Below are 57,671 nucleotides of genomic sequence, written 5' to 3' on the forward strand. Positions count from 1 at the left end.
GTCGCTCTTTCGGTCAGCGGAGATCCTGTGGGAGCGGGCTTGCCCCGCGAAGAGGCCGGGACTGCCAATGCACATTCTGGCGCTGACGCGCTGTACCGCCCTTATAAACAAGCGAGAGCGAAGCGATTCGCCAGCCGTTGCCCTGGCCCTTGATCTGGCCGTTGATCTTGATCTAGCTTGTGATCTTGATCTACTGCGACTTCAGGAGGCCGAACGGAGGTCTTGCGGAGCGAGGTGACGGCCAGGAAGGCCGGCAAGGGCTGCGGGCCAGGAAGGCCCGTACAGCCCGGTCCTCGCGGGAGCAAGGCCGGAGTGAGGGAACCCGTAGCGCAGCGAAGGGCCGGATGCAGGAGCAAGCGGTTTTTGGTTACTTTTTTCCAAGAAAAAAAGTGACCCGCCGTAAGGGCGGAAGGGGCCATAAGCGCCACCACATCGAACGGATAAGCCCAAAAAGCCCAACGCATCTACACCGAAAAACGTGCCCCTTTGAAGAAAACGCAAAAAGCCCCAGGGATCGCTCCGTGGGGCCTTGCGTGAGGCGGTCGGTCAGATCTGGCGCTGGTGGCGGCCGATCTGCTCGTGGCGCTCCTGGGCTTCGATGCAGTACTTGGTGGTCGGGCTGATCAGCAGGCGCTGCAGGCCGATGGCCTCGCCGCTGTCTTCGCACCAGCCAAAGCTGTCGTCGCCGATACGGCCGAGGGCCATCTCCAGCTGCGGCAGGAGGCGCTGGTCGCGCTCGATGCCGTTGACCAGCCAGTGACGCTCTTCCTCGACCGATGCCACGTCTGCCGGATCCGAAGGGGTGTCCAGGCTTTCAATGGTGATGCGGCTCTGCTCGATGCGCTCGTGGGTATCTACCTTCATCGCTTGCAGCAGCTGGGTGAAGAACTCCAGCTGATCGGCGTTCATGTAGTCATCGGCCGACATGGCCAGCAACTGTTCCTTGGTCATCGATTTCTCTATGAAAAAATGTGCATTGGGCGATTCAGGTGTCGCCAACGCCTGGGCGTTGGCAACGGAATTTTTCAAGCGCCAACCGGCACTCTTTTACAGGGGGCGGCAGTCTAAGGCGCCACGTCGCATGGGGCAACAGGGATTACCGCGCAATTGTCCGAAAACCTGCGGATTCCGCCCATCGGCCACCTGTACATCGGGCCAGTGCGCGATGTACGGAGCCGTGCGCGGCGCAATTCGCAGGGGCACAGGTGGCAATCGGCTAACACCCCATCCGGCATGACAGGCGGCTTGATACAGGCTCCCTAGACAACGGCTGCCCCTCAATGGATCTCCACCAACGCCTCGCCCAATACAGCGGTCTGGATTGCCAGGTCGCCAAACGTTTCAGCACTCGCCCGTCGCTACTCGACGTTGCCAGCTCGATGCTGCGCGAGCAGTGGTCAGCCGCGCAGATCAGCCCTCGGCAGGATCCGCTGGGCCTTTATCTGGTCAGCATCACTGCCGCAGGCACCTGGAGACGGCCACTCGCACAGGTCCTCGTGGAGCGCTACTGCCTGCGCCGTACGCTCAACCTGACCGATGGCGAAGACGCCCTGTCGACGCAGAGTGATGGCGACCCCAGCGGCACCGTGATCCTCGACCTGCACAAGGTGGAGGCCTTGATCAACGCCTGCGGGCCGTTCTTGCTGGACACCTACAAGCAGGCCCTCGCCGGCTATTGGAGCCGCTTCGACCCCAGCGGACAAAGCCCCTGGGGCTGGTACGCGAGTTACCTGCAGACGCAACTGCAACAGGCGATAGACGCCAAGCTGCCGCCCACCAGCCTGAACCCCTGGGCCAGCAGCCTCGCCCGCTTGGTGCACGACTACCCAGACAACGTCCAACGCAGCCTGCAGCCCAACGCCAAAGACCTGCGGGTCTCAAGCCTGAGCCTGGACTTTTCCGCTGCGGGTTTCATGGATGAAGACCTGGCCAGCGCCTTACTCATCGAAAACACCGTTGATCGAGCTGAACGGCGCGTGCAACTGCTCTATACCTCAGGCGGTATCCTCTACCCGCTGGCCTCACGCGAAGCCCTGCTCGACGCCATCGCCAGGCTCTGGCCGGGCGAGGCGGCACACCTGCCCCGCAGCGTGACTATCGCCCCGTGCGAGGGGCAGGTCTTCGAGGCCCAGGCCGGGATCATGCTGCACCAGCAACTGACGCTCATCGACCAGCTTGCACCGCGCTACCAGACTTCCCTTGACGCACTGACCCTGGGGCTCGACCTGGACCGCCTGACCTCGATGCTCGACCTGTGCAACATCGAAGAAGCCAGACAACGCGACACCTTGATCAGCCAGTTGCCAGACTGGCTACGCGAGGCCGAAAGCAAGACGCTGGTGCGCTACAGCACGCTGCTGCTGGATGTGGCCCAGGACTACCAGCACGCTGGCGGCCAGTTCTGGCTCGACGATGTCGACACCGCCGAACAGTATGCCAACCGCCATCTGGCCGCGCGCTTTGCCCTCGACCACCCCGCCAGCCGGCTAGACCCCGCACAGATCAAGGTGGTCAATCACCAGACCATCGCCAGCGCCGCACCGGGCCCTGGCGCGCCCATCGTCACTGGTGTGGTACGGCGGGTCGAACTGACCCTGGCGCAATTGGCCATCGGCAACCTCGGCCTGCTCAAGCCCGGTCGGGTAGAGCTGCTGTCAAGCGGCCCTGAGGCGGTGCCCGACTGGCTCGATGTGGCCTACCTGCGCAACGTCATCAGCGAACTCGACATCGCCACCCGCTACCCGCAATGGCTCAGCGCTCAACTGCTCGACGACCCTGTACGCCGCGAGCAGCGCCAGCGCCTGCTGGGCAACCAATTGCACTCGCAATTGCCAGCGCTGGCCCTGGAGCTGCACATGCGTGGGGAGCACATCCGTGCGGATGCCGCCGAGCGGATCGCCCAGGTCTTTACCCCCGCGCCGGTCGACGGTGCGCCGCGCTGGGTGCTGCGGCCCCTGGGCTTCGTCAAGGCGCCGGGTTCAACCACCGACCTGCCCCTCAACACGTGGTTGATCGAGGCCCTGGCCCCGGGCCATGCGCCCTGCCTGCTGTATCGCCCGTTGCACCCGCAGTCGTTGCTGGAGTTCGACGACCGCATGGCGCTGTTCGTCGCCATCAGCACGCCGGGCCCGCTGCAGGACGACCTGCTGCAGCGTCTGCCTGCCGTCGACCGCATCTTCTATGCCCACGGAGGCTTCCTCGAGCCGCACCTGTTCTACCCGCTGGACGACACCAGCGCCGTTGCGTTCGGCGCCCCGCCCCCCGTCGAGCTGGCGCTGTTGCCCCCTGTAGCGAGCCCGGAACAGGCCCTCTATCGAGGTTGCGTGGAAGAGTCCATCCAGCGTTTTCGCGAGCACGCGGCGACCAGCGCCGAGACCCGCCTGAACAGCTGGAAGGCACTCAGTTGGCTGTTGTTCAATACGCTGCTGCCGCTGGCCGGTGAAACCTTGGGCAGGATCGCCTGGCTGGCGCAGATGGAGGTGGCGCTGGCCGAGTACGTCAGCCTCGATTTGCATGCCGACCCCAGCGACAAGCGCCTGGCGCTGGTCAACCTGCTGCTCAATGTGGCCACGCTGCTGTTCTCCCATTCGGTCTGGCGGATGCGCCTGGAACTGGACGAGGCGCCTGCGCTGTCGACCGTCCAACCACTCGAACCTGCGCCACCGCCAGCGCCCGCCCTGCTCGTCGAGCGCCCACCACTGCTGGAGTTCGGCTGGGCGCGAGCGCAGCCGGTGCTTGCCGCCAGCCAGCGGGCCGCGCTGCAAGCACTGGAGAGCGGCCTCACCTACCACGACCTGGGCACGGCCATCAGCCATGGTCCGCTGTGGGGGCTCTACCTGCATCAGGACCGGCTTTGGGTGGTGCTCGAAGGCAAGGTCTACCCGGTCATGCTCGACCCGCAGGAGAACCAGGTGCGCATCACCGGCCAGACCCCGCAGCAGGCGCCAGGCCCCTGGCTGCACCGCGACGCCTCGGGGCGCTGGCAATTGGACCTGAGCCTGCGTCTGCGCGGCGGCATGCCGCTGTCAGCGCGAGTACGCCAGCGCGAGCAGCGCTTGGCGCAACAGTGCCAGCCGCTCGACACACAGTTGCGGGCAGATGTTGCGGCACTGCCACTCTGGGAAAACAAGCTCAAAGTGCTCAGCAACCTGGCGAACAGCACCGACGCTGACAACGCCCTGAGCAGCTGCCTGATCACCGCCGGCACAGTTTCGCAATTCTGGTCCGAGCATCTCGGCCACATCGATGCCCGCAACGCCATCAAGCCGCTGCCTGATTACGCGACGGTACGTGCCCATGCCCTGCACCAGGACAGCCTCTGCCTGCAGATCACCGAAGTAACCCTGCGCAAGCTGTGGAAGCCCAGACGCGAGCAACTGCGGCTATTGGCAAGCCGCCAGCAGGAAGGCGCAATCCTCACTCCGGACGAGCTGGCCAGCGCCAGCGAGCAATTGAACGCCATGGCGCCGCTGCTCGACCAACGGATCAGCAACCTCGACGCGCTGAGAGCTCGGCAACAAGCACTGGGCAAGATGGCCAGCCGCACCCGCGCCGACATCGACGCGGCCTATCACCAGGCCTGCCGGATGGACGCAGGCCCGGAGCGCGCCCTGGTGTTGCGCTTCATGCGCCTGGAGTCGCTGGTCAACCGGGTGATCCTGATCCATGGCGTACGCGAGGAAGATGCCGAGTTCTGGGTTGAGCGCTGCTGGACCAACATCCAACTGGGCATCGGCCAACGTTTGAAGCTGTTCGAGCATGAGGGGATGGCCGAGGAAGCGAAGGTCAGGTTGCTGCGCAGCATCGCCGAGCAATTTCGTGCGGCCCAGCGGCAACTGGGCAATCTCTCGAGCTTTTATGCCCCGCTGTCGGCCGCCGCCGACACCTTGGGCCTGCTGGATAAAGCACTCGCCGAGATCATTGCCACGGCGTCCCAAGACCTGGCCGAGTTGCCTGACTTCCCGCCCATCAAGACCCTTGCCCAGTTGCGCCGGCAACTGCCCGGGCTGATCGAAACCAGCGAACACGGCCTGCTGCTCGGCGAGCCGAGCGCTGCTGACCAGGACCGGGTAGAGATTGCTGGCCCGGACGGCCAGAGCGCTGCGCAAACCTACCACCTCGAGCACGGCGCCTGGCGCGAAGTAACAGCGTCTGCGCCAGCGCCTGCGCGCAACAAGCAAGCCCTGGCACAGCTGCTCGGCGACAGCACGCGACTGATGGACAGCGCCCGCGCAGAAGTCGCCACGCTCGCCAAGCAGCGCGCCAGCAGCTACCTGCCGGTCGAGCTCGAAGAACTCGTCCACCACCAGCGCGACAAGTTGCGCAGCCGGATCAGCGCGATCGAACAGCGCCTTATCGAGCACAACCAGGTCGACGAAGCCCACCAGGGTTTGAGCGCGGCCCAGGTGAGCAAGGCCCTCGATCGACTCGCGTCACAGTTTGATCAACAGGCCATCACCCTGCGCACCCAGGCGGCGCTTGCGCAGCTGCCGCGCATGAGCGAAGTGCAATACCTGATCGACCACCAGCACGTCACCATCCGGCGTATCGCCCAGCGTGCTCGCTTGGCCAAGGTGAAGGGCAGGCCAGACGACTATCTGGACGAGTACGCCATCGAACAGGCCGGGCAAGTCCTGTGGTATGCCCATTTTCACTACCCGGCCAGCAACACGCCGCGCCCGCAGTTCACGGCAGGCCACCTGAAGACCTTGGCGCAACGTCACGCTGCCGGTCAGCAAAGCGTCGATCCTGCCACCGGCAAGCAGGTGAACGTGTACCGCGCGCCCATCACCGCCGCCGCCGCGCAGCGTTACTTCTTCACCTGACAGGGAGGGGGCGCTGCCAGGCAGCGCCCCTTGCGCTTCAGCGGTCCTTGAACTGCGCCTCGCGCTTGGCCACGAACGCGGCCATGCCTTCCTTCTGGTCCTCGGTGGCGAACGCCGCGTGGAACACCCGGCGCTCGAAGCGCACGCCTTCGCTCAAGGTGACTTCGAAGGCACGGTTGACGCTCTCTTTGACCATCATGCTGATCGGGATCGACTTGCTGGCAATGCTCGCCGCGACCTTCAAGGCCTCCTCAAGCAGCTCGGCCTGAGGCACCACACGGGCCACCAAGCCCGCGCGCTCGGCTTCTTCGGCGCCCATCAGGCGACCGCTGAGGCACAGCTCCATGGCCTTGGCCTTGCCGACCGCACGGGTCAAGCGCTGGGTGCCGCCCATGCCGGGGAGCACGCCGAGGTTGATCTCGGGCTGGCCGAACTTGGCGTTGTCGGCCGCCAGAATGAAGTCGCACATCATCGCCAGCTCACAGCCGCCGCCCAGGGCGAAGCCCGACACCGCGGCGATGATCGGCTTGCGCCGGTTGGCGATCCGGTCGGCGTCGCTGAACAGGTCGTCGACGTAGATCTGCGGGTACTCAAGCTGGGCCATTTCCTTGATGTCGGCGCCCGCGGCAAAAGCCTTGGCGGAGCCGGTCAGCACCACGCAACCGATAGTCGGGTCCTTTTCCAGCTGGTCCAGGGCCTGGTTGATCTCGCCGACGATCTGCGCGTTCAGCGCATTCAGCGCCTGGGGGCGGTTGAGGGTGATCAGGCCGACCTTGCCGTGAATGTCCAACAGGATGGTTTCGAATGCCATTCGGGCTGCTCCTTCAAAGGTTGCGCGCAATGACCATGCGCTGAATGTCGCTGGTGCCTTCGTAGATCTGGCAGACACGCACATCGCGGTAGATGCGCTCCAGCGGGAAGTCGCTCAGATAGCCATAACCACCGAGCGTCTGCAAGGCATCCGAGCAGACCTTTTCGGCCATTTCCGAGGCAAACAGCTTGGCCATCGAGGCTTCGACCAGCGCCGGTCGCCCCGCATCGCGCAAGGCCGCCGCGTGGCGCACCATCTGCCGGGCGACGGCAATCTGCGTGGCCATGTCGGCCAGGCGGAAGGCCACCGCCTGGTGTTCGATGATTTTCTTGCCAAAGCTCTGCCGCTCGTGGGCATAGTCACGCGCCACTTCGAACGCGGCGCGGGCCATGCCCACCGACTGCGAGGCGATGCCGATGCGCCCGCCCTCGAGGTTGGCCAGGGCGATCTTGTAACCCTCACCCTCCTCGCCCAGGCGATTGGCGACCGGCACGCGCACCTCGTCAAAGACGATCTGGCAGGTGTCGGAGGCGTGCTGGCCGAGTTTGTCTTCCACCCGCGCGACCTGGTAACCCGGCGAGTCGGTGGGCACGATGAAGGCACTGATGCCGCGCTTGCCGGCCTGCGGATCGGTCACGGCGAAGACGATCACCACACCGGCGTTCTGCCCGGAGGTGATGAACTGCTTGCTGCCATTGAGCACGTAGTGGTCGCCGTCACGCCGCGCGCGGGTCTTCAGGCTGCTGGCGTCGGAGCCGGCCTGTGGCTCGGTCAGGGCGAACGCGCCGAGCATCGCGCCACTGGCCAGTGGGGTGAGGAACTGCTGTTTCTGTTGCTCGGTGCCGAACGTGAGGATCGGCACGCAGCCGACCGAGTTGTGCACGCTCATGATGGTCGAGCAGGCACCATCGCCCGCGGCGATTTCCTCCAGGGCCATGGCATAGGCGACGTAGCCGGTGTCGCTGCCGCCCCACTGCTCCGGCACCAGCATGCCGAACAGGCCGAGTTCGGCCATCTCGGCGATGGCTTCGCGGGGGAACTGGTGAGCCTTGTCCCATTGCTCGGCAAAGGGCTTCAGGCGCTCCTGGGCAAAGTCGCGCACGGCGTCGGCAATCTGTTGTTGTTCGTCAGTTACCAGCATGATTCACCTCAGTACAGGCATTCGACCGCGATGGCCGTAGCCTCGCCGCCGCCAATGCAGATGGCCGCCACACCGCGGCGCAGGTTGTTCTGGCGCAAGGCCGACAGCAGGGTCACCAGGATCCGCGCGCCAGAAGCACCGATCGGGTGGCCGAGGGCGCAGGCACCGCCATGGATGTTGACCTTGTCATGGGGCAGGTCGAGCTGCTGCATGGCCGCCAGGGTGACCACCGCGAAGGCCTCGTTGATCTCGAACAGGTCGACCTCGCCCAGGCTCCAACCGGTACGTTCAAGCAGTTTTCCGATGGCGCCGATGGGCGCGGTGGGGAACAACGCCGGTGCGTCGGCGAAGGCCGCATGGCCATGGATCACCGCCAGCGGCGTGAGGCCGCGTTTTTCTGCCTGCGAGCGACGCATCAGGACCAGCGCCGCCGCGCCGTCGGAGATCGAGCTCGAGTTGGCCGCGGTGACCGTACCGCCGTCACGGAATGCCGGGCGCAACTGGGGGATCTTGTCCAGGCGCGCCTTGGGCGGCTGCTCATCGTCGCTGACCAGGCGCGTCTGCTTGCCTTCGGTCACCTCGACCGCAACGATCTCCGCAGCGAAGCGGCCGTTGCTGATCGCCTCCTGGGCGCGGGTCAGCGAAGCGATGGCGAAGGCGTCTTGCGCGTCGCGGCTGAAGCCACCGTGCTGCGCGCAGTCTTCGGCAAAGGTGCCCATCAGGCGGCCCTTGTCGTAGGCGTCCTCAAGGCCGTCCATGAACATGTGATCGATGATCTTGCCGTGGCCCATGCGGTAGCCGCTGCGGGCCTTGTCCAGCAGGTACGGGGCGTTGCTCATGCTTTCCATGCCGCCGGCGACCACCACTTCGGCGCTGCCGGCCAACAGCAGGTCATGGGCCATGATGGCGGCCTGCATGCCCGAGCCGCACATCTTGTTCAGGGTGGTGCAGGTGGTGCCCTTGTCGAGGCCGGCGCCCAGGGCGGCCTGGCGCGCCGGGGCCTGGCCCAGCCCGGCGGGCAGCACACAGCCGAACAGCACCTGCTCGACGCTACCCGCGTCGATGCCGGCGCGCTCGACCGCGGCGCGAATGGCCGCTGCGCCGAGCTGCGGGGCGGTCAGGCTTTTCAGGTCGCCTTGCAGGCCACCCATGGGCGTGCGCACGGCACTGACGATGACAATCGGATCGTTGGCGAGGGTCATGCTGGATTCTCCTTACTTGGCAGCCATGCGCAGGGCACCGTCGAGGCGGATCACCTCGCCGTTGAGCATGCTGTTTTCGATGATATGGCGGGCCAGCGCGGCGTATTCCTGCGGGCGGCCCAGGCGTGGCGGGAACGGCACGCCGGCCGCCAGCGAATCGCGCACTTCCTGGGTCATGCCGGCCATCATCGGGGTCTCGAAGATGCCCGGCGCGATGGTCATCACGCGGATGCCGAACCGCGCCAGCTCACGCGCGGCCGGCAGGGTCAGGCTGGCGATCGCGCCCTTGGACGCGGCATAGGCCGCCTGGCCGATCTGGCCGTCGTAGGCGGCGATCGACGCGGTGTTGATGATCACCCCACGCTCGCCGCCCTCGCCCGCTTCGCCCTCGGCCATGGCCGCAGCGGCCAGGCGCAGCAGGTTGAAGCTGCCGATCAGGTTGACGTTGATGACCTTGGCAAAACTGTCCAGGCCATGCGGGCCGTGCTTGCCGAGGATCTTTTCGGCGCCGACGATGCCGGCGCAGTTGACCAGCCCGTGCAGGCTGCCGAATGCGCTCATGGCCGCATCCACCGCTGCCTTGGCGGCCTGTTCATCACTGATGTCGGCGACCGCGTAGCGCGCCTGTTCGCCCAACGCCTGGGCCTTGGCGGCCACGGCTTCGGCATTGAGGTCGACCAGCATGACCTTGGCGCCGGCCTCGACCAGCATCTGCGCGGTCGCGGCGCCCAGGCCCGAAGCGGCGCCGCTGACGATGAAGTGTTTGTTGGCAATCTGCATGGTATAGGGTCCTCAGGCGCTGGCGGATACGGCCAGCGCGGCCTGTTGCTTGGCGATTTCCTGATTGCGCAGGATGAAGCGTTGCAGCTTGCCGCTCGGGGTCTTGGGCAAGTCACTGACGAATTCGATTTCACGCGGGTAGGCATGCGCATACAGCCGCTGGCGGACATGCTGGCGCAGCGCCTCTTCGAGCGCGGCGCTGCCTTGGATACCTGCGGCGAGCACGACGAAGGCCTTGATCAGTTCGGTGCGCTGCGGGTCGGGCTTGCCGATCACCGCCGCCTCGATCACCGCCGGGTGTTCGATCAACGCGCTCTCGACGTCGAACGGGCCGACCCGATACCCGGAGGTGGTGATCACGTCATCGCTGCGGCCAACGAAACTGATGCTGCCGTTGTCGTTCAGCTCGACGGTGTCGCCGCTCAGGTAGTACTTGCCGATGAAGCTCTTGGTCGGCAGGCCCTGGTAACCCGCGAACCAGCACAGCGGCGACTGCTCGCGGTCCACGGCGAGAATCCCCGGGACGCCGGCAGGCAGCTCGTTGGCCTGCTCGTCCAGCACCACGATCCGGTGCCCGGGGATGGCGAAACCGGCCGAGCCTGGATGCACTGGATGCGCCAAGGCGTGGTGATTGCACAGCACCATGCCCAGTTCGGTCTGGCCATAGTGATCGTGGATGGTCACGCCCAGCTCATCGGCAAACCAGCGGATCACCTCGGGATTGAGCGGCTCGCCGGCACTGCTGACCACCCGCAGGCGACCTTTGACCGGCGCAGAAAACTCTGCGCCGGCCGCGATCAGCAGGCGGAAGGCCGTCGGTGAGCCGGCCAGGTTGTCGATCCCATGCTTGGCGATGATCCGCGCGCAGCTGTCGACGCTGAACGGGCCGTCGTAGAAGGTGGTGGCATGGCCCAGCGACAGCGGGCCGGTGACCGCGTAATACAGGCCATAGGCCCAGCCCGGGTCGGCCAGGTTCCAGAAGTTGTCTTCGGGGCGCAGGCCGATGGCATCGCGCATATAGCCCTGAAACGCGACGATGGCCCGCAGCGGCACTTGCAGCGGTTTTGCCGGGCCGGTGGTGCCGGAGGTGAACATCAGCAGAAAGGGGGCGTCGGCACTGAGCAGTACCGGCGCGCAGACGGGGTCGGCAGCGTCCAGCAACTGCTGAAAATCTTCGTCAGCGTCAGCCGCGTGAACGGTAATGATCGACGGGCAGCCTGTCACTTCATCCAGCTTGGCGCGGTTGTGGCTGTCGGTCACCACCACCCGTGCAGCGGACTGTTCGAGCCGATGTTCGATGGCCTTGGGGCCAAAGGCGGTAAACAGCGGCTGGTAGACGGCGCCGAGGCGCCACGTGGCGAGAATGGTCACCAGCAATTCGGGGATCCGCGGCATCAGCCCGGCGACCCGATCACCCGGCCCCACGCCCCGGCCCTTGAGCACATTGGCCAAGCGCGCGGCGCGGCCCTGCAGCTGATCGAAGCTGACGCGCCCGCTGTTGCCGTCGCGGTCCTCCCAGAGCAGCGCGGTCTTGTCGTTGCCGGCATGGCGGTCACAGCATTCGACACAGGCGTTGAGCGCGCCGAGCGAGCCGTGCAAGGCTGCTGCGGCGCCGGAATAGTTGAACGAATGGACGGCCTCGGCGTAGTCACGCATCGTCAGACTCCTGGTTTGTTATTGTTGGAGTACAGCCTGGTGTCTGACGATGTTCGCGCCGCTCAGCCGCTACGGCAATGGCAAAAGCTGTCAATCAGCGTGAGCGGATTCGCCTGTTTCGGGGGCGCCAGAGGGCGCCTCGTCGGGGTCGAGATTGCCACCCTCCTCGTCAATGAGCAGCGCATCTTCGGTGAGGGCGTGATACAGCGCCGCTTTCTCCGCCTGCTTCTGCGCCGTCAGGGCGTCATAGCGCGCCCTGTTTTCGGGTGTTGCGAGCGCTTCGAGGGAGCCGGCCTGCTCCTCCAGGGCCTCAGCCAGCTCGGCGTACCGCAGGTCGATCTGCTGAAACGCCCGCGCATGCCGGGTGTCCAGGTAGGTGGTCCAGAAACTGCGCTCACACAGGTCACTCGCCAAGCGTTGCTGCTCGGCCCGTTGCACCTGCGCGATCGCCTCGGCCCTGAGCTCCGGGGTTACCCCGGCCAGGTTCTCGAACAGCATGGAGCGCGGCTGGGCGGGCAGGTCGAGGGTTTCTGCCAGGTGCATCCTGAAGCCCAGGACCACCTCCAACGGGTCGATGAAGGCGCCAATGGCGGGCTGAGCCCGGGCCTGGGCTTCGCGCAGCTGAACTTGCTGGTGGGCGAATTCATCCACCCGGTCCAGGCGGAACAGACGCCTGCCCAGGGTCAGCAACAGGTTGCCCTGAGTCCCGGCGGTGGCGTGCTGATGCGCCCTGTGCACGAGGATCTGTACCTGCAAGCGGCTGAACCGCTCCTGCAGGCTGTCCGCACAGGAGAGCTGGATGCCCGCGTGGGCGAAGACGTCGTCGCGCAGCCGGGTGTCCGCATCGATCTCCTCCAGCAGCTGCCACACCTGCTCAGTGTGATAGGCGTTGTTCGAGGGCGTACGACGGATTTCACTCAGCCCTTCCAACAAGGTGAACAGCTCGTTGCCCGCCCGCCCCCGGCGCAACCGGCCCCACAGCGCCGTGCGCGCCTGGCGGGCTGGCTCGTTGCCGATCGCCAGCCACTGAGGCACCACCGCAGGTGCCACGACCTCATGCACACGGGCGGGGTCAGCAGGCAGCGATGCCACCGGATTGCCTTCGATCATGACCCTGCCGAGAAAACTGCTCGGCATCGCCGCCAGCTCAGCGGGAATCTGGGTGATGGCGTTGAAGCGCAAGTCCGCAAATGCCAGCTGGCGAGAGCGCTCGAGCCCCTGCGGCATGCTGCGCAGGTTGCAGTTGGTGGCGTACAGCCCCCTCAGGCTGGTCATCTGCTCGAAGTTCAGGTCCAGCGAGCCAAGCGGGTTGCGGCTGACCACCAGCCTGTCCAGCCGGGTCAACGTCGACAGGCTGTCCAGCGCCGCCGGGCCCAGACGGATGCTGTTGCTGGACAAGTCCAGCACGCGCAAGTCGGTCAAATGGACAATGCCTGGCGGCAACGCGGTCAACAGGTTGTTGCTCAGCCGCAGGGTCTGCACCGCGTCGAACGCCCGCAGGAAGTTTGCCGGCACCGTAGACAGGTTCATCCTCGGCATGATCAGCTCGTAGACATGGCCGAAGTCGATATCGTCCGGCAGGCTCGGCAATGCACCGACGTGCAGGTGGGGCATCATCAGGCGCCGGCCAGAACGCGCGGAATCGGCGTGCGCAACCGGCTCGCCTTCATAACGCCACGCGCCACGCAGGCGGTTGGCGAAGGCCTCGCGGTCCACACGCAGCGGGCCGCGCCGGGCGTCGCCTTGCCATTGGGCCAGAGCACGGTCGAGCCGCGCATAGTTGCTCTCATGAAACAGCAGCGTTTCAAAGACTGAGTCGCCCTCACGCAACAGCTCGTCGAGAAAGTGCTGCACCTGCCCATCGCTGAAACCGGGGTACAGCGCGCGGATCCGATCACGCACGGTGCGCATCGCGTTGGCCCGGCGCGACTGGGCACCACCCAGGGTGTAGCCGACCCGGCCATCGGCCAGGCGCGTGCCGGGGTTGAACCACGGCGTGGCGTTGCTCCAGCCAAGCCTGCTCAGCACCGCGCTGCGGGATTGTGGAAGGTGCTGGATGAGCGCGAGTCGCAGTTGCTCTGCCGGGTCTTCTGCGGTGAGCTTGAGTGTTTGCCTGTCGGCCTCGGGCAACGTCGCCAGCACCGCCTGGAAGATCCCTCCCGGCGCTGCCAGCTCCGTGTCCAGCGCTTGACCCTCGGCGTCGTACAGGGCGAACTGGCCCTTGCGCCGGACCAGCGTGGTGGTGTGCTCCGCCGGCGCCTGAGGGTTCAGGATGGCGATGCGACGGCCCGATGCTTCGCTCAATTCGAGGTTGATCGAGCTAGGCCAGTGGTCGAGCCGGGGCAGCAGTGCCAGCACCAGCTCACCGGTGCCATCGCTGTACGCCGCCGGCAGGAACAGGCCTTCGATGGCGCGGTTGGTCCTGGCCAGCGTGAGCAGCGCTCGGGCTTTGTGGGCGATCAGCCGTGGCACCCGCGACTCGAGTTCGGCCGATTGCCGCAGCGCCGGGTCAATGCCCACCAGCGCCTCCTGGGCGTAGGCGTCTGGCAGGCCGGGGAAATCGCGTTGCACCAGGGCCAGCAAGGCATCCTCGCGGGGCGGCGCCTTGGACAGGTAGTCGAGCAGGTCGCCCTGCACCTGGTAACGCTGCTCGACCAGCGTGCTGGCCTGGGCCGCGTCGCTGAGGCCGCGCATGGCCGGGAGTTGCTGGCACCATGCGCGGATCTGCGGGTCATCGATCGTGCCTTGCGGTCTGCACAGGGCAGCGAACAGACGGCTGATCTTCTGGTCGGCTTCGAAGCGGCGCAAGCTGTCTCGCAGATTGACCGGCGCCGGGCGGTTTTCCACCAGCACGCCACGCAGTTCGTCCAGATCGACCCCGGCCATGCGCAGGATCTGCTCGGCCTGCTGGTCATTGACCGGAGGCTCCTGCGGCCACAGCCGATTGAGCATCTCGGCGCGGTCATGCCACTCCAGCGGGCGCTCGGAGCGGAGCCGCCAGCAGCGCTCACCGTTGAAGTCCAGCAACGGCCCGTAAGCGTTTGCGCGTCGCGGATGGCGCAGCTGCCAGCCCCCTTGTTGCGCCTGCCGGACTTCGTAGTAGCGGTCGCCTTGGCGCAGCCATTGGCGTTCGTCGTCCGCGTACAGGCCGTTGTCCTGCAGCACGGCGTCCCCCGGCTCCGATGCGTAGCAGGTCAGGTCAGGGTTCCACAGACGGGACGCCGAGGGCGCACGGCTGATCGGCTGCAAACCGTCGACGAAGGCACTGCGCGTGAATAGCCTGGCGCCTTGCACGATGCCCGCCGTGCCGGCAATGGTCGCAGCAGTGACCGCCACCGTCTCGGCCACGCCCAGCATGTGCTGCAATGCCTCGTGCTGGTGCCCCTGAGCCCAGTCCACCGCGCCTTCGTAAACCTCGCCGAGGGTCTGCAGCAGCGTCTGCCCCAGCAGCAGCACCCCCACCCCCGGCACGATCAACCCTGCCAGGCCGAGTACTTCCAGGCCCACCCCCTGCCACGCCGCGAGCAAGTGTTCGGAGGCACTGCGGTCGGCATCGGCATTTGCCACCAGCAGGCGCCGGCCATCGTCCTTGACGCGGCTGACCTGCTGGGCGGCCAGTGCCGCAAACACCTCACCGGACACCACCGCGCCTTTGAGCGCCAGGTCGGGTCGGTCGTCCTGCAGGCGCAGTGCCAGGGTCGTGACAAAGGTCGAGCGTTGGCTCATCGCAACCCTCTCGGCAAACCGGCGCTGCCCTTCGGCCTCACGCAACTGGCCAAGCAGGAACTCGCTCGCCTGCTCATCCGAGCGGAAGCGACGCAGCGACTCGGCGCCATCACCGGGCAGGTAGAGGATGACGCCCTTGTGCTCACCCTGGGCGTCCCGCAGCTGGATCTTCAGCCCGTTGGTCAGCGTGCACCCCAGCAATTGCAGTGTGCCGGGATAGGCATGCAACGTCTGGGCTGCGGCATTACCCGCAGCGGCCGACAAGCGCTTGAGCGCCACGTGCTCGGCCGGCGTGATGCGTGAGTGCAGTACCGCCAGCTCACAGGCCAGTGCGAAGGCGGCCTGTTGGTGGTTGGCCATCAGCGCCTGGGTGGCGGGCGCGAGCAGCGTCTCCAGCCGTTGCTGATACTGCTTGCCGACATCCAGCGCCCGACAACGATCGACAAAGCTACTGCCGCCGCCAGGCAGCACCCTGGCGCTGCCCTTGAGCACCAGACCACTGTCCTTGAAGAACTCGTAGCCACTGGAAAAACCTTGCATCAAGCGCAGCAATGCCGGGAAGCGACGGTGTTGCACTTCCAGTGATGGCGTTGAAATGATGCTGGACGGCACTTGGCGGGCGTCGAGCCATTCCAGTGCCTGCAGACGCTGGCCCGGCACCCGCTCAGCCAGCAGCGAGGTGAACTGCTGCTCGGCAAAGCGCTGCGGCGAGACCAGCTCACGGGTGGCCTCGGCGAGCAGCCGGTGGCTTTCCAGATGAGCATTGAAACAGCTGCGCAGGGCCTGGATGTCTTCAGCGGTACGCTGCAACCAGTCGGGCAATTGTGCTTCGATGAATTGATCGGTGATCGCTTCGGGCGTGATGCCCGGCGTTGGCGTGGGTGATTGCACGGCGGTTTGCATGGTGTCTGCACCTTGATGGGACTCGGTGCTCCACACTGCACAAGCCGCCGCCTTGGACGCAGCAGGAATAGAACCCAGTGCAGGCGCCTAGTCGCGCCCATGGCTCAACGTGCGGTAGTGGCCCGGGTTGCAACCGAACCACTTGCGAAAGGCCTTGTAGAACGAGCTGCTGTCGGCAAACCCCAACCGCTCGGCGATCTCGGTGATGCCAGGCTCGGGTTCGGACAGCCAGGCAATCGCCAGCTCACGCCGCACGCCGTCCTTGAGGCCCTGATACGTTTGCCCCTCCTCCGCCAGGCGCCGGCGCAAGGTCGACGCCGACAGGCACAGGTCGCGCGCCAGCGCTTCGGCATCCGGCCACTGCGCCGGGTCCAGCGCCAGCAGGTCGCGGCGCACCCGACGGGCCAGGCTGGCGGGGTCGCGGTACTTGACCAGGATGTTGCCCGGGGCCTCGGCGAGGAAGCGTTGCAGCTCCTCGGGGGTGCGCTTGAGTGCCAGGTCCAGGCAGTCGGCGGCAATGATCATCCGCGTGCGCGCGCGACCGAACTGCAGGTTTTCGGAAAACATCACCCGGTAATCGTCGCAAAAGGGTGGCTCGGCGCAGCGCAGCTCGATGGCCAGGATCGGAATGCGCCGGCCCGCCAGCCAGCAGGCCACGCCGTGGATGATCATCCACAGGGTGAAGTAGCTGAAGGCACGCCGGGGCTGCTCGCGCGGCTCGTACAGGACGATCTCGGCCAGGCTCTGCTGGCGCACCAGGGTCGGTTGCAGGTCCTCGAGCATCAGCGAGAGGAATGCCAGGGCGGTTTCCAGGCCCGCGCCCAGCGTCGGCTGGGCCATGCTCGCCCGGCACAGGAACGCCAGGCTGCCGCTGCGCAGGCCGCGCGGGTCCATGGCGAAGAATTCATCGTTGCAGCGCCGTGCCAGCAGCCGCCAGAGCTGCGCGTAGGCCTCGGCAGAGACCCTCGCCTCTGGCAGGTGCAAGTGGCTCGGGTCGATCCCGGCCCGGGCCAGCAAGCCGGCATCCGGCTCGCCTGCCGGGCAGGTCTGCAACAGGGCTTCGCGCACCAATTGCATGGAGATGGTGTCTTTCTCTGTCATCTGCCCTTTAGCGCCAGCGTCGTCGATGGCGGCCATCTTAGCGCAAACCTAGGGCGGCACGCCGGGCGATAGCGTGGGCTCAGACAGCTCGGTTGAGCTTCACCCACGCCGCGAACTTGTCGATGAACGTCTGCAGAAACGGCCGGGTCTTGTCATTCAGCTTGCCAGCCTCATCGAACAGGCTGGCCGCGCCGCCGATATACGCCTCGGGCATCTGCATGCACGGCATGTCGAGGAACACCAGCGACTGACGCACCGCATGGTTGGCGCCAAAGCCACCGATCGCCCCCGGCGAGACGCTCACCACCGCCGTCGGCTTGCCCGCCCAGGCGCTCTGCCCATACGGCCTGGAGCCCACATCGATGGCGTTCTTCAGGCAGCCCGGCACCGAGCGGTTGTACTCCGGCGTGACGAACAGCACCGCATCACTGCCGCCAATCTCCTTGCGCAAGCGCTGCCAGGGCTCTGGCGCGCCACTGGCCTCGACATCTTCGTTGTACAGCGGCAGGTCGCCGATCTCGACGATCTTCAGGGCAAGGCTGGAGGACGCCAGCTCACTCAAGGCGCGGGCGACCTTGCGGTTGTAGGAATCTTTGCGCAAGCTGCCGACGACAACCGCGACCGAATACACCTGGCTCATGGCGATTTGCAACCTCTGCTGGCTGTAGAAGCTAGTAGTTATAGATGACCATTCCTCGGGCCCAAGGTTTTTTTCCCCTTGATTGAAAACTTCCCAAGGGTTTCACTGGTCTATGCCTGCAGACATTTCCCACATTTTTCAGAGGTTTCCCCCCAAAATGGCAGCAGTACTGGTCGGCCAATTCCACGCCCGTGACGCCGAAGGCCGTATCTACCCCGTCCACGAATTCCAGGAGTCGACCCTCCAGGCCGATGGCAGCGCCGCGGGCGCGCCGATCACCAGCTACCGCCTGGCCATTGGCGACCGCGTCAATCACCTGGGCGACGACCGTTTCGAGCTGGCTCAGAGCGGCGTCGAAATCATCCGCATTCCTTGACGCAATCGACCGTGTAGACCCGCCCCTGGCCATGGTCCTCGCTCTGCAAGCCGTGCACATCGGCGACAAAGCCCGGGAAGCCATGGTCGAAGGCGCGGGCGAACGCCAGGTAATCGAGGATCGAACGGGTCGCCTCGGTGAAGCGCTCGCCCGGCATGATCAACGGGATCCCTGGCGGGTACGGCACCAGCATCACCGCCGAGACCCGGCCCAGCAACGCTTCGACCGGCACCGCCTCAACCTCGCCACGCACCAGTTGGTCATAGGCCTGAGCTGGGCTCATGGCCACCTCGGGCAAGCGCGTGAACAAGCGTTTGAGCTGCTTGGCCGTGGCGTTGCTGCGGTAACATGCGTGCAACTGGTCACACAGGTCGCGTAGACCCAAGCCCTGATAACGCGCCGGCGCCTGCCCGATCACACTCGGCAGGCTCAGCGCCAATGGCGTGTTGGCCGCGTAATGCCGCTTGAACTCCAGCAGTTCGGTCAGCAAGGTGCTCCACTTGCCCTTGGTGATGCCCATCGAGAACAGCACCAGGAAGCTGTACAGCCCGGTCTTTTCCACCACCAGCCCGCGTTCCCAGAGAAACTTGCTGACCACCGCAGCAGGGATCCCGTACTCGCCCAGCGCACCGCCAGCGGTCAGCCCCGGCATCACCAGGGTGACCTTGAGCGGGTCGAGCAGCACATAGTCCTGTTCGATTTCGCCAAAGCCATGCCACGTTGCCCCCGGCTGCAGCAGCCAGTCTTCGGCCGCCACCCGCTGGCTGCCTTCGGCGGTTTCCGGCTGCCAGATGCTGAACCACCAGTCGTCAGCGGCGATGTGCTGACGCAGCTTGTCCAGCGCTCGGCGAAAGCTCAGCGCCTCATCGAACATCTCCTGCAACAGCGAGCGCCCGGCCGGCCCTTCCATCATCGCCGAGGCGACGTCCAGCGAGGCGAGGATGCTGTACTGCGGCGAGGTCGAGATGTGCATCATGAACGCTTCGTTGAAACGGTCGCGGTCGAGCTGGCGGGCCGCGCCATCCTGCACGTGGATCATCGAGGCCTGGCTAAAGGCGGCGAGCAGCTTGTGCGTCGAATGGGTGCTGAACAGCAGCGGGCTGTCGGCGCTGCGCGGCGTGCCCATGGCATAGCGCCCGGCAAAGAACTCATGGAAGGCGGCATAGGCGAACCAGGCTTCGTCGAAATGCACCACCTCGACACTGCCCCCCAGCGCCTGCTTGATCATCCCGGCGTGGTAGCACAGGCCGTCGTAGGTCGAGTTGGTCACCACCGCCAGCTTGATCCGCGCCGGGCGCCCACGCGCCAGCGGGTTGGCGGCGATCTTGGCCTGGATCGACTCGGCGCTGAACTCGCTCAGCGGGATCGGCCCGATGATGCCCAGTTCGTTGCGCTCGGGGCACAGATAAAGCGGGATGGCGCCGGTCATGATGATCGCGTGGACCACCGACTTGTGGCAGTTGCGGTCGACCAGCACCAGGTCGTCACGGGCGACCATGGAATGCCAGACGATCTTGTTGGCGGTCGAGGTGCCGTTGATCACGAAGAAGGTGTGATCGGCGCCAAAGTTGCGCGCTGCCCGGGTTTCCGCTTCGGCCAGCGGGCCGGTGTGGTCGAGCAGCGAGCCGAGCTCGGGGACCGATACCGAAAGGTCGGAGCGCAGCGTGTTCTCGCCGAAGAACTGATGAAAGGCCTGGCCCACCGGGCTCTTGCGGTAGGCCACGCCACCGCCGTGGCCAGGGGTGTGCCAGGAATAGTTGGATTGCGCGGTGTGCTGCACCAGCGCCTTGAAGAACGGCGGCAACAGGCCGTCCAGGTAGTTGTGCGCAGCGCGGGCGACCTGGCGGGCGAGAAACGGCACGGTGTCTTCGAACAGGTAGAGAATGCCGCGCAGCTGGTTGAGTTCGCTCATCGCCTCGGCGGGGGCGTTTTCCAGGGTGACCTGCTCGCCGAGGGCGAAGATCGGCAGGTTGGGCGCGCGCAGCCGGGCCAGGGCGATCAGCTCGGCCATGTTTTGCAGCAGGTGGGTATTTTCGCCGACGCCCTCGGCCGCGATCAGCATGCAGGCCAGGCCATGGTGGGTGGCGGCGACCAGGCGCGCTTCGGCGTGGTCGGCGGCGGCCAGGATAGAGAAGCCGTCCTGGGCCAGCTCATCGGCAATGCCGCGTACGCGGGCGCCGGCAACGCTGTCGGCTTTGATGGCCCGGTGAACGATGAGGATCGGGAACTTCAGGTCCTTGTACATGGGCGACGGCTACCTCATGGGACTGCTAGGTCCTTTCAGGGTAGCTGGGATCCTGGGGCCGCTCCGATCACGCCTCGTTCAGGGTCTGCCACAGCGCCGGCCCACCGGCCGACTTGGCCACCGCAGCCAAGCGCTCGGCATGCGCCTCGAGCTCTTCAGCGGTCGCCATCAGGATCACCCCAGGCTGACGCCCGACAATCCGCCGGACCTCGCTGCCGGTACCATCACCCCCCTCTTCCCCATCGGCGCCATGCCCCGCCAGCGACAGGCTGGTCTGGCCCCCGGTCATCGCCAGGTAGACGTCGGCCAGCAGCTCCGAGTCGAGCAACGCGCCGTGCAGCTCACGGCCGGAGTTGTCGATGCCATAGCGTTTGCACAAGGCGTCGAGGCTGTTGCGCTGGCCAGGGTGGCGCGAGCGCGCCAGCATCAGGGTATCGAGAATGCCGCAGTGCTTGGAGATGTCCGCCCGGTCATGCTGGCCGAGCATGGCGAATTCGTTGTTGATGAAGCCAACGTCGAACGCCGCGTTATGGATGATCAGCTGGGCGCCCTGGATGAACTCGAAGAACTCCTCGGCCACCTCGGCAAAACGCGGCTTGCCGACCAGGAACGCATCGGTGATGCCGTGAACACCGATGGCGCCCTCGTCACTCTCGCGATCAGGCTGCAGGTAGACGTGGAAGTGCCGCCCGGTCAGGCGCCGGCCCATGACCTCGACACACCCGATCTCGATGATGCGGTGACCTTCGCCCACGGGCATGCCGGTGGTTTCGGTATCGAGGACGACGTATCGGGTGTTCTGCTGCTCCACGCGGCGGGCTCCAACTGGTACTACAAGGGAAAGCCGGCGATTATCAAGCCACAAGCTTCAAGCGGCAAGCTGCAAGTAAAAGCGGCCATGCGCGCATCCAGCTGTTTCTTGCAACTTGGCGCTTCAAACTTGCAGCTTGCAGCTGATTTTCTAGCGCTTGGCGCGTACCTCGTCGACGCCGCGGTTGGCCAGCTGGTCGGCGCGCTCGTTGCCCGGGTGGCCGATGTGCCCGCGCACCCACTTCCAGGTGACCTTGTGGCGGTTGACCTGCTCGTCGAGCTCGCGCCACAGGTCGGCGTTTTTCACCGGTTCCTTGGCGGCGGTCTTCCAGCCGCGCTTCTTCCAGTTGACCATCCACTCGTTGATGCCTTTCATCACGTACTGCGAGTCGGTGGTCAGCACCACTTCGCATTCACGCTTGAGCGCCCGCAGGCCTTCGATCGCGGCCATCAGCTCCATGCGGTTGTTGGTGGTTTCGAGCTCACCGCCCCACAGTTCCTTCTCGACGCCCTTGTAGACCATCAGGACGCCCCAGCCGCCAGGGCCCGGGTTGCCCTTGCAGGCGCCATCGGTGTAGATCTCGATGCTATCGCTCATGTACTGCCTTAACTCGCTCTGATTTATTCACCGGGGTGGCGCTCACGGCTGACGCCGTCGCGGTTGACCTTGGCCAGCGGCAGCGGCAGCAGCTTGCCCATGGGCTCGCGGCGCGCCAGGCGCAGCGGCCGCAGGCCGACCACCATCTTGCGCGCGACCAGCAGGTAGACCCCGCCGCCAGCGGTTTGCCAGCCCCCGGCCAGCCGCTCCCAACCGGCCAGGCGCTGTTGCCAGGCCGCTGAGGCAAGCGGCGGACGATAGCAGCCGAAGCGGCGTTTCTCCAGCGCGAAGCCCAACAGGTTGAGCCAGTCGCCGACCCGCGACGGCGAAATGCAGCGCGCCTTGCGCAGCGCACCGTGGCTGAACAGGTGGCGCATGCCCCAACCGCTCCACGGGTTGATGCCGACGATCAGCAGATGCCCGCCCGGGCGCACGGCACTGGCCGCCTCGCGCAGCAAGCCGTGCGGCGACAGGCTGAAGTCCAGGCCATGTTGCAGCACCACCACGTCGGCGGCATGTTCGGAGAGCGGCCAGGCCTGCTCTTCGCAGACGATCTCGACCCCCGGCAGCGGCGCCCCCAGGCGCACGTTGCGGTGCACCTGCGGGGCGCTGGGCGGCGCTTCGGCGCACGGCCCGTAATGCACCAGGTAACCGCCAAAGAAGCGCGCCAGCTCGGCTTCGAGGAGCTTTTCTTCCTCGCGCAGCATCAACTGCCCGAGGGGCCCCTGGAACCAGTCGCGGGCCAGGCTGATCAGCTCGATCCAGTCAGGATCGGCCTGGGCAAAAGCTTGGTCGGTCATTGCGTTGTTCCTCCAAGGTTCTCCCGCCGCGCCATCGCGGCTAAGATGCCCTCATGTCCCACGCCAGATGATTCGGATCCGCCCCATGATACAGATCGTTGCCCTGCCCGCTTTCTCCGACAATTACATCTGGTTGTTACAGGATACTGCCAAACGCCAGTGCGCGGTGGTCGACCCCGGTGACGCCGAGCCGGTGGTCGCCTGGCTGCAGGCCAACCCCGACTGGGTGCTGCAGGACATCCTGATCACCCACCACCACCACGACCATGTCGGCGGTGTCGAGCGACTCAAGCAGCTCACCGGCGCGCGGGTCAGTGGCCCGGCCCACGAGCAGATCCCGGCCCGCGACGTGGCGCTGGAAGACAATGCACAGGTTACCGCGCTTGGCCTGACCTTCCAGGTCATGGCGATGCCCGGGCATACCCTTGGCCACATCGCCTACTTCACCGAGCAGACACCCACGCCCGTGCTGTTCAGTGGCGACACCTTGTTTGCGGCGGGTTGCGGGCGCCTGTTCGAAGGCACGCCCGAACAGATGCACCAGTCGCTCGAGCGCCTGGCCGCCTTGCCTCGCGACACCGAGGTGTACTGCGCCCACGAATACACCCTGAGCAACCTGCGTTTCGCCAAGGCGGTCGAACCCGCCAATCCGCACGTTATCCAGCGCTTCGACGAGGTTACCCGCCTGCGCGCGGAAGATCGCATCACATTGCCATCAACGATTGCCCTGGAACGCCTGACCAACCCCTTCCTGCGCACCACTGAAACATCCGTTAAACAAAAAGCAGACGAATGGAAAGGGCATTCCAATGAAGGCCAAGCCGCTGTTTTTGCTGCCTTGAGGTCTTGGAAGGACCGGTTTTGATAACCTCAAGATATATCGCATTTGCAGGGGAAAGGTTGACCCAGCGGGAGTCGGTTTCTAGAATCGCCGAAATTTTTCGCCCGGATACCCGCCCCAGCCGATGCCTTCCCGTAGCCGCAGAACCTCGCAATCCGTCGCTTTGACGCGCCTCGCACAGATCAGTGCGCTGGCCCTGGCCGCCACGTTGGTGGGCTGCCAGAGCACCCGTCAGGTCGACGAATCCGACAGCGTTCGCGCGCACACCTACCAGGCTCGGATCAAGCACAAGCCGGCACCGCTGGTGGTCAAGGTCAAAGAGCAGCCGCCCCAGGATGTCTGGGAGCGCATGCGCCTGGGCTTTGCCCTGCAAGACAGCATCGACGTCAACCCGCGCATCGAGCAGCAGCGTCTGTGGTTCGCCAGCAACCCACGCTTCATCGAGACGGCGGGCGAGCGCGGCAGCCTCTACCTGCATTACATCGTCGAGCGTCTCGAAGAGCGCGACATGCCGCTGGAGCTGGCCCTGCTGCCAGCGATCGAAAGCGCCTACAACCCGATGGCCTATTCGCGCGCCAGCGCTGCCGGCATGTGGCAGTTCATGCCCGCGACCGGGCGTCATTTCAACCTGCGCCAGACCAACTTCTACGACGGCCGTCGCGACATCACCGCGTCGACCAATGCCGCGCTGGACTACCTGAGCCGCCTGCACGACATGTTCAACGGCGACTGGTTGCTGGCACTGGCGGCTTACAACGCCGGTGAAGGCACGGTCAGCCGGGCGATCGAGCGCAACGAGAAGCTCGGCCTGCCGACCGACTACTGGAACCTGCCCCTGCCGCAGGAAACCCGCGACTACGTGCCCAAGCTGCTGGCGCTTTCGCAGGTCGTGACCACGCCTGAAGCCTACGGGGTGAACCTCAACCCGATCGCCAACGAACCGTACTTCGAGGCGGTCGCCATCAATGATCGCCTGGACCTGTCGCGGGTCGCCGCCTTCGCCAACATCGACGAAGATGAGCTGATCCAGCTCAACCCGGCGTTCAAGAAGCGCATGACCGTCGACGGCCCTAAACAACTGTTGGTGCCCACCGCCAAGGCGCAGTTGCTGTCGGCCAGCCTGTCCAACCTCAACCCTGAGCAGTTGCTGAGCCTGCAACCGCGCAAGGCCGTGTTCGACGCCGCTGTCGCCGAAGCCAAGGCGCCGGCCAGCGCACGCAGCTACCGGGTCAAGCGCGGCGACAACCTGGGCAGCATCGCCAAGGCCAACCGGGTGTCGGTCAAGGACATCCAGCGCTGGAACCGCCTGCCGGGCAACCGCCTGAAGGCTGGCCAGGTGCTCGCCCTGCGCGGCGGCAACGCGCCGTCGGCCGCCGCCAACCGGGTCGCCTCGGCCAAGCAGCGTTCGACCCAATACAAGGTGCGCAAGGGTGATTCGCTGTACCTCGTGGCCAAGCGTTTCAACGTCGAAATGCAGCACCTCAAGCGCTGGAATCCGCGCAGCGGGCATGCCCTCAAGCCAGGCCAGACCCTGACCGTCTACCTCGGCCATTGATCGAAACGGGGCCGCTTTGCGGCCCCCTCTCCTGCCAGTCTTTTTCCAACCCCGCCAAGCTGTTACTGTAGCCCGACCAAAGCCCAAAGCCCTCTGGATCGGATGCCGACTTGATACGTCCCCTCCTGCTGACCTTCAGCCTGGCCTTGAGCTTTTCCGCGAGCGCGACGGTGAGCGAAAGCCACGGTTACGCGCAGTTCGGCACGCTCAAATACCCGGCCACATTCACCCACTTCGATTGGGTCAACCCGCAAGCGCCCAAGGGCGGTACCTTGCGGGCCATGGCATTTGGCACCTTCGACACGCTCAACCCCTATACCTTCAAGGGTTCGAGCCCGGTCACCACGCCCAACTTCCTCCAGTACGGCATCAGCGAGCTGAATGAGACGCTGATGGTCGGCACCGGCATGTACGACCCGTCCGGCGACGAACCCACCTCCAGCTACGGCCTGATCGCCCGCTCGGTCGAGTACAGCGAAGACCGCAGCTGGGTGGTGTTCAACCTGCGCCCGGAAGCGCGCTTCCACGATGGCAAGCCGATTACCTCGGCTGATGTGGCGTTTTCCTACCGCACCTTGCTCAAGGACGGACACCCGCTGTACCGCACCAACCTGCAGGAAGTGCAGCGCGTCGACATTTTAGGTCCGTTGCGCATCCGCTTCGTGTTCAAGCGTGCCGGCAACCCGCTGCTGATCTTGCGGCTCGGTGAAATGCCCGTATTGCCCAAGCACTACTGGCAAGGCCGCGACTTCAAGGCCACCACCTTCGAGCCACCGCTGGGCAGCGGGCCGTATCGCATCACCGAGGTGCAGCCGGGCCGTCGCCTGGTGTTCCAGCGGGTCAAGGATTACTGGGGCAAGGACCTCGCGGTCAACCGCGGCAAGTACAACTACAACCGCGTCGAGTACGAGTTCTACCGCGACAGCACGGTGGCCTTCGAAGCGTTCAAGGCGGGCGAGTTCGATATCTACATCGAGCACCAGGCGAAGAACTGGGCCAACAGCTACAACTTCCCCGCGGTGCGCCGTGGCGAGGTGATCAAGGCGCAGATCCCGCACCGCATCCCGACCCAGACCCAGGGGCTGTTCATGAACAGCCGCCGGGCCAGCTTCAGTGACCCGCAGGTGCGCCAGGCACTGGGCCTGATGCTCGACTTCGAGTGGACCAACCGCGCCCTGTTCAGCAGCGCCTACCGCCGCTCGACCAGCTACTACCCGAACAGCGAGTTCGCCGCCAGCGGCGTACCGACGGGCAAAGAGTGGCTGCTGTTGGCACCGTTCCGCGACCAGTTGCCGGCCAAGCTGTACACCGAGCCCTATCAGGTCAGCCAGACCGACGGCAGCGGCGTCAGTCGCCAGACCCTGCGCCAGGCCCTCGGCCTGCTGGCCAAGGCCGGCTGGAAGCTCGACGGCCAGCGCCTGGTCGACGCCAAGGGCAAGCAGTTCAGCCTCGAGCTGCTGCTGGTGAACCCCAACCTCGAACGTATCCTGCAACCTTATGTCGAAAACCTGGCGAGCATCGGTATCGATGCGCGCTTGCGCACCGTCGACCGCGCCCAGTACAAGCAACGCCTCGACCAGTTCGATTTCGACATGATCCTGATGACCCTCAACCAGACCTTGAGCCCGGGCCTCGAGCAGTGGCTGTACTTCCACTCCAGCCAAGCCTCGACCAAGGGCAGCAAGAACTACGCAGGGGTCAAGGACCCGGTGGTCGACCACCTGCTCGACACCTTGCTTGCCGCACGCAGCCGCGATGACCAGGTCGCCGCTGCGCGTGCCCTGGACCGTGTGCTGTCGTGGCACTACTACATGATCCCCAACTGGTACCTCGACAATCATCGCCTGGCCTACCGCAACCGGTTCGCCTTCGTCACCACGCCGCCCTACACCCTGGGCCTGAACAGCTGGTGGCTCAAGACTTCGGAGAAAGCCAAATGACGCCAACGCACCGCCTGCGCCAGCTGGCTGGCAGCCTGCTGCTGAGCTGCCTGAGCCTTAGCGCGATGGCCGCACCGCAACACGCCCTGACCCTCTACGACGAGCCGCCCAAGTACCCGGCGACCTTCAAGCACTTCGACTACGTCAACCCGGACGCACCGAAGGGCGGCACCTTGCGCCAGTCCAGCTTCGGCGGCTTCGACAGCCTCAACCCGTTCATCAACAAAGGCGTCGCCGCCGAGAACGTCGGCAGCATCTACGACACACTGATGCGCCAGAGCCTGGACGAGCCGTTCACCGAGTACGGCCTGGTCGCCGGCAAGATCGAAAAAGCCCCCGACAACAGCTGGGTGCGCTTCTACATACGCCCCGAGGCGCGGTTCCACGATGGCCACCCGATGCGCGCGGACGACGTCGTGTGGACCTTCAACACCCTGATCAGCAAGGGCGCCCCGCTGTACCGCGTGTACTACGGCGATGTCGCCGAAGCGGTCGCCGAAACCCCGCTGACCGTGCTGTTCAAGTTCAAGCACAAGAACAACCGCGAGCTGCCGCTGATCCTCGGCCAGCTACCGGTGCTGCCAAAGCACTGGTATGAAACCCGTGAGTTCACCCGCGGCAACCTGGAAATCCCGCTCGGCAGCGGGCCGTACAAGGTCGCCGAGGTCAAGGCCGGCCGCTCGGTACGCTTCGAACGGGTCAAGGACTACTGGGCCAAGGACCTGCCGCTGAACCGCGGCCAGTTCAACTTCGACGCCATGACCTTCGACTACTACCGCGACAACACCGTCGCCCTCGAAGCGCTCAAGGCCGGACAGTTCGACTTCATCGAAGAAATGGCCGCAAAGAACTGGGCCAATGCCTACAACGTGCCTGCGGTGCGCGAAGGCCGGCTGATCAAGGAAGAGCTGCCCAACGGCAACCCGACCGGCATGCAGGGCTTTGTCTTCAACCTGCGCCGACCGGTGTTCCAGGACGTGCGCGTGCGCAAGGCATTGAGCCTGCTGCTGGACTACGAGTGGACCAACAAACAGCTGTTCAATGGCGCCTACACCCGCAGCAGCAGCTACTTCGAGAACTCCGAGATGGCGGCGCGCGGGCAACCCTCACCCGCCGAGCTGAAGATCCTGGAACCGCTGCGCGGCAAAATCCCCGAGCAGGCCTTCACCGAGGCCTTCAAGAACCCGGTCAGCGATGGCAGCGGGATGATCCGCGAGCAACAGCGCGAGGCCTACAAGCTGTTGCAGGACGCCGGCTGGAAGATCGTCGACGACAAGATGGTCGACACCCAGGGCAAGCCGGTGTCGATCGAATTCCTGCTCGCCCAGACCGAGTTCGAGCGGGTCCTGTTGCCGTTCAAGCGTAACCTCGCCGACCTCGGTATCGAGCTGGTGATTCGCCGCGTCGAGGTCCCGCAATACATCAACCGCCTGCGATCACGCGATTTCGACATGCTTGTCGGCGGCTTCCCGCAGTCCAGCTCGCCGGGCAACGAACAGCGTGAGTTCTGGACCAGCGCCGCCGCCGACAACCCCGGCAGCCGCAACTTCATGGGCCTGCGCGACCCTGCCGTCGACCAACTGGTCGAACAGTTGATCAACGCCGACTCGCGCCAGAGCCTGATCGACCATGCCCGCGCACTCGATCGGGTACTGCAGTGGGGCTACTACGTGATCCCCAACTGGCACATCAAGACCTGGCGCGTGGCCTACTGGAACCACATCGGCCACCCGGCCATCTCGCCCAAGTATGACATCGGCATCAATACCTGGTGGATCAAGCCCGACGCCACCCCCGCGGTGACCCAGCAGCCGCCCGCGGCCGCGCAACCGGACGAGGCGCACTGACATGCTGGCCTATATCCTGCGGCGCCTGCTGCTGATCATCCCGACCCTGTTCGGCATCCTGGTGATCAACTTCATCATCGTCCAGGCCGCCCCCGGCGGCCCGGTCGAACAGATGATCGCCAAGCTCGAAGGCTTCGACGGCGCCACCAGCCGCATCGCCGGTGGCGGCGCCGAAGTGTCCGTGGCCGGCTCCAACTACCGCGGCGCGCAAGGCCTCGACCCGGCCTTGATCGCCGAGATCGAGAAGATGTATGGCTTCGACAAGTCGCCGCCCGAGCGCTTGTGGATCATGGTCAAGAACTACGCCCAGCTGGACTTCGGCGACAGCTTCTTCCGCGATGCCAAGGTCATCGACCTGATCGCCGAGAAGATGCCCGTGTCGATCTCGCTGGGGCTGTGGAGCACGCTGATCATGTACCTGGTGTCGATCCCACTGGGCATCGCCAAGGCGGTGCGCCACGGCAGCCACTTCGATGTCTGGACCAGCTCGGCGATCGTCGTCGGCTACGCCATCCCGGCGTTCCTGTTCGCCATCCTGCTGATCGTGCTGTTTGCCGGCGGCAGCTATTTCGACTGGTTCCCGTTACGCGGGCTGACCTCGAACAACTTCGACGAGCTGTCGACCACCGGCAAGGTGCTCGACTACTTCTGGCACCTGGTGCTGCCGATCACCGCGCTGGTCATCGGCAACTTCGCCACCATGACCCTGCTGACCAAGAACAGCTTCCTCGACGAGATCAACAAGCAGTACGTGGTCACCGCCAAGGCCAAGGGCCTGAGCCGGCCACGGGTGCTCTACGGCCACGTGTTCCGCAACGCCATGCTGCTGGTGATCGCCGGTTTCCCCTCGGCGTTCATCGGCATCTTCTTCACCGGCTCCTTGCTGATCGAGGTGATCTTCTCCCTCGACGGCCTTGGCCTGATGAGTTTCGAAGCGGCGATCAACCGCGACTACCCGGTGGTCTTCGGCACCCTGTTCATCTTCACCCTGCTCGGGCTGGTGGTGAAACTGATCGGCGACCTGACCTACACCCTGGTCGATCCGCGCATCGACTTCGCCAGCCGGGAGCACTGACATGGCCCTGTCCCCTCTCAATCGCCGGCGCTTCGAGCGCTTCAAGGCCAACCGCCGCGGCTGGTGGTCGCTGTGGTTGTTCATCATCCTGTTCGGCCTGAGCCTGGGCGCCGAACTGATCGCCAACGACAAACCGATCGCCGTGCGCTACGACGGCGAGTGGTACTTCCCGGCGTTCAAGCGCTACCCGGAGACCACCTTTGGCGGCGAGTTCCCGCTGGAGGCCAACTACAAGAGCCCGTACATCCGCGAGCTGCTGGAGAAGAAAGACAGCTGGGTGCTGTGGGCGCCGATCCCGTTCAGCTACCAGAGCATCAACTACGACCTCAAGGTACCCGCCCCGGCCCCGCCCTCGGCAGACAACTGGCTGGGCACCGACGACCAGGGCCGCGACGTCATGGCCCGGGTGATCTACGGCTTCCGCGTGTCGGTACTGTTTGCCCTGACCCTGACCATCCTCAGCTCCATCGTCGGCGTCATCGCCGGCGCCCTGCAGGGCTTTTATGGCGGCTGGGTGGACCTCGCCGGGCAGCGCTTCCTGGAGATCTGGTCCGGCTTGCCGGTGCTCTACCTGCTGATCATCCTCGCCAGCTTCGTCCAGCCCAACTTCTGGTGGCTGCTGGGGATCATGCTGCTGTTCTCCTGGATGAGCCTGGTCGACGTGGTGCGCGCCGAGTTCCTGCGCGGCCGCAACCTGGAGTACGTGCGCGCAGCCCGCGCCCTGGGCATGCGCAACGGCGCGATCATGTACCGGCATATCCTGCCCAACGCGATGATCTCGACCATGACCTTCATGCCGTTCATCCTGACCGGCGCCATCGGCACCCTGACCGCCCTCGACTTCCTTGGCTTCGGCCTGCCCGCCGGCTCGCCGTCGCTGGGCGAGCTGGTCGCCCAGGGCAAGTCCAACCTGCAGGCGCCGTGGTTGGGCATCAGCGCCTTTGCCGTGCTGGCCGTGATGCTCAGCCTGCTGGTGTTTATCGGCGAGTCCGCCCGCGACGCCTTCGACCCGAGGAAATGACATGAGCGAAGCTAACCTGATCGAAGTCCGTGATCTTGCGGTCGAGTTCATCAGCGGGGACCAGGTCAACCGCGTGGTCGATGGCATCAGCTTCGACATCCGCAAGGGCGAGACCCTCGCGCTGGTCGGCGAGAGCGGCTCGGGCAAATCCGTGACCGCGCACTCGATCCTACGCCTGCTGCCCTACCCGCTGGCGCGCCACCCGAGCGGCAGCGTGCGCTATGGCGACCAGGACCTGCTGCAGCTCGGCGAGAAGCCCATGCAGCGGATTCGTGGCAACCGCATTGCCATGATCTTCCAGGAGCCGATGACCTCGCTGAACCCGCTGCACAGCATCGAGAAGCAGATCAACGAGATCCTCCTGCTGCACAAAGGCCTGACCGGCAAGCAGGCCACGGCGCGCACGCTCGAGCTGCTGGAGCTGGTCGGCATCCCTGAGCCGCACAAGCGCCTCAAAGCCCTGCCCCATGAACTCTCTGGCGGCCAGCGGCAGCGGGTGATGATCGCCATGGCCCTGGCCAACGAGCCCGAGCTGTTGATCGCCGACGAGCCGACTACCGCGCTCGACGTGACGGTGCAGCTGAAGATTCTGGATTTGCTCAAAGAGCTGCAGTCGCGGCTGGGCATGGCCTTGCTGCTGATCAGCCACGACCTCAACCTGGTGCGGCGGATTGCCCATCGGGTGTGCGTGATGCAGCGCGGCAAGATCGTCGAGCAGGCTGACTGCGCGACGCTGTTCAGTGCGCCGAAGCACCCGTATACGCAGATGCTGATCAATGCCGAGCCTAGCGGTGCACCGGCAGAGAACCCGGTTGGCGCGCCGTTGCTGGAGGTTGAGGATCTGCGGGTGTGGTTCCCGATCAAGAAAGGGTTCCTGCGGCGCACGGTCGATCACGTCAAGGCGGTGGACGGCATCAACTTCAGCCTGCCCCAGGGGCAGACGCTGGGGATCGTGGGCGAGAGTGGCTCGGGCAAGTCGACGCTTGGGTTGGCGATCTTGCGGTTGATCTCTAGCCAAGGCGGCATTCGCTTCAATGGCCAGCACCTGGAAGGGCTGAACCAGCAGGAAGTGCGGCCGCTGCGGCGGGAGATGCAGGTGGTGTTTCAGGATCCGTTTGGCAGCCTGAGCCCGCGGATGTGTGTGGCGGATATCGTTGGCGAGGGGCTGCGGATTCACCGGATCGGGACGGCTGAGGAGCAGGAGGCGGCGATTATCGCGGCGCTGCAGGAAGTGGGGCTGGATCCGCAGACCCGGCATCGGTATCCGCATGAGTTTTCTGGGGGGCAGCGGCAGCGGATTGCGATTGCGCGGGCGTTGGTGTTGAAGCCGGCTTTGATTTTGCTGGATGAGCCGACTTCGGCGCTGGATCGGACGGTGCAGCGGCAGGTGGTGGAGCTTTTGCGGTCGTTGCAGTTGAAGTACAACCTGACTTATTTGTTTATCAGCCATGACCTGGCGGTGGTGAAGGCGTTGAGTCATCAGTTGATGGTGATCAAGCAGGGGCAGGTGGTGGAACAGGGGGATGCGCGGGCGATTTTCCATGCGCCGCAGCATGCGTATACGCGGCAGTTGTTGGAGGCGGCGTTTTTGGAGGTTGAGGCGGTTGGGTAGGTTTGAACGGGGTCGAAAGCCACATCAAAGACTTGCTTGATGTGGGCTTTCGATTTTCGCTAATTGCTGATCGTCTCTCGGCAGATACATCGACTGAGAGATCACCTACCACGACCGGCCGCTATCGACCCATAGCGGTCCTTCACTGTCTACAGTAAGTGACCAACAGTTGCCAGCTGTAGCAGTGGGACAATGTCACTCCAGTCGACTTAGACTTTCAGATGGATCACTTATAATTCAAGAAAAGTATTCCATTCGTTAAGCCTTAAGTTTGAAAGACTCCGTATCGAAAGACTCGATCAAACAGACCGCTAGGTCGTGCATAACAAGCAGAGCTGCGCTTTCATATTTCTTGTATTCTTGAATGTCTTTGATGATCATTTTTTGGCCGTGCGCGATGTCGTTTCGGCGAGACACCAACGTTTTGATTTCAGTCGCGTGCTGATCGATCAATGTTGGAGCGACCCCAAGAGCGCGGGCATTATCTCTGTATAAATTCGGCCACAAATTCGAGTCTGTCTCTAGCTTTTCCTCGAATGTTGCAATCGAATTCTGCATCTCAAGAAACTTAGTACTACCAAATTCCCAGAGGTCTTTATCGCTTAAAGCGCCTCTTAATGATTTGAAATTTTTCCTGAGCGACAGCGCCGCCATCTCGGATGTTAATTCGGACCTCTTTACGCTTTTCTTTTCCAGCTCATCAAGGTATGCATCCCAAGCAAACTTGCAAAAGCCTTCATAATGAGAATACAAAATCGCCCACGCCCCTCGGAGCAAAGTTTTCTCACGGATGGTACTTTTTGGTGCAGCCATTATTGCGGCTGTAAAAGATGCCAATTCCGCCTCTCGCCAATTCAGATCTGCTTCCAAAACATCAGAGAGATCAGGCATCATGGGCCTCTTTAAATGAGTGCATAATGGCACTGATCCGACCCTCCAGTTTCTCCTTAGAGTTTGCTCCAGGGCCCGTGTTATTTCGGAATGCTTCAGTTTGAACCGTGTTAATTATGCATTGCTTAGCTAATTCGTGGGATGGGGCGAATTGCTGATCTAAGCTGCGCCAAGCTCCGATTGTAACAGCTTCATAATAGGCGGGAGCTAGAGCTCCAATCGGATTATTACCGCGATATTTTACAAATGCACCATCTCCGATCGACGCCGCCAAGAAATTGAAGACTTGATCGAACTGTTTTTTCTCCGTCTCATAGTCGAAAGCTACACTTTCGAGCAATATACTTTCCATGTAACTATCAAGCCAGTCTCGAACACTACCTTTAAACTGCGCAGAGAAATTCTTAGCGGCAAAAAATCGAAGAATCAATTCTTCGTCACCTTTTTTGTCATAATCCGATTGAGACAAAGTCTCGGTGCATACTTTGAAATCTGGAAGGTTTGCGCACTCTTTGAGAAATGCGTAGAAATTGTCGCCGGATGTACCAATCATGCGAGCAGAGCAATTCCTAATCTCTTGAGGGGCGAGTATTGCACCGCCGGTATTCAATCGCTTGAACATTTCGTACTTTAAAAATGGCTTGCTTTGACGCTTTATCATAATAGTGCGCACTGACGAACGCTTAATTCTTAGGCGTATGGTCAGTGGCAGCTCGGAGAATAGTTTTCCGTTTAGACTAGTGATAAGATCGCAACCATCAAGCCTTAAAGGTTCAAGCCCAAGCTTTTCCGGTTCAATGAATTGAATTACGCTACTAACTCGTTGCAGGCCATCAATGAGCTCCAACACTCCATCTTCGTTCTCGATCACGAAAATCTGTGGAACGGGAAGCTCAAGAATAATAGATTCAATTAGTCGAGACTTTTGATCATCAGTCCACCTAAATAGTCTTTGGTAGTCGGGGTGAATGATGAGTTCTTTGTTGGCGTGAAGGTTCACAATTTCGCCAAAGCTTAGGTCGAGAGATTCAGTTCTGACCTCACCAATGCTCTGGTCAATGTCTTCTACGATGTCCATCGTTAGCGTCCCTGAAATGGATATTGGATTGTGGTGGAGTGTCGTGTCGGTCGACTATTTGGGAGGGTCGCAGAAAAACTCGATTTCATGCAAGACGTGATTCTCGATTTCAGTCACGCCCATCAACCTGGATCGCCTCTGCCCACCTAGCGATTCGCCGATCAGGTTCGGAAATTTACTGACAAACACTTCACCATCTGGTTATACCCGCCCACGAGCAAGATGAGTTTTTCCGGCTTCGGATACACCGGCGAGTGCAAGAAAACACACCGTGTACACGTCCTCGCCGAGATGGTCTGATCGCACTGTAGGCAGGAATGCAGCTACGTCAACCTGGTACTCGATCAAGGGGGAGTGTCCGCTATTGGCCGATGCTGCTCTTCGCAACAGGCCGCTCTGGGTCGAAAGCAACCATGCGTGACCGTCCGCTATGGGTCGGAAGCTGCCAGTGGCGGGCAGCTGATCTCTCTCATGCCCCTCTCAGTGGCAAGAGCGCGGCCCAAGCGCACTTTGCGCAGCCAACGCCTTAGTACCCGTCTCTAAATGCCTGTGCTGCCGCACGCCGTAGGTGGGCTGAAAGATCAGATTTAACCCCTTCCTTGTAGTCCATTTCCCAAACATACTTCTGCCGCATTTTTTCCGTTGCGGCCGCTCTGGCAGCCCTCTAGTCTCGGCCTGTCGTTGCGAACCAACGACACGGCTTTGACAGGCCGCGACGCGATACTTTGCATAGCCTTGCCTTTTATGGCGGCTGTGCATGGGGCACGCTTGCGTGCGCCGGTTCTTGTATCCGCCGGTCTGTCAACCTATGCACAGCTGCCACCTTCCTGTTTGACAGCAGATCGGCTGCGGCCCGAAAAACGGGTACAAGACCATGCTGAAGATCGTTCCTGATCCACCTCACCACCCCCACTCCCTTGAAGACACCCTCGTCCAGGCCACCGAGTACGCCCTGTGCGCGCAGACTGTGGCTCATCAGGCCCTTTTGCTGCAGCCCAGATCGCCCGTTTCGGTTTTGATCATGGCCGCGATGCATGAGGTTGAGACGCTGCGTGGGCTGCTCGAATCGGCGTTGATTCAGGTGCAGATGCCAGCGCAGCCGCGGCCGGTGCACTGAGGCGCAGGTGATGTGTCGTCTGTTTGGGCGCTATCGCGGGCAAGCCCGCTCCTACAGGGGTTCGCGCAAGCATTGGCGTGGTTCGCTGCCTGTAGGAGCGGGCTTGCCCGCGATAGCGCCCGGACAGGCACTGATGACTTTAGGGAGATGGACCATGAGTACTGACGAAACCACACCCAATACCACTGCCGGCAAGACCCGGTTCTACCAAGGCGAAGGCATGACCCAGCCGTTGTTCTGCATCGAACCTGGCATCCCTTGCCAACACGCCCGAGAACAGGCCTCGGAACTGATGGGCGTTGTGCGAGAGTTGACCATCACGGGCGTGATGGAAGACAACCCGCAACTGGTCTGGGCTTCGCACTACCTGAGCGCGCTGGCTAAGGCGCTGCTGGATGATGCAGAGCTGGGGATGACGCACTGAGTCCTGAGTGTCTTGGTCGAGCCGCTTAGCGTTGAACGCCACCGGTGCTGCGCTGGAATGCGTGTCGCGCCTGTGGGGTTCACCTGAGCCCTGCCCTATCGCTGCCGCGAACCAAACAGGCTAGCGGCAGTGTCGTCCAAGCTGGAACCGAGTCACCAGACCCCGTTGTCAGCCCACCGACACATCGCTACTATTGAGATTAATTCCCGCCTGCAATTGCACCAAACTATCAGGAACTCTCCCCATGGATGGCGCATCGGCGCGCGAGTCTGCAATGCAGCGCGATTTCACGACGCTCTATGTCGATCACCATTCCTGGCTGCAGAACTGGCTGTATCGGCGTATGCGTTGCCGTAGCGATGCGGCCGATCTGGCGCAAGACACCTTCCTGCGCCTGTTCCGTACGTCCAACTCGCCACTGGCAGCGGATCTGCGGCAACCCCGCGCATACCTGGCGACGGTCGCCAAGCGACTCATGCTCAATCTGCACCGGCGCCGCTCCGTCGAAGAGGCCTGGCTGCAAACACTGGCGGAATACGCCGAGCAAACCGGGCTGTCCGTCGAAGAGCGCTGCCTGATCCATGAGGCCCTCCAGGCCGTGGACTCAATGCTGCATGGTCTGCCGCCGATCGTACGTCGTGCGTTTTTGTTGTCGCAGCTCGAAGGCCATACCTACAGCGAAATCGCCCAGATGCTCAATGTCACGGTGCGTACCGTACAGCGTTACCTGACCCAGGCGATGGAGCAATGCATGCTGCTGGCGATGACGGACGCGCTATGAGCGAGGCGCCTCTGCAGCAAGCTGTGGTTCGCGAGGCGGCACGCTGGTACATCCGCCTGCATGAGGCCGCGCCGGAGGATGCGCAGCGAAAGCGCTTCGAGCAGTGGCGCAGCCAGCATCCCGACCATGAACGGGCCTGGCAGCTTGCCCAGCGGGTCAGCGGGCAGTGGCAAGGCATTCCAGACGGTGTGGGCTTGCGCACGCTTGATCGCGCGGACCGGCTGAGCCGCCGCGACGGACTCAAGGCGCTGATGCTGCTGATGACCGCTGGGGCCGCCACGTGGGTCGTCGGGCGCCATGACGGCTGGTCGGCAGACGAGCGAACCGCCGTCGGCGAGCAGCGCCAGATCGACCTCGCGGACGGCACTCGGCTGAACCTCAACACTGACAGCGCCGTGGATATTGCCTTCGATGACCACCAGCGGTTGATTCGCCTGCGGTCGGGGGAAGTGCTGGTCACCACAGGGCAAGATCCGCTCAACCGGCCGCTGCGGGTTGAGACCGTTCACGGCAACGTGTACCCCATCGGCACGCGGTTCAGCGTTCGCCTTGAGGATGACGATAGCCTGGTCACTGTGTATGGCGGTGCGGTCGACATTTGTCCAACGGGCCAGACCGATGCCACCCGCTTGAACGTCGGCAACCAGGCGCGCTTCGACAGCCTGGAGGTGATGACTGCGCAGCCGCTCATACCTGACAGTGATGGCTGGAGCCTGGGCGTGCTGCGCGTTGAGCTGATGCCGCTTTCGACGTTCACCAGAGAGCTGAGCCGTTACCGGCCTGGTTGGGTACGCTGTGATCCGCAGATTGCCGACTTGCTCATCACCGGCGCCTTCCAATTGCGTGATACCGATCTGATCCTCAGCGCCGTGGCGCGGGCATTGCCCGTCAGTGTGGTGTACCGGACGCGCTATTGGGTCACGCTGCAGCCCCGCTCAGCCTGAAAAAAACGCGTATCGCCTGTCCTGTTTTTCATTGCTGGCGTGTCCTTTCAGCAAACAGGTCTCATCGATACGGAGCATTCATGCGTTTTTCACCCGGTTGGTCTTCTCTTGCCTGTGCCGTGCACGGTACAGCCCTGGCGCTGAGCGTCCTCGTGAGCCCGGCATCGATGGCGGCCTCCACTCAGCATTTCGCCATCCCGCCAGGCCCGCTCGGGCAGGTACTTTCGCGCTTCGCGGCGACGGCGGGCATCAATCTGGCCATTGATCCTGCGCTGGTGCAGGGGCGGCAGAGCCAAGGGTTCGAAGGCGACGTCAGCCTCGCTACCGGCTTCGCTCGCCTGTTGTCGGGCAGCGGGCTGCGCGCGGCGTCCCAGGGCGCAGGTGTGTATGTGCTGGAGCCCTTGCCTCGAGACGATGCGGCGATCGAGATCGACCCGATACAAGTCGACGCGACCCGCCAACTGCAGGAAAGCGGCACCGGGCCGGTGGCGGGTTACGTTGCCCGGCGCACGACGGTCGGCACCAAGACCGATACACCGATCAACGAAATCCCGCAGAGCATCTCGGTGATCAGCCGTGATGAAATGGACCAGCGGGGTGTTCAGGATTTCAACTCGGCCGTGGCCTACACCCCGGGCATCCGCGTGCTCGACTACGCAGGCGGCCAGGGCGCGCCGGACATCTTCATGCGCGGTTTTCGCGCATTCAACCTGTTCGGTATCTATCAGGATGGCCTGCGTACGGGCTTCAACCAGTACGACACCAATTTCGAGACCTTCGGGCTTGAGCGCGTCGATGTGATCAAGGGGCCAGCGTCGGTGCTGTACGGGCAAATGGCGCCGGGCGGCCTGGTCAACATGACCAGCAAGCGGCCACAGGAAACCCCGATCCGCCATGTAGAAGTGCAAGGGGGCAGCTTCGAGCGTCGTCAGTTCGGGCTGGATATCGGCGACCAACTGGACAGCGCCGGCACCCTCTTCGGGCGGGTCGTGGTGATTCAGCGCGACAGTGGCACGCAAGTCGACCACTCGCCCGATGATCGCACCTACATTGCTCCATCGTTGACCTGGAAGCCGGACGACGCCAACACCCTGACCCTGCTCTCCAGTTACAACAAGAGCAAGACCGGCGGTTCGGAACAGAGTTACCCAGCGATCGGTACAGTGCTCAAGAGCCCTAACGGTCGTATCGACTCTGATATCAACCTGGGCTGGAAGGGCAGTTATTACCACGTCGAAACCACCTCGATCGGCGCCCTCTACGAGCATCTGTTCGACAATGGCTGGAAGCTCCAGCAAAACCTGCGCTACATGCATTCCAAGGTTGGATTCCTCTCCAGCGGGCCGGACGAGGTACTCAACGATGATGGCCGCACCCAGGACGTGGGCCTGCAATATCGCCCGAAAAGCAGCGACACGTTCATGCTCGACAACAATATCCAAGGCAGCTTCAACACCGGGACGCTACAGCACACGCTGATCGCCGGTGTCGACTATTCCCATTACGACGCCGAAGAAATCCGCCGTAACGGCGACCCGGACCCCGACTTCGAAATGCTCGACCTGTACAACCCCGTTTATGGTGGTGGGGCGATCTGGTATGACCCATTGCAACGCGACACCCGCAGCAAGATGCAGCAGGTCGGTGTGTACGTGCAGGACCAGATCAAGCTGGATCGCTGGGCGTTGACCATCGGCGGTCGCGAAGACTGGGTCGAGGGCCATGAACAGGGGCTGTACTTCGGCACTGAACATGTCGACACCCAACAGCGTGACCACAAGTTCACCGGCCGTGTGGGGCTGGCTTACCTGTTCGACAACGGCATCACGCCCTATGCCAGCTACAGCACCTCGTTCCAGCCCAACCCGGATACCGATATGGCTGGCGTGTTGTTCAAGCCCACCGAAGGCAAACAATACGAAGTCGGGCTCAAATACCAGCCACCCGGATCGAACAGTTCGATCACGGTGTCGGCATTCGACTTGACCCAGAAGAATGTCACCACCGCCGATCCGCTCAATTCAGGCTTTTCCGTTCAGAGTGGTGAGGTGCGATCTCGTGGCATCGAAGTCGAAGGCAAGGCCAGCCTGACGCCCAACCTGAATGTGCTCGCGTCGTACGCCTACACGGATGCCAAGATCACTGAAGACACGCGGTACGAAGGCAACACGCCGCGCGCCATTCCTCGTCACACCGCTGCTGGCTGGCTTGACTACACCCTTGATACGGGGGTGTTCGCCGGTGTGGGTGCGGGTATCGGCCTGCGCTACATGGGGTCTTCCCAGAACATCCAGAACACCGTCAAAGCTGCGCATTACACGCTGACCGATGCCACGTTGCGGTATGACTTGAGCAATGTCGGGCTAACGGGCACCAAGATCTCCATCACGGGCACCAACCTGTTCGACAAGCGCTATTTCGAGCCGGGCTTCTACGAGAACTCGGTGCTGTACGGCAACCGCCGCAACGTGATCGCGACACTGGCTTTCGACTGGTAACAGCGGGCATTCGCTCGCCACAGGTTAACGGACCGCCTGTGGCAGCGAACCACCAATCAATGGATCCATTGAAACTTAGAAAACGAACATCATCCGATAATCGCCCACGAGATTCCCACAAAACGGCTTACATCATTGACCAAACTGCTCTCCTGAATATTTAATGGATCCATTAAATAAAAACAATCGCTGTCCCGGAGAGCCCCCATGTACCCCAAAAACACTTGGTATGTCGCCTGCACCCCTGACGAAATAGACGCCAAACCCCTAGGGCGGCAGATCTGCGGTGAAAAAATCGTTTTCTACCGAGGCCACGAGGGGCGCGTCGCCGCCGTGGAGGATTTTTGCCCGCATCGCGGTGCACCGCTGTCACTGGGGTATGTCGAAAACGGAAACCTCGTGTGTGGTTACCACGGCCTGGTGATGGGCTGCGACGGCAAGACAGTCGAGATGCCAGGCCAGCGGGTCAGGGGCTTTCCATGCAACAAGACGTTCGCCGTCGTCGAGCGTCATGGCTTCATCTGGGTTTGGCCGGGTGACCTGTCACAGGCAGACCCCAGCCTGATCCCCCACCTGGAATGGGCGCAAAGCGAAGACTGGGCCTATGGCGGCGGGTTGTTCCACATCGGCTGTGATTACCGCCTGATGATCGACAACCTGATGGACCTGACCCACGAAACCTACGTACACGCCTCGAGCATTGGTCAGAAGGAAATCGACGAAGCGCCGCCGGTCACCACCGTCACTGGCGACGAAGTGGTGACCGCCCGACACATGGAAAACATCATGGCACCGCCCTTCTGGCGCATGGCCCTGCGCGGCAACGGCCTGGCCGACGATGTGCCGGTCGACCGCTGGCAGATCTGCCACTTCACACCGCCCAGCCACGTGCTGATCGAAGTGGGCGTGGCCCATGCCGGCAAGGGCGGTTACCAAGCCGAGGCGCAGCACAAGGCGTCGAGTATCGTGGTCGACTTCATCACGCCGGAGACCGACACCTCGATCTGGTACTTCTGGGGCATGGCGCGCAACTTCGCACCGCAGGATGAAGCCCTCACGGCGAGCATTCGCGAAGGCCAGGGCAAGATCTTCAGTGAAGACCTGGAGATGCTCGAACGGCAGCAGCAAAACCTGCTCGCCAACCCGCAACGCAACCTGCTCAAGCTCAACATCGATGCGGGCGGCGTGCAGTCTCGCAAGATTCTCGAGCGCCTGATCGCTAAAGAAAACGCCCCTCATGACCCGCTGATCGCGACCAGCGCCCAGCCTGCCTGAGGAGAGTGCACATGATCGACGCCGTAGTGGTATCCCGTCACACCGAAGCACAGGACATCTGCAGCTTCGAACTGGCCGCGGCCGATGGCAGCCCGCTGCCAGCCTTCAGCCCTGGCGCGCATATCGACGTGCACTTGCCCGACGGGCTCGTGCGCCAGTATTCGCTGTGCAACCACCCTGAGGAACGCCACCGTTACGTGATCGGCGTACTCAACGACCCTGCCTCACGGGGCGGCTCGCGCGGCCTGCACGAACAGCTTCAGAGCGGTGCACGGCTGCGCATCAGCGAGCCGCGCAACCTGTTCCCCTTGGCCCCGGACGCCCGGCGCAGCCTGCTCTTTGCGGGCGGTATCGGCATTACCCCGATTTTGAGCATGGCCGAGCACCTGGCACAGTGTGGCGCCGATTTCGAGCTGCATTATTGCGCCCGCTCCAGCGAGCGCGCGGCCTTCATCCAGCGTATTCGTAGCGCGCCGTATGCTGACCGGTTGTTCGTACACTTCGATGAACAGCCAGAAACCGCACTCGACATCGTCAACGTGCTGGCCGAACCCCACGGCGACACTCACCTGTATGTCTGCGGCCCAGGTGGCTTCATGCAGCACGTGCTGGATAACGCCAAGGCGCAGGGTTGGCAGGAGCCCTGCCTGCACCGCGAGTACTTCGCCGCAGCGCCGGCCAGTACCGCTACCGACGGTAGTTTTTCGGTACAGGTGGGCAGCACCGGCCAAGTCTTCGACGTGCCTGCCGACCAGACGGTGGCGCAGGTGCTGGAGCGGCACGGCATCGAGATCGCCCTGTCCTGCGAACAAGGTATTTGCGGCACATGCCTGACGCGTGTGCTGGAGGGGGTGCCGGAACACCGCGACCTATTTCTGACGGAACAGGAGCAGGCGCTCAATGACCAGTTCACCCCCTGCTGCTCGCGTTCGAAAACGCCACTGCTGGTGCTCGACATCTGAACGAGGTCAAGACGAGGGCATGATGACCTTCATGCGCTCGTCCGCCGCAGGCCCGGCAAACGTCTCCGCGTAACGCAGGGTGGCATTGGCGTGCTCGCGCATGAGCGCTTCGGCGCGTGCACCCTGCCCGCTCACCAAGGCATCGAACACCGAATGGTGCTGCATGTGGGCATAGTTGAAGCGCCGGTATTCACGCGCCAGGTCGTGGCGGTCCACCGCTAATGCAGTGACCGAAGCAAACGGCAGGTGGTCATTGCGCGCCAGGGCATCAGCGATGGCCGGGTTGTGGCTGGCCTCGACGATCACCTGGTGAAAGCGCATGTTCAGGTCGTGGTAGACCTGCAGGTCATCTTCGGTGACAAAGCCTTTGTTGAACAGCTGATCGCCTTCGACCAGGCAGCACTGCAACGCCGCCTGGGCATCAAGCGTCAACCCGCGCTCTGCAGCCTGGCGGGCGGCCAGACCTTCGAGCACACCACGCACCTCGACCGCACCGGCGATATCCTCTGCGCTGACCGAGCGCACCTGGAACCCCCTCCCGCCAAAACGCACCAGCAGGCCTTCCTGTTCCAGCGTGCGAAACGCCATCCGCACCGGCATGCGCGAAACGCCGAACAGCTCGGCGGTGGGGATTTCCATCAACCGCGCGCCGGCCGCCAGCTCACCCGAGGCGATCATCTTGCGCAACGCGCTGAGTACCAACTGACCGGGCTTACTCATCCAGGCAACTTCCACAGACATGGGCCGCCATCTTAGCGTAAGCCACGCGCCCGTTGGGCCCGCGATTAAGCGCTGGCCATCGTCGGCTGCGCCGAGCCGGCCGCAGGCTTGAGCAACAGCAGGCAAGCCGCCGCCATCACGAAAACGCTGGCAAACACGCCATACAAGTGCAGGGGCTGCCAGCCGCCATCGAGCAACATGCCGGCCACCGTCGGTGACAGGATCGCGCCGATCCGGCCGATACCGATCCCCCAACCTACCCCGGTGGCCCGCACCGAAGCGTCATAGACCACCGGTGACAAGGCATACAGACCGGCCACGCAGCCGTTGGAGAACAGCCCGATCAACAACCCCAGGGCCAGGATGCCGCTGACCGACGAGCCGCTGACCACGAACAGCACCAGCAACCCCGCGGTCACCAGCATGAACATCGCCAGCACGCGGCTCAGCGGCCAGCGCGAGGAGAGGCCGCCGATCAACGCCGCGCCGACGATCCCGCCGACGCTCAGCAGCACCCCACCGGTGATGCCCTGCTGCGCCGTCAAGCCGGCGGCGACGAGCAGCTTTGGGGTCCAGCTCATGACGAAATAGAAGCCGAACATCACCAGGAAGAACAGCAACCAGATCACCAGCGTCGTGCGGCGCATGGCGGGGGCCAGCAACTGCCCGAACCCAGTGGCGGCACCCGCTGCCCGAAGCGTTGGCGCAGGTAACACTTGCAACGCCGGCTGCCCCATTTTCAATGCCAGCCGATTGATCCTCGCCAGCGCATTGGGCGGACGACGCATCAGCAGGAAGTCCACCGACTCGGGCAGCCACAGCAGCACCACTGGAATCACCAGCAGGGTGACGACGCCGCCAAACAGGAAGACCGAGCGCCAACCCCACTGGCCCAGCAGCCAGACCGCCAGCAAGCCACCCAGCGTCGCGCCCAGGGCGTAACCGGTCGACTGCAGGCTGACCGCCAGGCCACGCCAGCGCTTGCTGGCAAATTCACTGGCGATCACGTTGCTGCTGGCCAGAATGCCGCCGATGCCCAGGCCGGTGAGGCCGCGCAGCAGCGCCAGTTGCACAGGGGTCTGACTCATGGCCGAGAGCAGCATGCCGATGCCCGAAAGCGCGAGGCAGAACAGGATCAATGGGCGTCGGCCAACACGGTCGGCCCATGGCGCGATGAACAGCGAGCCGGCCGCCATGCCGAACAGGCCGGCGCTCAGGAGCAGCCCTACCTGCGCGCCCCCCAAGCCCCATTGTGCAGACACCGAGGCCGCGGTGAATGCCATGACCAGCACGTCGAAGCCATCGATCATGTTCAGCAGGATACAGATGCCAATGGCCAGGCACTGGAATCGGCTCATCGGACCATTGTCCAGATGCTGATTGAGGGTATTGGTCATGGAGTCACCCGCTGACCCAGGGTGGTCACAGGCGTAAAGACAGACGCACACACGCAAGTGAGGCGGCAGAAACCGTGATGGTCCCGTGCCTCTGGTAAGCCGTTCATGACTGAACCCTTTTGTAATTGTTGTCGCATACGGCCGGGAGGGCTCCCGCCGTTGTCAGGCAGTAATCAACCAGATAATGGATCCATGAGCAACGTGGCCAATTTCGGGTAGGTACAGCTTTTCGATAGGAGATGACCCATTTTCGATTTTGTAATCTTAAATCTCATATCTTTCATTTACTTAGATAATCAATGAAGTCGTGCGTTTATCGAACACAAGAATCCATTGGATCCACAGAAGGATAAAGAGACACCCAGAAATCGACCCGGGATCCCGCTGGCCCAAAGGGGTGAGAAATCCGATTTATTCCCTTCCTTGTAGGCCATTTCCTAAACATACTTCTGCCGCAGTTTTTCCGTCGCGGGTGATCTAGGTGCGCTCTAGTCTCGGCAGGTCGCTGAAACCCAGCGATCGGCTTTGACAGGCCGCGACGATCACAATGCATCGGTTTGCCGTTTATGGCGGCTGTGCATGGGGCACGCTTGCGTGCGCCGGTTTTTGTGTTCGCCGGTCTGTCAACCTATGCACTGCTGCCACCTTTCTGTTTGACAGCGGATTGGCGGAGGCCCTACCGAGAACACAACCATGCTTAAGATCGTTCCCGACCCGCCTCACCCTCCCCACTCCCTTGAAGACACCCTCGTCCAGGCCACCGGGTACGCCCTGTGCGCGCAGGCTGTGGCTCATCAGGCCCTTTTGCTGCAGCCCAAATCGCCCGCTTCGGTTTTGATCATGGCCGCGATGCATGAAGTGGAGACGCTGCGTGGGCTGCTTGAATCGGCGTTGATTCAGGTGCAGATGCCAGCGCAGCCGCGGCCGGTGCACTGATGCGCAGGTGATGTGTCGTCTGTTTGGGCCCTATCGCGGGCAAGCCCGCTCCTACAGGGGTACGTGCAAGCACTGGCATGGCGCGCTGTCTGTAGGAGCGGGCTTGCCCGCGATAGCGCCCGGACAGGCACTGATGACTTTAAGGAGATGGACCAAGAGTACTGACACAACCACGCCCAATACCACCGTCGGCAAGACCGGGTTCTGGCAGGGAGAAGGCATGAGCCAACCGTTGTTCTGCATCGAACCTGATTAGCCAGCGCTGCCGCCGCTACAGGTGAGCCGCGTCTTCAGCATCTCCGCTTTTCTTCATGAAGATTGGCGCGAGCAACGGCTCGAGAATAACCAGCAGCATGGCCAACGCGATCACCGCAAATGCCAGGAGAGCACCCCGGTTAGGCTCCTGCCCATAAACCACCAATGCCAGGCCGAACTGGGTCAACGGCAGCACGAACTGCATCAACCCCATAACACTCAACGGCAAACGCCGGGCGGCAAACGAGAACAATGCCAACGGCAACAGCGACACCAGCCCGCAAAGCAGAAGAAGGCCTTGCTCGCTCGACGTGAGTCCCGCGATGCCTTGGATCGGCGCGCTGAGCCACACAATCAGCGGGATGAGCACTACGCCTAGCACTAGCGACTCGACGAACAATCCCGACCAGGGCGACAGATGTGCCAGCTTCTTCAGCCATGCATAGCCACCCCACGTGAACCCGATCACCAGGAATACACGGCTGTCGAGGCCGCTGGCGCTCAAGAACAGGTACAGCACACTCAGTACCACCAGAGCTAACGCCACTGCACGCCAACGCGAAAGCCGCTCGCGATAGACCAATAGGCCAAGGGCAATGCCTAGCACCGGCGCGATCAGATAGCCCAAGCCGCTTTCCAACAGGCGGCCATGGATTGACGCCCAGATGAACGTGCCCCAGTTCGCCGCCACCAATAGCGCAGCGGCCGCATGCAAGACCACGTCGCGAAATTTCAGCCCCCGCAACAACGGTTGCAGCTCCCGGCGAAGCGCCAACACCAAGGTTACGCACAGCAGTGACAGCAGGATCCGGCAGCCCAACAACGCCAGCGCCGGTAGGCTGGCCAAGGCTTTCCAGTACAGCGCTGAGAGCCCCAGCAGGCAGTTTGAAGCGAGCGCCGCCGACAGCCCGGCAGTCGTGGACATGGATTTAGCGGACATGGCCGGTACCCAGCCTGGAGATGATTTCCATAGCCATCATTTTTCTCGTCGCTATCGGGTAACGCTGCGCGCCGCGTTGCAGCAACCCGCCGAGACTAGATCGCTGCCCGAGCACCCGCAAAGAAAAAGGGGGCGAGGATTGTGTTTTGGGAATTGGACTACAGAACAGGAGATAGATCTGATTGGTCAGCCTCAAATCAGAGGCTGTAGGGAACTTCCACCCCTTGCAGCAAAGGCGAAGCCCCTCACCGTGCATAGCAGTGGTGCAGCCGGCCTCTTCGCGGGTAAACCCGCTCCCACAGGGTTAGGCGTCGCTGGCTAGAACGTTTTTTGCACGAGACCACAGCACCAGACTGGATGCGTAAGGCTCCCCACGCAGCGACTCAAAACCTACCAAGCAACGCTTGGCGCTCGCGCCACATTTCCTGCACAAACGGATCGGTAACGCCATACAACCCATGCCCTCTGCGCATGATCAGGTTGGCGGCGAGCAATTCATTGGCAACCGGCTGTATCTCTTCAACCCGCACCTCTCGGCCCACGAACCTGGAGTACTCACTGGCCGCCTCATTTGAAAACACGCCCCGCGTGTCGCCCTCTACCGACGCTATCCGAGCGAAGATGGCTTGAGCTAATGCCCCCAACTCATCGACTTTCATCAATTCGAGGTCTGCCGCCGCTGATCTGAGGGTTGCCGCAATCACAGGGAACACCTCATCAGGCCCGGCGGCAGAGGGCGAGTGAATCAACTGGCGGAGTGCACGAAGAAACTCCTCCGGCTTGCTGCCCAGCGTTTTGAACGCCTGCACTGCCACTTCCAGCGTGGGCAGGTTGGCAATGCCATCGTTCTGTAGCCGCATGAGCCAAAACTCGACGTAGTCACTCCCCAGCAGCGGATACGGAACATTGGTCGCGCCGGCGAAGGCTTGATTTCGACGCGCAGTCAGCTCATTGACCATCGCGCGGTGAGAGCCCGTACCGATGAACAGAAAATGCCCTGGGGTGTTGGGCCGGGGATTGATGGCGTCGCGAGCGGCTTTGAGCGCCAGCATCATCTGCTGGCCATCCTCAGTCGTGATCGCATGCTGCACTTCGTCGACGATGAGGACGACATCTGTCTTGGCCTGGTCCACGACCACAGTCAGCGCCTCGGCCAGCGTGACACCGCCTGCTTCGCCCAAGGTATCCAGATTGAAGCCGAACTTGAGGCCGACAGCTTCCAACTCTACGCCGCGCAGGGCCTTCAGCTTGCGTAGAAATAACGAGGTTGGCGTCTGCAGATCAACCAGGGCCTTGCGTACGGCGGCCAGCACCAACACCACCGGGCTGGTTTGGGTATCGCTCCACAGATCGACATAGATCACCAGCGCCCCACCGGCCTCCAACGCGGGGATCAAGTCGTTCTTCAGGAACGTTGTCTTGCCCGTGCGGCGCAGGCCAGAAAGGAACAATCCTGAACGCAGACCGATGTCGAGCGCTGTCGGTTTTAGCAGCTGCCTGGCCATATCAGCGGCCAGCTCAGGGCGCAGGAAGATGTCGGTCATGGTTTTATCCAGAATTATTGGCCAGCAATAATTATTGGCCCAGAATAATTCTATGTAAAGCAAGACCGGGCCGAATCAGGGGCGATTGGCACGTTACAGCCCTGTCAGTACTACTCAAGCGTCGAAGGCGCCACCAACCGATACCCAACCCCCGGCTCGGTAATGATGAACCTGGGCGTCGTAGGATCATCTCCCAGCTTCTGCCGCACATGCGCCACCACAATCCGCAAGTAATGCGTGTCGTCCACATGCGTAGGCCCCCAGATATCCTTGAGCAGCTGCTGCTGGGTAATCACCCGCCCCGGATGCCCGGCCAACTGCGCCAGCAGCGCGTACTCCTTGCGCGTCAGGGCCACTTCGACCCCCTCCAGGGTCACCTTGCGAAAGGCAAAATCCACCAGCAACGGCCCAAAGCTCGCCGTCGCCTGCCCCGCCTCGGCCTGCGGTGCCTGGCGCAGCAAGGCGCGGATGCGAGCGAGAAACTCCTGGATGCCGAACGGCTTGGTCACGTAGTCATTGGCGCCGCCATCCAGTGCATCGACCTTCTGCACTTCACTGGCGCGCACCGACAGGACCATCACCGGCACGGTGCTCCACTCGCGCAATTCGCGCAGCACCTGCTGGCCGTCCATGTCGGGTAGGCCGAGGTCGAGCACAACCAGGTCGGGCTTGGCCAGCGCGGCCTGGGCCAGGCCTTCGCCGCCGGTGGCGGCTTCGATAACCTTGTAGCCCTGGGACACCAGGCTGATACGCAGGAACTTGCGGATCTGCGGCTCATCGTCGATGACCAGCAGGGTGGCGGCTTGGCTCATGAGGCGTCGCTTTCGGTTTCGGGTTGAGGGGGCAGCGGCAAGCATAAAGTGATGCAGGTGCCCTGGCCATCGACGCCGTCGCCGACCAGGATGCTGCCGCCGTGCGCGCCGATCATGCCCTGGCAGATCGCCAGGCCGAGGCCGGTGCCCTGGCCGCCGCGGTCGCCGCGGGCGGCGGTGTAGAACATGTCGAAGATCTTTTCGCGCTCCGCCACGGGGATGCCGGGGCCCTGGTCACTGACGGCGAAGCACAGCTGCTCTTCGCGCACTTGGAGGTGCAGCTCCAGGCGGCCATTGCTCGGCGAGAAGCGGGCGGCGTTTTCCAGCACGTTGACCAGCGCCTGCTCGATCAGCGCGGCATGCACGAACAGCAGCGGCAGCTCGGCCGGGACGTCGGTGCTGACGCGCAATGGCGCCAGCACCGCACGCAGGCGATTGAGGGCGCTGCCGACGATGTCTGCGGGGGCGACCCAGTCGCGGGCGAGCTTCAGGCCGCCGTGGCCGAGGCGGGTCATGTCGAGCAGGTTCTGGATGTAGCGGTCGAGCCGTTCGGCTTCGTTGCGGGTGCCTTCGAGCAGCTCGCGGCGGTCATCCGGGGGGATCGCGTCGCCAAGCGCGAGCAGGCTGTCGATACTGCCGCGCATGGCGGTCAGTGGGGTGCGCAGGTCGTGCGAGACCGAGGCCAGCAAGGCACTGCGCAACTGCTCGGTTTCGCCATGCAGGCGCGCGGCTTCGAGTTGCTCGCCCAGCCGGGCGCGGGCCAGGGCCTGGGCCAGCGGTTGGCCGAGTGCGGTGAGCATTTGCCGACGTTCGCTGCTGAGCAGCTCGCCGGAACGCGGGCGCACGCCGAGCAAGGCCAGCGGCTGGTCGTCGACCGCCAGCGGCCACCACCACCAGCGGCCATGGGGCAAGGTGTCGCTGCCGTGGCCGGCGGCCTGGCCGTGTTGCCAGGCCCAGTCGGCGGCGGCGCGCTCGTTGTCGGTCAGTGCCGGGGGCTGGCCGCTGGCGACTTGCAGCAGGCCTTCGCTGCCGCGTTCGAGCAGGCACGCGTGCACATCCTGCCAACCGTCCAGGTGCTGGCTGGCGGCGTTGAGCACGGCCTGGCGATCGGTCGCCACGGTCAGCCGGCGCGACAGGTCGAGCAGCTGGCTGGTCTGCGCCTGGGTCTCGCGCAGGGCCTGCAACTGGCGACGCTGGCGGGCAGCGAGGTTGCCGGTGAGCGCGGCCATCAGCAGGAAGAACACCAGGGTCAGCACGTCCTCTTCGCGCTGGATGCTGAAGGAGAAGTTGGGCGGGATGAACAGGAAGTCGTAGCTCAGGAACGACAACGCGGCGCAGGCCAGCGCCGGGCCAAGGCTGCTGCGCACGGCGACCAGCAGCACCGCAGCCAGAAACACCAGGGAGATGTTCGGCAGCGCCAGCACGCTGGACACCGCCCAGGCCAAGCCCGCCGCCAGCACCGTGGCGAGCAACGCCAGCAGGTAATGGCGCCAGACCCATACGCGCTTGGCCACGGTGCGTGCCGAGGCGGGCTGGGTATCGCGGTCGAGCACGTTGATCTCGAGCCCATGGCTTTCGCGCAGCAAGCGCGCGGCCACGCCGGCACCGAACAGGCGCCGGCGCAGGCGATCGCGGGATTGGCCGACCAGCACCAGGCTGGCGCGGCGTTCAGCGGCGTGCTGAATCAGCGTGCGGGCAACCTCGCCAGCGCGCAGCAGCACCACTTCCCCGCCCAGCCGCTCGGCCAGTTGCTGCGCCGCCTGCAAACGCTGGCGGGCCGTCTGGTCGCGCAGCTTGCCGTTGTCGACATGCACCAGGCTCCACGGCAAATGACGACGCTGGGCGACTCGGCTGGCATGCCGCACCAGGCGCTCGGCCTGCTCGTCACCGTCGACGCCGACCAGCAAGCGCCCGCGCAAGGCCGGCGCCTCCTGGCCGCGCTGGCGATAACCGTGGGCCAGGTCGGCGTCGACCTGGGCGGCGGCGGTGTGCATGGCCAGTTCGCGCAAGGCGCTGAGGTTGGTCTGCGAGAAGAACGCGTCGATGGCCGCCCTCGCCTGCTCCGGCACGTAGACCTTGCCTTCGCGCAGGCGCTCGAGCAGCTCACGCGGGGGCAGGTCGATCAGCACCAGCTCGAAGGCTTCTTGCAGGACCCAGTCCGGCAGGGTCTCGCGGACCTGCACGCCGGTGATGTCGCGGACCTTGTCGTTGAGGCTTTCCAGGTGCTGGACGTTGACCGTGGTGTAGACATCGATGCCCGCCGCCAGCAGCTCCTGGACGTCCTGCCAGCGCTTGGCATGGCGGCTGTCGGGGGCGTTGCTATGCGCCAGCTCATCGACCAGGGCCAGGGCTGGGGCGGCCTTGAGCAGGCCGTCCAGGTCCATTTCTTCGAGGGTCACGCCGCGGTACTCGCTGCGCAGCAGCGGTTGCTGGAGCACGCCGCCGAGCAAGGCTTCGGTCTCGGCGCGGCCGTGGGTCTCGACCACCCCGGCCAGCACCTGCACGCCTTGGCGCTGCTGGGCGTGGGCGGCCTGGAGCATGGCGTAGGTCTTGCCTACGCCGGGCGCGGCGCCGAGAAATACCTTGAGCCTGCCGCGGCCTTCACGCGGCAGGCCGGCCAACAGCGCGTCGGCGCGGGCGGAGTCACTCATGCTCAATCCTTATTTCGCGACCGGCGCCATGCGCTCGAGGGCCTGGTTCAAAGCCAGCACGTTGACCACGGGCGGGCCGATCAATGGGTGGAGGGTGGCCTCTTCAAGCAAGGCTTGCAAGCGCTCTACGGGTATCTGACGGGCCGCCGCTACACGCGGGGTCTGATAGGCCACAGCCTCTGGCGGCAAGTGCGGGTCCAGGCCGCTGCCGGAGGTGGTCAGCAGGGTCTGCGGCACGGGGCCCTGATCAGCCCGGAACAGCCCAGCGGCATCGGCCGTGACCCGCTCGGCCAGGGCCGGGTTGCTCGGTGCGAGGTTGCTGGCACCGCTGGCGACCGTGGCGTAGGCCGCCGCCGAGGGCCGGGCGTGGAACCAGCCATCGCCGTTGCTTTCCTGGGCGATCAGGCGGGAGCCGCGCACGCGGCCTTGCTCGTCGTGCACCAGGCTGCCGTTGGCCTGCTCGGGGAAGGCCAGCTGGGCAATGCCCGTTACGGCCAGCGGGTACAGCGCGCCGGTCACCAGGGTCATCAACAGGGCCAGGCTCAGCGCCGGGCGTAGGTAAGTGGTCATGTGAGTCTCCTTCAAACCAGGTGCAGGGCATTGAGCAGCAGGTCGATCAGCTTGATCCCGGCGAACGGCACCAGCAGCCCGCCGACGCCGTAGATCAGCAGGTTGCGCCGCAGCAGGTGCGCGGCACTCGCCGCCTGCACCCGCACGCCGCGCAGGGCCAGGGGGATCAGGACGACGATGATCAGCGCGTTGAAGACGATCGCCGAGAGGATCGCGCTCTGCGGGCTGGCCAGCTGCATCAGGTTGAGCACGCCCAGTTGCGGGTAGATGGCGGCGAACAGCGCCGGCAGGATGGCAAAGTACTTGGCCACGTCGTTGGCAATCGAGAAGGTGGTCAGTGCACCGCGGGTGACCAGCAGTTCCTTGCCGACCTGGACCACGTCGAGCAGCTTGGTCGGGTCGCTGTCGAGGTCGACCATGTTGGCCGCCTCACGCGCCGCCTGGGTGCCGTCGTTCATGGCCACGCCGACATCGGCCTGGGCCAGCGCCGGGGCGTCGTTGGCGCCGTCGCCGCACATCGCGACCAGGCGGCCGTCGTTCTGCTCCTGGCGGATGCGCGCCAGCTTCTTCTCAGGGGTAGCTTCTGCCAGCACGTCGTCGACCCCGGCTTCCGCAGCGATCGCCGCCGCCGTCAGTGGGTTGTCGCCGGTGACCATCACGGTGCGAATACCGAGCCTGCGCAATTCGGCGAAGCGCTCGCGGATACCCGGTTTGACCACGTCCTTGAGGTGGATCACGCCAAGCAGGCGGCGGTCGACACAGACCAGCAACGGGGTGCCGCCGCTCTGGGCGATGCGCTCGACTTCCTTGGCCAATGGCACGGGCATTTCCAGGCGCTGCAGGCCGACAAAGCCGAGCACCGCGTCCACGGCGCCCTTGCGGTAGCGGCGCTGCTGGAAGTCGACACCTGACAAGCGCGTCTCGGCGCTGAAGGCGATCGGCTCGAGCTGATCGGCGTGCGGCTCGGTGAAGTCATGCAACTGGCGCAGGTACTCGACGATCGACTTGCCCTCGGCCGTGTCGTCGGCCAGCGAGGCGAGCAAGGCGCCCTCCCCCAGCTCTTTGGCGGTGATGCCGGGCGCGGCATGCAAGGCGCTGCAGCGGCGGTTGCCAAAGGTGATGGTGCCGGTCTTGTCGAGCAGCAACGTGTGCACATCGCCAGCCGCCTCCACCGCGCGGCCGGACCGGGCGATCACGTTGAGCCGCACCAGGCGGTCCATGCCGGCGATGCCGATGGCCGAGAGCAGGCCGCCAATGGTGGTCGGGATCAGCGTCACCAGCAGCGCGGCGAGGAAGATCAGCGGCAGGCTGCCACCTGCGAAGTGGGCGAACGGCTGCAAGGTCACCACCACGATCAGGAAGATCAGGGTGAGGCCGATCAGCAGGATGTCGAGGGCGACTTCGTTGGGGGTCTTCTGCCGTTTGGCACCTTCGACCAGGGCGATCATGCGGTCCAGGGTCGACTCGCCAGGGTTGCTGGTGATGCGGATCAGCAGCCAGTCGGAGACCAGCCGGGTGTTGCCGGTGACGGCCGAGCGGTCGCCGCCGGACTCGCGGATCACCGGCGCCGATTCGCCGGTAATGGCCGCCTCGTTGACCGCCGCGATGCCTTCGAGCACCTCGCCGTCGCCTGGGATCATCTCGCCGGCGACCACTTTGACCACGTCGTCCTTGCGCAGCTCAGTGGCTGCCACTTGCTCGAAACTGCCGTCCGCCTTGCGCCGTTCGGCGTTGAGGCCTTGGCTGCCGGCCTTGAGGCTGTCGGCGCGGGCCTTGCCGCGGCCCTCGGCGAGGGCTTCGGCAAAGTTGGCGAACAGCACGGTGAACCACAGCCACAGGGCAATCTGCACCGCCACGCCAGTGCTCACGCCGCTGTCGGGCGCGAAGCACAGCACGGTGGTCAATACGGCGGTCAGTTCGACCACCAGCATCACCGGCGCGCGGCGCAACTGGCGCGGGTCGAGCTTGACGAAGGCCTGCACCAGGGCCGGCCGCCAGAGCGCTGCCAGGCGGGTCTGGTCGGCGCTGGCGCGGCGCACTTTCACTTCAGGAATGGGCATGTTCATCATCGATTCCTCAGAAACCCAGGCTCAGGTGTTCGGCAATTGGCCCCAGGGCCAGGGTCGGCAAAAAGGTCAGGCCGCCCACCAGCAGGATGGTCACCAGCAGCAGGCTGGTGAACAGCGGGCCATGCGTGGGGAAGCTGTTCTGCCCCAGTGGCGCGCTGTGCTTCGCCGCCAGGCTGCCGGCCAGCGCCAGCACCGGCAGGATGTAGCCGAAGCGGCCGATGAACATGGCCAGCGCGATCATCACGTTGTGGAACACCGTGTTGGCGCCGAAACCGGCAAACGCCGAGCCGTTGTTGGCGGTGGCCGAGGTGTAGGCGTAGAGCAACTGGCTGAAACCGTGGGCACCCGGGTTGCTCACCGCACCCGCCGGACCGGGCAGGCTGGCGGCGATGGCGCCGAGGATCAGCACGCCGACCGGCATCACCAGCAGGCTGGCCACCAGCAACTGCACTTCGCGGGCCTGGAGTTTCTTGCCGAGGTACTCCGGCGTGCGGCCGATCATCAGCCCCGCCAGGAACACCGCGATCAGCACGAACAGGAGCATGCCGTAGAGCCCTGCGCCGACGCCGCCGAAGATCACCTCGCCAACCATCATGTTGGCCATCGCGACCATGCCGGTGAGCGGATTGAGGCTGTCGTGCATGGCGTTGACCGAGCCGTTCGAGGCGGCAGTGGTGGTCACCGTCCACAGCACCGAACCGGTGGTGCCAAACCGGCTCTCCTTGCCTTCCATGGGCGCCGACTGCTGCACCTGGGCGCTGTCCAGCGCCGGGTTGGGCTGATGCTCCGACCACAGCGCGGTAGCGCCGCCGATGAGAAACAGCGAGAGCATGCAGGCGAGGATCGCCCGGCTCTGGCGCAGGTCCTTGACGTAGTGGCCGAAGGTGAACACCAGCGCGACCGGGATCAGGATGATCGAGGCCACCTCGAACAGGTTGCTCCAGGCCGTGGGGTTCTCGAACGGATGCGCCGAGTTGACGCCGAAGAAGCCGCCACCGTTGGTGCCCAGCTGCTTGATGGCGATCTGGCTGGCGGCCGGGCCCAAGGGGATGGTCTGGTCGGTGCCTTGCAGGGTCAGCGCGTGGGCATAGTCGGCAAAGGTCTGCGGCACACCCTGCCACACCAGCAGCAGCGCCAGCACCAGGCACAGCGGCAACAGGCCGTAGAGCGTAGCGCGGGTCATGTCGACCCAGAAGTTGCCCAGGGTGCTCGCCGAGCGCCGGGCGATGCCGCGGCACAGGGCGACCAGCACGGCCAGGCCGGTGGCGGCGCTGACGAAGTTCTGCACGGTCAGGCCGAGCATCTGGCTCAGGTAGCTGACCGAGGCTTCACCGCTGTAGGCCTGCCAGTTGGTGTTGGTGACGAAGCTGACTGCGGTGTTCAGCGCCAACGACCAGTCCTGGCCCGGTAGCTGTTGCGGGTTGAGCGGCAGGTAGCCCTGCAGCAGCAGGACCGCGAACAGCAGGAGGAACCCGGCCAGGTTGAACGCCAGCAGGGCCAGGGTGTACTGCTTCCAGTTGTGTTCCTGCTCGGCGCGCACGCCGGCCAGGCGGTAGCAGCCCCGCTCGACGGGGCCGAGGATCGGTGACAGCCAGGTGCGCTGGCCTTCCATGACCTTGTAGTAGAAGCGCCCGAGCCAGGGCGCGGGCAACAGGACAATGGCGAAAAACGCCAGCAGTAGCGCGTAGTCGTAACTGTGCATGGCCGCTCCCTAGCTGCGATCGGCGCGCAACAGCGCCACCAGCAGGTAAACCGCCAACGCCACTGCCAGCAGCAGTGACAACCCATCGAGCATGTACATGAGCCAATCTCCCCGGTGTGCGGCGGTGGCCGCTTTGGGAGCATTGTCCGAGGGAGGGGCGTAAAGGGGCGAGATCGGGGGGTGGGTCAGGGCATAAAGAGTGCGTAAAGATCAGCGAGTGGAACTGTCAAAGGCCTTGCCCGAGGTACAGGCGGTGAACCTCGGCAATCTTGTCCGTGGCGCGCGCGGAGACACCCGCCTGCGCCGCAAAACTCGGCCACTGCTCAACCGCGTCTGATACCTCCTTGATGATCTGCTGCGCATCCATGCCACGCACCTGGCCCGCCACGCTCAGCAGGTCTTCAATAGAGAATTCATCACGCTTGCCGTTGATGGTCATCTGGTGGCTATCGACCCAGAAGCTACCGGGCAGGTAGGAATAGGAAACGTCGTATGCCGGAGTCATGTACCAGCTCCCGTCAGTATCCATCATAAAGGCCGTGTTCTTGGTGTGATCGTCCTGATTGCGGGCAATCACATTGAAGACCATGCGCCGATAGAACTCTTCAGCGCCGTCGCGTGAAATCCCGAGGGCACGGAGGACGCCGAATGCTTCCTCGTAGGAATACTGCCCCGGCTTACGAAAATCAGCATGGTCAATCGCGCACAGCGTTGCCATGTGAATTTTCTCCCCATCGACAGTACGGTCGAATCGCTTGGTCATGAAGTGGGCGCGGCCGCCTTCCTCCAGCAACCGGCACTCGGTCATCATGATGCCTGCCGCCCTGGCCATGAGGTGGTAGGCATATTCGATACGTCCATAGCCCTGGGAGTCAGCCAGGACTTTCGAGTCCTTCGCTACGTCGAACTTGAGGAGCCAGTACTCGAACCCTGCTGGCGCACGCACCTGACCCGAGCGAATCTCACCCTTGTGATTCATTGCGATGACTGCCTTGGCCCGGGCGCCGCCAGCACTCGTACCGATTTGAATGAGGTGTTGTAGAGCTGCGTCGTCTACCGATGGATCATGAGCCTGCAATCGCTCGGCAAGCGATTCACGATCTGACAAGACTTCGCTGGCCAACCGAACCAACGCATCGATCTGGATGTGTTCGGCCCTGTTCTGCTCAACCGCCATGGCGGGCCTGTACTCCAAAGCCCCCATCCCACGCGCGCCCTGATACAGCAAACGCTCGACGGGAGAGAACGTGGCTTTGTCACGACCCTGCTGAGCCAACCACGCATCGATGAGCGCGTTACCGAAATCATCAGGCAGAGAGTCTGCCAAGACAGAAGGCAAGCCCTTGAAAGTGTCACGGCCCAACCCCTGGAACACGTAGATGTAGTCCTCGCGCAGGGGCATGTGAAGGGGTGAAATCTCCAATCCGGTCCTGACGAACTCCGGGGTGTACTCGAACTCACCTCGCTGGGCGTCGACATTCCAGTTGAGCGCACCTACATACACGTCCCACAGATAGATGCGTGCAATCACCAGCTAGTGTCCTTCTTGGAACTCCGGTCGCCAATCAACCTCGGCTTGCCGATGGGTGTCTTGACGGCC

44 protein-coding genes (1 of these 44 running past the window's edge) are annotated in these 57,671 nt (G+C 63.8%); 17 read left to right on the plus strand and 27 right to left on the minus strand.

From position 1 onward, the window contains the following. Positions 1-546 precede the first annotated feature (546 nt). Entirely contained in the window at positions 547-951 is a 405-nt protein-coding gene (locus CCOS865_RS16735) for a TraR/DksA family transcriptional regulator (protein ID WP_119142804.1), read from the minus strand. A 329-nt stretch (positions 952-1,280) separates the two neighbouring features. Here CCOS865_RS16735 and CCOS865_RS16740 point away from each other — a divergent pair, with 329 nt between their 5' ends. Continuing rightward, on the plus strand, positions 1,281-5,825 hold the full coding sequence (locus CCOS865_RS16740) for a DUF6543 domain-containing protein (RefSeq protein ID WP_119142806.1): 4,545 nt from the start codon (positions 1,281-1,283) through the stop codon (positions 5,823-5,825). A gap of 37 nt (positions 5,826-5,862) precedes the next feature. Here the strand turns inward: CCOS865_RS16740 and CCOS865_RS16745 are convergent, their stop codons facing one another. The 8 genes from CCOS865_RS16745 to CCOS865_RS16780 form a co-directional block, all read right to left on the minus strand. Next, positions 5,863-6,636 (minus strand): enoyl-CoA hydratase, encoded by a 774-nt coding sequence (locus CCOS865_RS16745; protein ID WP_119142808.1) that lies wholly within the window; start codon positions 6,634-6,636, stop codon positions 5,863-5,865. Positions 6,637-6,649: 13 nt separating this feature from the next. Next, positions 6,650-7,777, minus strand: a complete 1,128-nt coding sequence (locus CCOS865_RS16750) for an acyl-CoA dehydrogenase (protein ID WP_119142810.1) — start codon at positions 7,775-7,777, stop codon at positions 6,650-6,652. Between the two features lie 8 nt (positions 7,778-7,785). Further along, positions 7,786-8,979, minus strand: a complete 1,194-nt coding sequence (locus tag CCOS865_RS16755) for an acetyl-CoA C-acyltransferase (protein WP_119142812.1) — start codon at positions 8,977-8,979, stop codon at positions 7,786-7,788. 12 nt (positions 8,980-8,991) lie between these two features. Further along, on the minus strand, positions 8,992-9,759 hold the full coding sequence (locus CCOS865_RS16760; RefSeq protein WP_119142814.1) for an SDR family NAD(P)-dependent oxidoreductase: 768 nt from the start codon (positions 9,757-9,759) through the stop codon (positions 8,992-8,994). A gap of 12 nt (positions 9,760-9,771) precedes the next feature. After that, entirely contained in the window at positions 9,772-11,415 is a 1,644-nt protein-coding gene (locus CCOS865_RS16765) for an AMP-binding protein (RefSeq protein WP_119142816.1), read from the minus strand. Positions 11,416-11,505: 90 nt separating this feature from the next. Then, positions 11,506-16,044, minus strand: coding sequence for an NEL-type E3 ubiquitin ligase domain-containing protein (locus CCOS865_RS16770; RefSeq protein WP_119142818.1), 4,539 nt, complete (start codon positions 16,042-16,044; stop codon positions 11,506-11,508). Between the two features lie 87 nt (positions 16,045-16,131). Next, positions 16,132-17,145, minus strand: a complete 1,014-nt coding sequence (locus tag CCOS865_RS16775) for an AraC family transcriptional regulator (RefSeq protein WP_119142918.1) — start codon at positions 17,143-17,145, stop codon at positions 16,132-16,134. A 79-nt stretch (positions 17,146-17,224) separates the two neighbouring features. After that, positions 17,225-17,785 carry an NADPH-dependent FMN reductase gene (locus CCOS865_RS16780; protein WP_119142820.1) on the minus strand — a complete coding sequence of 187 codons (561 nt, stop codon included), beginning with the start codon at positions 17,783-17,785 and terminating at the stop codon, positions 17,225-17,227. Positions 17,786-17,942: 157 nt separating this feature from the next. Here CCOS865_RS16780 and CCOS865_RS16785 point away from each other — a divergent pair, with 157 nt between their 5' ends. After that, positions 17,943-18,161 carry a hypothetical protein gene (locus tag CCOS865_RS16785; protein ID WP_119142822.1) on the plus strand — a complete coding sequence of 73 codons (219 nt, stop codon included), beginning with the start codon at positions 17,943-17,945 and terminating at the stop codon, positions 18,159-18,161. On the opposite strand, the gene CCOS865_RS16790 is transcribed toward CCOS865_RS16785, so the two are convergent. The 4 genes from CCOS865_RS16790 to CCOS865_RS16805 all read right to left on the minus strand — a co-directional run bounded on the left by CCOS865_RS16790 (position 18,145) and on the right by CCOS865_RS16805 (position 22,614). Next, entirely contained in the window at positions 18,145-20,406 is a 2,262-nt protein-coding gene (locus tag CCOS865_RS16790) for an Orn/Lys/Arg family decarboxylase (protein ID WP_119142824.1), read from the minus strand. The genes CCOS865_RS16785 and CCOS865_RS16790 overlap by 17 nt on opposite strands. A gap of 67 nt (positions 20,407-20,473) precedes the next feature. Next, positions 20,474-21,166 carry a DNA polymerase III subunit epsilon gene (gene dnaQ / locus CCOS865_RS16795; protein ID WP_119142920.1) on the minus strand — a complete coding sequence of 231 codons (693 nt, stop codon included), beginning with the start codon at positions 21,164-21,166 and terminating at the stop codon, positions 20,474-20,476. A gap of 201 nt (positions 21,167-21,367) precedes the next feature. Further along, positions 21,368-21,814, minus strand: coding sequence for a ribonuclease HI (gene rnhA, locus CCOS865_RS16800; protein ID WP_119142826.1), 447 nt, complete (start codon positions 21,812-21,814; stop codon positions 21,368-21,370). Between the two features lie 23 nt (positions 21,815-21,837). Beyond that, a complete protein-coding gene (locus CCOS865_RS16805) occupies positions 21,838-22,614 on the minus strand; it encodes a class I SAM-dependent methyltransferase (protein WP_119142828.1) in 777 nt (258 codons plus the stop codon). 85 nt (positions 22,615-22,699) lie between these two features. Here CCOS865_RS16805 and gloB point away from each other — a divergent pair, with 85 nt between their 5' ends. The 7 genes from gloB to CCOS865_RS16840 all read left to right on the plus strand — a co-directional run bounded on the left by gloB (position 22,700) and on the right by CCOS865_RS16840 (position 32,505). Then, positions 22,700-23,479, plus strand: coding sequence for a hydroxyacylglutathione hydrolase (gene gloB / locus CCOS865_RS16810; protein ID WP_119142830.1), 780 nt, complete (start codon positions 22,700-22,702; stop codon positions 23,477-23,479). A 100-nt stretch (positions 23,480-23,579) separates the two neighbouring features. After that, positions 23,580-25,010 (plus strand): lytic transglycosylase domain-containing protein, encoded by a 1,431-nt coding sequence (locus tag CCOS865_RS16815; RefSeq protein ID WP_119142832.1) that lies wholly within the window; start codon positions 23,580-23,582, stop codon positions 25,008-25,010. 110 nt (positions 25,011-25,120) lie between these two features. Beyond that, on the plus strand, positions 25,121-26,950 hold the full coding sequence (locus tag CCOS865_RS16820; RefSeq protein WP_119142834.1) for an extracellular solute-binding protein: 1,830 nt from the start codon (positions 25,121-25,123) through the stop codon (positions 26,948-26,950). Further along, positions 26,947-28,797 carry an extracellular solute-binding protein gene (locus tag CCOS865_RS16825; protein ID WP_119142836.1) on the plus strand — a complete coding sequence of 617 codons (1,851 nt, stop codon included), beginning with the start codon at positions 26,947-26,949 and terminating at the stop codon, positions 28,795-28,797. Before CCOS865_RS16820 ends, CCOS865_RS16825 begins: the two co-directional genes overlap by 4 nt. Before the next feature lies 1 nt (position 28,798). Beyond that, positions 28,799-29,872, plus strand: a complete 1,074-nt coding sequence (locus CCOS865_RS16830; RefSeq protein ID WP_119142838.1) for a microcin C ABC transporter permease YejB — start codon at positions 28,799-28,801, stop codon at positions 29,870-29,872. A 1-nt stretch (position 29,873) separates the two neighbouring features. Then, positions 29,874-30,893 carry an ABC transporter permease gene (locus CCOS865_RS16835; RefSeq protein WP_119142840.1) on the plus strand — a complete coding sequence of 340 codons (1,020 nt, stop codon included), beginning with the start codon at positions 29,874-29,876 and terminating at the stop codon, positions 30,891-30,893. Between the two features lies 1 nt (position 30,894). Next, entirely contained in the window at positions 30,895-32,505 is a 1,611-nt protein-coding gene (locus tag CCOS865_RS16840; RefSeq protein WP_119142842.1) for an ABC transporter ATP-binding protein, read from the plus strand. A gap of 258 nt (positions 32,506-32,763) precedes the next feature. Here CCOS865_RS16840 and CCOS865_RS16845 read toward each other — a convergent pair whose 3' ends face one another. Together CCOS865_RS16845 and CCOS865_RS16850 are read right to left on the minus strand one after the other, a co-directional pair. Next, positions 32,764-33,399 carry an MAE_28990/MAE_18760 family HEPN-like nuclease gene (locus CCOS865_RS16845; RefSeq protein WP_208644546.1) on the minus strand — a complete coding sequence of 212 codons (636 nt, stop codon included), beginning with the start codon at positions 33,397-33,399 and terminating at the stop codon, positions 32,764-32,766. Further along, positions 33,389-34,474 (minus strand): DUF262 domain-containing protein, encoded by a 1,086-nt coding sequence (locus CCOS865_RS16850; RefSeq protein WP_119142846.1) that lies wholly within the window; start codon positions 34,472-34,474, stop codon positions 33,389-33,391. The genes CCOS865_RS16845 and CCOS865_RS16850 overlap by 11 nt, the downstream gene beginning before the upstream one ends. Positions 34,475-35,348: 874 nt before the next feature. Between CCOS865_RS16850 and CCOS865_RS16855 the strand changes: the two genes are divergently transcribed. The 7 genes from CCOS865_RS16855 (at position 35,349) to CCOS865_RS16885 (ending at position 42,475) form a co-directional block, all read left to right on the plus strand. Beyond that, a complete protein-coding gene (locus tag CCOS865_RS16855; RefSeq protein WP_119142847.1) occupies positions 35,349-35,591 on the plus strand; it encodes a hypothetical protein in 243 nt (80 codons plus the stop codon). Positions 35,592-35,745: 154 nt separating this feature from the next. Next, positions 35,746-36,015, plus strand: coding sequence for a DUF3077 domain-containing protein (locus CCOS865_RS16860; RefSeq protein ID WP_119142849.1), 270 nt, complete (start codon positions 35,746-35,748; stop codon positions 36,013-36,015). 244 nt (positions 36,016-36,259) lie between these two features. Then, a complete protein-coding gene (locus CCOS865_RS16865; protein ID WP_244216135.1) occupies positions 36,260-36,796 on the plus strand; it encodes a sigma-70 family RNA polymerase sigma factor in 537 nt (178 codons plus the stop codon). After that, a complete protein-coding gene (locus CCOS865_RS16870; protein ID WP_119142851.1) occupies positions 36,793-37,740 on the plus strand; it encodes a FecR domain-containing protein in 948 nt (315 codons plus the stop codon). Before CCOS865_RS16865 ends, CCOS865_RS16870 begins: the two co-directional genes overlap by 4 nt. A gap of 80 nt (positions 37,741-37,820) precedes the next feature. Further along, positions 37,821-40,238 (plus strand): TonB-dependent siderophore receptor, encoded by a 2,418-nt coding sequence (locus tag CCOS865_RS16875; RefSeq protein ID WP_208644547.1) that lies wholly within the window; start codon positions 37,821-37,823, stop codon positions 40,236-40,238. A 207-nt stretch (positions 40,239-40,445) separates the two neighbouring features. Beyond that, the gene (locus CCOS865_RS16880) at positions 40,446-41,513 is read left to right on the plus strand and encodes an aromatic ring-hydroxylating dioxygenase subunit alpha (RefSeq protein ID WP_119142855.1); all 1,068 of its coding nucleotides are present in this window, start codon (positions 40,446-40,448) and stop codon (positions 41,511-41,513) included. Positions 41,514-41,524: 11 nt separating this feature from the next. Then, positions 41,525-42,475 carry a PDR/VanB family oxidoreductase gene (locus tag CCOS865_RS16885; RefSeq protein ID WP_119142857.1) on the plus strand — a complete coding sequence of 317 codons (951 nt, stop codon included), beginning with the start codon at positions 41,525-41,527 and terminating at the stop codon, positions 42,473-42,475. A 6-nt stretch (positions 42,476-42,481) separates the two neighbouring features. Here the strand turns inward: CCOS865_RS16885 and CCOS865_RS16890 are convergent, their stop codons facing one another. Then, positions 42,482-43,195 carry a GntR family transcriptional regulator gene (locus CCOS865_RS16890; RefSeq protein ID WP_119142859.1) on the minus strand — a complete coding sequence of 238 codons (714 nt, stop codon included), beginning with the start codon at positions 43,193-43,195 and terminating at the stop codon, positions 42,482-42,484. Positions 43,196-43,260: 65 nt separating this feature from the next. Continuing rightward, the gene (locus CCOS865_RS16895; RefSeq protein ID WP_119142861.1) at positions 43,261-44,592 is read right to left on the minus strand and encodes an MFS transporter; all 1,332 of its coding nucleotides are present in this window, start codon (positions 44,590-44,592) and stop codon (positions 43,261-43,263) included. A gap of 693 nt (positions 44,593-45,285) precedes the next feature. Between CCOS865_RS16895 and CCOS865_RS16900 the strand changes: the two genes are divergently transcribed. Beyond that, the gene (locus CCOS865_RS16900) at positions 45,286-45,528 is read left to right on the plus strand and encodes a hypothetical protein (protein WP_119142863.1); all 243 of its coding nucleotides are present in this window, start codon (positions 45,286-45,288) and stop codon (positions 45,526-45,528) included. Positions 45,529-45,799: 271 nt separating this feature from the next. Here CCOS865_RS16900 and CCOS865_RS16905 read toward each other — a convergent pair whose 3' ends face one another. The 10 genes from CCOS865_RS16905 to CCOS865_RS16950 form a co-directional block, all read right to left on the minus strand. Next, positions 45,800-46,723, minus strand: coding sequence for an EamA family transporter (locus tag CCOS865_RS16905; protein WP_119142865.1), 924 nt, complete (start codon positions 46,721-46,723; stop codon positions 45,800-45,802). 383 nt (positions 46,724-47,106) lie between these two features. Beyond that, complete coding sequence (locus CCOS865_RS16910; protein WP_119142867.1) at positions 47,107-48,267, minus strand: ATP-binding protein; 1,161 nt, start codon at positions 48,265-48,267, stop codon at positions 47,107-47,109. Between the two features lie 110 nt (positions 48,268-48,377). Continuing rightward, positions 48,378-49,079, minus strand: a complete 702-nt coding sequence (locus CCOS865_RS16915) for a response regulator (RefSeq protein WP_119142870.1) — start codon at positions 49,077-49,079, stop codon at positions 48,378-48,380. Continuing rightward, positions 49,076-51,730 (minus strand): sensor histidine kinase, encoded by a 2,655-nt coding sequence (locus CCOS865_RS16920; protein WP_119142871.1) that lies wholly within the window; start codon positions 51,728-51,730, stop codon positions 49,076-49,078. The genes CCOS865_RS16915 and CCOS865_RS16920 overlap by 4 nt, the downstream gene beginning before the upstream one ends. A gap of 9 nt (positions 51,731-51,739) precedes the next feature. Next, a complete protein-coding gene (gene kdpC, locus CCOS865_RS16925) occupies positions 51,740-52,300 on the minus strand; it encodes a potassium-transporting ATPase subunit KdpC (RefSeq protein WP_119142873.1) in 561 nt (186 codons plus the stop codon). 11 nt (positions 52,301-52,311) lie between these two features. Next, positions 52,312-54,366 (minus strand): potassium-transporting ATPase subunit KdpB, encoded by a 2,055-nt coding sequence (gene kdpB, locus CCOS865_RS16930; RefSeq protein ID WP_119142875.1) that lies wholly within the window; start codon positions 54,364-54,366, stop codon positions 52,312-52,314. A gap of 10 nt (positions 54,367-54,376) precedes the next feature. Beyond that, a complete protein-coding gene (gene kdpA / locus CCOS865_RS16935) occupies positions 54,377-56,071 on the minus strand; it encodes a potassium-transporting ATPase subunit KdpA (RefSeq protein ID WP_119142877.1) in 1,695 nt (564 codons plus the stop codon). Positions 56,072-56,080: 9 nt separating this feature from the next. Continuing rightward, positions 56,081-56,170 (minus strand): K(+)-transporting ATPase subunit F, encoded by a 90-nt coding sequence (gene kdpF, locus CCOS865_RS16940; RefSeq protein WP_033696222.1) that lies wholly within the window; start codon positions 56,168-56,170, stop codon positions 56,081-56,083. Positions 56,171-56,297: 127 nt separating this feature from the next. Continuing rightward, positions 56,298-57,602 carry a type II toxin-antitoxin system HipA family toxin gene (locus CCOS865_RS16945; RefSeq protein WP_119142879.1) on the minus strand — a complete coding sequence of 435 codons (1,305 nt, stop codon included), beginning with the start codon at positions 57,600-57,602 and terminating at the stop codon, positions 56,298-56,300. Continuing rightward, positions 57,599-57,671, minus strand: the end of a protein-coding gene (locus CCOS865_RS16950; RefSeq protein ID WP_244216136.1) for a helix-turn-helix domain-containing protein. 305 nt of this gene lie beyond the right edge of the window; only the last 73 of its 378 coding nucleotides appear in the window; the start codon falls outside the window, past its right edge — the gene reads right to left on this strand; it ends in the stop codon at positions 57,599-57,601. Before CCOS865_RS16950 ends, CCOS865_RS16945 begins: the two co-directional genes overlap by 4 nt.

Origin of the sequence: Pseudomonas reidholzensis, from assembly GCF_900536025.1 — a bacterium.
Classification (GTDB): Bacteria; Pseudomonadota; Gammaproteobacteria; order Pseudomonadales; family Pseudomonadaceae; genus Aquipseudomonas; species Aquipseudomonas reidholzensis.

What these genes read in the sequence shown, in the direction of transcription:
- CCOS865_RS16735 (WP_119142804.1), bottom strand. Translation starts at nt 951, where the DNA reads ATGACCAAGGAACAGTTGCTGGCCATGTCGGCCGATGACTACATGAAC.
- CCOS865_RS16740 (WP_119142806.1), top strand. Translation starts at nt 1,281, where the DNA reads ATGGATCTCCACCAACGCCTCGCCCAATACAGCGGTCTGGATTGCCAG.
- CCOS865_RS16745 (WP_119142808.1), bottom strand. Translation starts at nt 6,636, where the DNA reads ATGGCATTCGAAACCATCCTGTTGGACATTCACGGCAAGGTCGGCCTG.
- CCOS865_RS16750 (WP_119142810.1), bottom strand. Translation starts at nt 7,777, where the DNA reads ATGCTGGTAACTGACGAACAACAACAGATTGCCGACGCCGTGCGCGAC.
- CCOS865_RS16755 (WP_119142812.1), bottom strand. Translation starts at nt 8,979, where the DNA reads ATGACCCTCGCCAACGATCCGATTGTCATCGTCAGTGCCGTGCGCACG.
- CCOS865_RS16760 (WP_119142814.1), bottom strand. Translation starts at nt 9,759, where the DNA reads ATGCAGATTGCCAACAAACACTTCATCGTCAGCGGCGCCGCTTCGGGC.
- CCOS865_RS16765 (WP_119142816.1), bottom strand. Translation starts at nt 11,415, where the DNA reads ATGCGTGACTACGCCGAGGCCGTCCATTCGTTCAACTATTCCGGCGCC.
- CCOS865_RS16770 (WP_119142818.1), bottom strand. Translation starts at nt 16,044, where the DNA reads ATGCAAACCGCCGTGCAATCACCCACGCCAACGCCGGGCATCACGCCC.
- CCOS865_RS16775 (WP_119142918.1), bottom strand. Translation starts at nt 17,145, where the DNA reads ATGACAGAGAAAGACACCATCTCCATGCAATTGGTGCGCGAAGCCCTG.
- CCOS865_RS16780 (WP_119142820.1), bottom strand. Translation starts at nt 17,785, where the DNA reads ATGAGCCAGGTGTATTCGGTCGCGGTTGTCGTCGGCAGCTTGCGCAAA.
- CCOS865_RS16785 (WP_119142822.1), top strand. Translation starts at nt 17,943, where the DNA reads ATGGCAGCAGTACTGGTCGGCCAATTCCACGCCCGTGACGCCGAAGGC.
- CCOS865_RS16790 (WP_119142824.1), bottom strand. Translation starts at nt 20,406, where the DNA reads ATGTACAAGGACCTGAAGTTCCCGATCCTCATCGTTCACCGGGCCATC.
- dnaQ (WP_119142920.1), bottom strand. Translation starts at nt 21,166, where the DNA reads ATGCCCGTGGGCGAAGGTCACCGCATCATCGAGATCGGGTGTGTCGAG.
- rnhA (WP_119142826.1), bottom strand. Translation starts at nt 21,814, where the DNA reads ATGAGCGATAGCATCGAGATCTACACCGATGGCGCCTGCAAGGGCAAC.
- CCOS865_RS16805 (WP_119142828.1), bottom strand. Translation starts at nt 22,614, where the DNA reads ATGACCGACCAAGCTTTTGCCCAGGCCGATCCTGACTGGATCGAGCTG.
- gloB (WP_119142830.1), top strand. Translation starts at nt 22,700, where the DNA reads ATGATACAGATCGTTGCCCTGCCCGCTTTCTCCGACAATTACATCTGG.
- CCOS865_RS16815 (WP_119142832.1), top strand. Translation starts at nt 23,580, where the DNA reads ATGCCTTCCCGTAGCCGCAGAACCTCGCAATCCGTCGCTTTGACGCGC.
- CCOS865_RS16825 (WP_119142836.1), top strand. Translation starts at nt 26,947, where the DNA reads ATGACGCCAACGCACCGCCTGCGCCAGCTGGCTGGCAGCCTGCTGCTG.
- CCOS865_RS16830 (WP_119142838.1), top strand. Translation starts at nt 28,799, where the DNA reads ATGCTGGCCTATATCCTGCGGCGCCTGCTGCTGATCATCCCGACCCTG.
- CCOS865_RS16835 (WP_119142840.1), top strand. Translation starts at nt 29,874, where the DNA reads ATGGCCCTGTCCCCTCTCAATCGCCGGCGCTTCGAGCGCTTCAAGGCC.
- CCOS865_RS16840 (WP_119142842.1), top strand. Translation starts at nt 30,895, where the DNA reads ATGAGCGAAGCTAACCTGATCGAAGTCCGTGATCTTGCGGTCGAGTTC.
- CCOS865_RS16845 (WP_208644546.1), bottom strand. Translation starts at nt 33,399, where the DNA reads ATGATGCCTGATCTCTCTGATGTTTTGGAAGCAGATCTGAATTGGCGA.
- CCOS865_RS16850 (WP_119142846.1), bottom strand. Translation starts at nt 34,474, where the DNA reads ATGGACATCGTAGAAGACATTGACCAGAGCATTGGTGAGGTCAGAACT.
- CCOS865_RS16855 (WP_119142847.1), top strand. Translation starts at nt 35,349, where the DNA reads ATGCTGAAGATCGTTCCTGATCCACCTCACCACCCCCACTCCCTTGAA.
- CCOS865_RS16860 (WP_119142849.1), top strand. Translation starts at nt 35,746, where the DNA reads ATGAGTACTGACGAAACCACACCCAATACCACTGCCGGCAAGACCCGG.
- CCOS865_RS16865 (WP_244216135.1), top strand. Translation starts at nt 36,260, where the DNA reads ATGGATGGCGCATCGGCGCGCGAGTCTGCAATGCAGCGCGATTTCACG.
- CCOS865_RS16870 (WP_119142851.1), top strand. Translation starts at nt 36,793, where the DNA reads ATGAGCGAGGCGCCTCTGCAGCAAGCTGTGGTTCGCGAGGCGGCACGC.
- CCOS865_RS16875 (WP_208644547.1), top strand. Translation starts at nt 37,821, where the DNA reads ATGCGTTTTTCACCCGGTTGGTCTTCTCTTGCCTGTGCCGTGCACGGT.
- CCOS865_RS16880 (WP_119142855.1), top strand. Translation starts at nt 40,446, where the DNA reads ATGTACCCCAAAAACACTTGGTATGTCGCCTGCACCCCTGACGAAATA.
- CCOS865_RS16885 (WP_119142857.1), top strand. Translation starts at nt 41,525, where the DNA reads ATGATCGACGCCGTAGTGGTATCCCGTCACACCGAAGCACAGGACATC.
- CCOS865_RS16890 (WP_119142859.1), bottom strand. Translation starts at nt 43,195, where the DNA reads ATGAGTAAGCCCGGTCAGTTGGTACTCAGCGCGTTGCGCAAGATGATC.
- CCOS865_RS16895 (WP_119142861.1), bottom strand. Translation starts at nt 44,592, where the DNA reads ATGACCAATACCCTCAATCAGCATCTGGACAATGGTCCGATGAGCCGA.
- CCOS865_RS16900 (WP_119142863.1), top strand. Translation starts at nt 45,286, where the DNA reads ATGCTTAAGATCGTTCCCGACCCGCCTCACCCTCCCCACTCCCTTGAA.
- CCOS865_RS16905 (WP_119142865.1), bottom strand. Translation starts at nt 46,723, where the DNA reads ATGTCCGCTAAATCCATGTCCACGACTGCCGGGCTGTCGGCGGCGCTC.
- CCOS865_RS16910 (WP_119142867.1), bottom strand. Translation starts at nt 48,267, where the DNA reads ATGACCGACATCTTCCTGCGCCCTGAGCTGGCCGCTGATATGGCCAGG.
- CCOS865_RS16915 (WP_119142870.1), bottom strand. Translation starts at nt 49,079, where the DNA reads ATGAGCCAAGCCGCCACCCTGCTGGTCATCGACGATGAGCCGCAGATC.
- CCOS865_RS16920 (WP_119142871.1), bottom strand. Translation starts at nt 51,730, where the DNA reads ATGAGTGACTCCGCCCGCGCCGACGCGCTGTTGGCCGGCCTGCCGCGT.
- kdpC (WP_119142873.1), bottom strand. Translation starts at nt 52,300, where the DNA reads ATGACCACTTACCTACGCCCGGCGCTGAGCCTGGCCCTGTTGATGACC.
- kdpB (WP_119142875.1), bottom strand. Translation starts at nt 54,366, where the DNA reads ATGAACATGCCCATTCCTGAAGTGAAAGTGCGCCGCGCCAGCGCCGAC.
- kdpA (WP_119142877.1), bottom strand. Translation starts at nt 56,071, where the DNA reads ATGCACAGTTACGACTACGCGCTACTGCTGGCGTTTTTCGCCATTGTC.
- kdpF (WP_033696222.1), bottom strand. Translation starts at nt 56,170, where the DNA reads ATGTACATGCTCGATGGGTTGTCACTGCTGCTGGCAGTGGCGTTGGCG.